The sequence below is a fragment of the Polaromonas sp. P1_F1 genome (genome assembly GCF_056405795.1).
In genome coordinates this window covers 1-57,671 of sequence record NZ_JBFUBJ010000008.1, presented here as the reverse complement: position 1 = coordinate 57,671, position 57,671 = coordinate 1, and the positions used below count along the sequence as shown (strand labels likewise).

General features: G+C 57.5%; 43 protein-coding genes and 2 tRNA genes (1 of these 45 running past the window's edge). 11 read left to right on the top strand and 34 right to left on the bottom strand.

Translation table 11 applies throughout. The annotated features are described in order from the left end of the window. From AC1DZE_RS19215 to AC1DZE_RS19170, 10 genes are all read right to left on the bottom strand, one after another. Positions 1–110 carry the beginning of an FG-GAP-like repeat-containing protein gene (locus tag AC1DZE_RS19215; RefSeq protein WP_477700440.1) on the bottom strand. Its footprint begins 7,882 nt before the window's first position, so the window shows 110 of its 7,992 coding nt (coding positions 1–110); its start codon is at positions 108–110; the stop codon falls past the left edge of the window. A gap of 7 nt (positions 111–117) precedes the next feature. Beyond that, the gene (locus AC1DZE_RS19210; protein ID WP_477700439.1) at positions 118–777 is read right to left on the bottom strand and encodes a hypothetical protein; all 660 of its coding nucleotides are present in this window, start codon (positions 775–777) and stop codon (positions 118–120) included. A 624-nt stretch (positions 778–1,401) separates the two neighbouring features. Next, positions 1,402–2,391: a hypothetical protein gene (locus AC1DZE_RS19205; RefSeq protein WP_477673145.1), complete on the bottom strand. Its 990-nt coding sequence runs from the start codon at positions 2,389–2,391 to the stop codon at positions 1,402–1,404. A 2-nt stretch (positions 2,392–2,393) separates the two neighbouring features. Continuing rightward, entirely contained in the window at positions 2,394–3,536 is a 1,143-nt protein-coding gene (locus tag AC1DZE_RS19200; RefSeq protein ID WP_477700438.1) for an AAA family ATPase, read from the bottom strand. Then, positions 3,533–4,726 carry a GmrSD restriction endonuclease domain-containing protein gene (locus tag AC1DZE_RS19195; RefSeq protein WP_477700437.1) on the bottom strand — a complete coding sequence of 398 codons (1,194 nt, stop codon included), beginning with the start codon at positions 4,724–4,726 and terminating at the stop codon, positions 3,533–3,535. The genes AC1DZE_RS19200 and AC1DZE_RS19195 overlap by 4 nt, the downstream gene beginning before the upstream one ends. Before the next feature lie 197 nt (positions 4,727–4,923). Then, positions 4,924–5,211 carry a hypothetical protein gene (locus AC1DZE_RS19190; RefSeq protein WP_477700436.1) on the bottom strand — a complete coding sequence of 96 codons (288 nt, stop codon included), beginning with the start codon at positions 5,209–5,211 and terminating at the stop codon, positions 4,924–4,926. Positions 5,212–5,437: 226 nt separating this feature from the next. Beyond that, positions 5,438–7,186: a nuclease-related domain-containing DEAD/DEAH box helicase gene (locus tag AC1DZE_RS19185; RefSeq protein WP_477700435.1), complete on the bottom strand. Its 1,749-nt coding sequence runs from the start codon at positions 7,184–7,186 to the stop codon at positions 5,438–5,440. 5 nt (positions 7,187–7,191) lie between these two features. Then, a complete protein-coding gene (gene drmB / locus AC1DZE_RS19180) occupies positions 7,192–9,078 on the bottom strand; it encodes a DrmB family protein (RefSeq protein ID WP_477700434.1) in 1,887 nt (628 codons plus the stop codon). Next, a complete protein-coding gene (locus tag AC1DZE_RS19175; RefSeq protein ID WP_477700433.1) occupies positions 9,062–12,358 on the bottom strand; it encodes a hypothetical protein in 3,297 nt (1,098 codons plus the stop codon). Before AC1DZE_RS19175 ends, drmB begins: the two co-directional genes overlap by 17 nt. Positions 12,359–12,368: 10 nt before the next feature. After that, positions 12,369–14,303, bottom strand: coding sequence for a UvrD-helicase domain-containing protein (locus AC1DZE_RS19170; protein WP_477700432.1), 1,935 nt, complete (start codon positions 14,301–14,303; stop codon positions 12,369–12,371). A 621-nt stretch (positions 14,304–14,924) separates the two neighbouring features. Here AC1DZE_RS19170 and AC1DZE_RS19165 point away from each other — a divergent pair. After that, positions 14,925–16,388 carry a DNA sulfur modification protein DndB gene (locus AC1DZE_RS19165; protein ID WP_477700431.1) on the top strand — a complete coding sequence of 488 codons (1,464 nt, stop codon included), beginning with the start codon at positions 14,925–14,927 and terminating at the stop codon, positions 16,386–16,388. 249 nt (positions 16,389–16,637) lie between these two features. On the opposite strand, the gene AC1DZE_RS19160 is transcribed toward AC1DZE_RS19165, so the two are convergent. From AC1DZE_RS19160 to AC1DZE_RS19140, 5 genes are read right to left on the bottom strand one after another with little or no spacing between them, the layout of a single operon-like run. Beyond that, positions 16,638–17,102: a very short patch repair endonuclease gene (locus AC1DZE_RS19160; protein ID WP_477700430.1), complete on the bottom strand. Its 465-nt coding sequence runs from the start codon at positions 17,100–17,102 to the stop codon at positions 16,638–16,640. Between the two features lie 8 nt (positions 17,103–17,110). After that, a complete protein-coding gene (locus AC1DZE_RS19155) occupies positions 17,111–18,757 on the bottom strand; it encodes a DUF2357 domain-containing protein (protein ID WP_477700429.1) in 1,647 nt (548 codons plus the stop codon). 3 nt (positions 18,758–18,760) lie between these two features. After that, positions 18,761–20,434, bottom strand: a complete 1,674-nt coding sequence (locus AC1DZE_RS19150) for an McrB family protein (protein WP_477700428.1) — start codon at positions 20,432–20,434, stop codon at positions 18,761–18,763. Further along, positions 20,400–21,905 carry a DNA cytosine methyltransferase gene (locus tag AC1DZE_RS19145; protein ID WP_477700427.1) on the bottom strand — a complete coding sequence of 502 codons (1,506 nt, stop codon included), beginning with the start codon at positions 21,903–21,905 and terminating at the stop codon, positions 20,400–20,402. Before AC1DZE_RS19145 ends, AC1DZE_RS19150 begins: the two co-directional genes overlap by 35 nt. Beyond that, a complete protein-coding gene (locus AC1DZE_RS19140; RefSeq protein WP_477673044.1) occupies positions 21,902–22,168 on the bottom strand; it encodes a hypothetical protein in 267 nt (88 codons plus the stop codon). The genes AC1DZE_RS19145 and AC1DZE_RS19140 overlap by 4 nt, the downstream gene beginning before the upstream one ends. An 864-nt stretch (positions 22,169–23,032) precedes the next feature. Here AC1DZE_RS19140 and AC1DZE_RS19135 point away from each other — a divergent pair. The 10 genes from AC1DZE_RS19135 to AC1DZE_RS19090 all read left to right on the top strand — a co-directional run bounded on the left by AC1DZE_RS19135 (position 23,033) and on the right by AC1DZE_RS19090 (position 34,721). Then, positions 23,033–24,598, top strand: a complete 1,566-nt coding sequence (locus AC1DZE_RS19135) for a recombinase family protein (RefSeq protein ID WP_477673047.1) — start codon at positions 23,033–23,035, stop codon at positions 24,596–24,598. After that, positions 24,595–25,497, top strand: coding sequence for a plasmid partitioning protein RepB C-terminal domain-containing protein (locus tag AC1DZE_RS19130; RefSeq protein WP_477673043.1), 903 nt, complete (start codon positions 24,595–24,597; stop codon positions 25,495–25,497). The genes AC1DZE_RS19135 and AC1DZE_RS19130 overlap by 4 nt, the downstream gene beginning before the upstream one ends. A 2-nt stretch (positions 25,498–25,499) precedes the next feature. Then, positions 25,500–26,372, top strand: a complete 873-nt coding sequence (locus AC1DZE_RS19125; RefSeq protein ID WP_477673046.1) for a plasmid partitioning protein RepB C-terminal domain-containing protein — start codon at positions 25,500–25,502, stop codon at positions 26,370–26,372. A gap of 529 nt (positions 26,373–26,901) precedes the next feature. Further along, complete coding sequence (locus AC1DZE_RS19120) at positions 26,902–27,570, top strand: HAD domain-containing protein (protein WP_477700426.1); 669 nt, start codon at positions 26,902–26,904, stop codon at positions 27,568–27,570. Further along, positions 27,567–28,478 carry a metallophosphoesterase family protein gene (locus tag AC1DZE_RS19115; RefSeq protein ID WP_477700425.1) on the top strand — a complete coding sequence of 304 codons (912 nt, stop codon included), beginning with the start codon at positions 27,567–27,569 and terminating at the stop codon, positions 28,476–28,478. Before AC1DZE_RS19120 ends, AC1DZE_RS19115 begins: the two co-directional genes overlap by 4 nt. Before the next feature lie 28 nt (positions 28,479–28,506). Further along, a complete protein-coding gene (locus AC1DZE_RS19110) occupies positions 28,507–28,746 on the top strand; it encodes a BPSL0761 family protein (RefSeq protein WP_477700424.1) in 240 nt (79 codons plus the stop codon). Between the two features lie 273 nt (positions 28,747–29,019). Next, the gene (locus tag AC1DZE_RS19105; protein ID WP_477700423.1) at positions 29,020–29,226 is read left to right on the top strand and encodes a DNA-binding protein; all 207 of its coding nucleotides are present in this window, start codon (positions 29,020–29,022) and stop codon (positions 29,224–29,226) included. A 449-nt stretch (positions 29,227–29,675) separates the two neighbouring features. Beyond that, complete coding sequence (locus AC1DZE_RS19100; protein WP_477700422.1) at positions 29,676–32,309, top strand: hypothetical protein; 2,634 nt, start codon at positions 29,676–29,678, stop codon at positions 32,307–32,309. Further along, positions 32,302–33,420, top strand: a complete 1,119-nt coding sequence (locus tag AC1DZE_RS19095) for an ATP-binding protein (RefSeq protein ID WP_477700421.1) — start codon at positions 32,302–32,304, stop codon at positions 33,418–33,420. Before AC1DZE_RS19100 ends, AC1DZE_RS19095 begins: the two co-directional genes overlap by 8 nt. Positions 33,421–33,989: 569 nt before the next feature. Further along, a complete protein-coding gene (locus AC1DZE_RS19090; RefSeq protein WP_477700420.1) occupies positions 33,990–34,721 on the top strand; it encodes a hypothetical protein in 732 nt (243 codons plus the stop codon). Between the two features lie 264 nt (positions 34,722–34,985). Here the strand turns inward: AC1DZE_RS19090 and AC1DZE_RS19085 are convergent. The 19 genes from AC1DZE_RS19085 to tuf all read right to left on the bottom strand — a co-directional run. Continuing rightward, positions 34,986–35,061 (bottom strand) — tRNA-Phe (locus AC1DZE_RS19085). A 57-nt stretch (positions 35,062–35,118) separates the two neighbouring features. Beyond that, entirely contained in the window at positions 35,119–35,799 is a 681-nt protein-coding gene (locus tag AC1DZE_RS19080; protein ID WP_457282636.1) for a response regulator, read from the bottom strand. Between the two features lie 67 nt (positions 35,800–35,866). Beyond that, complete coding sequence (locus AC1DZE_RS19075) at positions 35,867–38,173, bottom strand: ATP-binding protein (protein WP_477670190.1); 2,307 nt, start codon at positions 38,171–38,173, stop codon at positions 35,867–35,869. Further along, entirely contained in the window at positions 38,170–38,832 is a 663-nt protein-coding gene (locus AC1DZE_RS19070; protein ID WP_477670191.1) for a DUF4390 domain-containing protein, read from the bottom strand. Before AC1DZE_RS19070 ends, AC1DZE_RS19075 begins: the two co-directional genes overlap by 4 nt. Next, positions 38,813–40,150 (bottom strand): 16S rRNA (cytosine(967)-C(5))-methyltransferase RsmB, encoded by a 1,338-nt coding sequence (rsmB, locus tag AC1DZE_RS19065; protein ID WP_477673004.1) that lies wholly within the window; start codon positions 40,148–40,150, stop codon positions 38,813–38,815. The genes AC1DZE_RS19070 and rsmB overlap by 20 nt, the downstream gene beginning before the upstream one ends. 173 nt (positions 40,151–40,323) lie before the next feature. After that, positions 40,324–41,634, bottom strand: a complete 1,311-nt coding sequence (locus tag AC1DZE_RS19060; protein ID WP_477670192.1) for an NAD(P)/FAD-dependent oxidoreductase — start codon at positions 41,632–41,634, stop codon at positions 40,324–40,326. 12 nt (positions 41,635–41,646) lie between these two features. Continuing rightward, on the bottom strand, positions 41,647–41,997 hold the full coding sequence (locus AC1DZE_RS19055) for a c-type cytochrome (protein ID WP_477670193.1): 351 nt from the start codon (positions 41,995–41,997) through the stop codon (positions 41,647–41,649). A 162-nt stretch (positions 41,998–42,159) separates the two neighbouring features. Next, positions 42,160–43,164, bottom strand: coding sequence for a M48 family metalloprotease (locus tag AC1DZE_RS19050; protein ID WP_477670194.1), 1,005 nt, complete (start codon positions 43,162–43,164; stop codon positions 42,160–42,162). Between the two features lie 182 nt (positions 43,165–43,346). Further along, entirely contained in the window at positions 43,347–43,940 is a 594-nt protein-coding gene (locus tag AC1DZE_RS19045; protein WP_477670195.1) for a LemA family protein, read from the bottom strand. Positions 43,941–44,236: 296 nt separating this feature from the next. Beyond that, the gene (gene rpoC, locus AC1DZE_RS19040) at positions 44,237–48,457 is read right to left on the bottom strand and encodes a DNA-directed RNA polymerase subunit beta' (RefSeq protein ID WP_477670196.1); all 4,221 of its coding nucleotides are present in this window, start codon (positions 48,455–48,457) and stop codon (positions 44,237–44,239) included. Positions 48,458–48,484: 27 nt separating this feature from the next. After that, a complete protein-coding gene (gene rpoB / locus AC1DZE_RS19035; protein ID WP_457306669.1) occupies positions 48,485–52,597 on the bottom strand; it encodes a DNA-directed RNA polymerase subunit beta in 4,113 nt (1,370 codons plus the stop codon). A gap of 255 nt (positions 52,598–52,852) precedes the next feature. After that, entirely contained in the window at positions 52,853–53,230 is a 378-nt protein-coding gene (gene rplL / locus AC1DZE_RS19030; RefSeq protein ID WP_431094480.1) for a 50S ribosomal protein L7/L12, read from the bottom strand. Positions 53,231–53,259: 29 nt separating this feature from the next. Then, entirely contained in the window at positions 53,260–53,790 is a 531-nt protein-coding gene (rplJ, locus tag AC1DZE_RS19025; protein ID WP_457282627.1) for a 50S ribosomal protein L10, read from the bottom strand. 262 nt (positions 53,791–54,052) lie between these two features. Then, a complete protein-coding gene (rplA, locus tag AC1DZE_RS19020; RefSeq protein WP_457282626.1) occupies positions 54,053–54,748 on the bottom strand; it encodes a 50S ribosomal protein L1 in 696 nt (231 codons plus the stop codon). Continuing rightward, positions 54,745–55,179 carry a 50S ribosomal protein L11 gene (rplK, locus tag AC1DZE_RS19015; RefSeq protein ID WP_007871338.1) on the bottom strand — a complete coding sequence of 145 codons (435 nt, stop codon included), beginning with the start codon at positions 55,177–55,179 and terminating at the stop codon, positions 54,745–54,747. Before rplK ends, rplA begins: the two co-directional genes overlap by 4 nt. Positions 55,180–55,320: 141 nt before the next feature. Further along, a complete protein-coding gene (gene nusG / locus AC1DZE_RS19010) occupies positions 55,321–55,848 on the bottom strand; it encodes a transcription termination/antitermination protein NusG (protein ID WP_228778638.1) in 528 nt (175 codons plus the stop codon). Positions 55,849–55,916: 68 nt separating this feature from the next. After that, positions 55,917–56,300: a preprotein translocase subunit SecE gene (gene secE / locus AC1DZE_RS19005; protein WP_477670198.1), complete on the bottom strand. Its 384-nt coding sequence runs from the start codon at positions 56,298–56,300 to the stop codon at positions 55,917–55,919. A gap of 132 nt (positions 56,301–56,432) precedes the next feature. Next, positions 56,433–56,508: transfer RNA gene (locus tag AC1DZE_RS19000), tRNA-Trp, on the bottom strand. A gap of 17 nt (positions 56,509–56,525) precedes the next feature. Then, positions 56,526–57,671, bottom strand: a 1,146-nt coding sequence (gene tuf, locus AC1DZE_RS18995; protein ID WP_477670199.1) for an elongation factor Tu, incomplete at its 5' end; no start/stop codon positions are given.

Below are 57,671 nucleotides of genomic sequence, written 5' to 3'. Positions count from 1 at the left end.
CCGTCCGTTGAGCCAACGATAACCCGGTTTGCCGCCAGCACATGTCCCGCTATCGCAAATGTAAGGAGAACCAGTGCCCGGGCCATCGATGCAAATATCGATCGAGTCATGGGTTTCCTAGAAGTTCTTGGTAAAGCTCAGTCCGACGAAAGCCGCCGACTTGCGCTCGGCGGTGTTCGCGTTTTGAACCGACCGGTTAACTGCAAAATGCGCGTCCCAACGGACGTTACTTCCCGCTGCCCCACTAGCCAGCAATTTCAACGAAGCGCCCTCGGAACGTAGAACGGGCGTGCGCACGGCACTGGTACTTGCCCTGAACGCGATGTCCACGGGGCCTACGGTGCCCAGGCGCTGAGTAAGTACGGCGGAGTAACCATGTCGCCCGTTGCGACCTAGCGGTTGTTCGACAAAGACAAGGAGATGTGTGCCGGTGCTGAGATTGTTGGAGACGGACAGCCGGGCCGTGTCGCGCCCCCAGTTAATGCCGTTGCCCAGCCGTGTGTTGACGTAAGAGAGGTGGATGTCGACCAGCGGAAACTTGTGGCTGTACGCAAGCGCGAGTTCATGCCAACCAAAGGTGCCTGACGAAGTCCATGCCGAGGCGCTGAACCCGTAATAAGAAATCCCGGCGAAAGCGTGTGCGGAAGCACTGCGCCCTAGAACGACGTCTCTGTATTCAGAAACACTTGAAATTCCAGCTCCTGCTTCTACGTGCGCGCCGGGTTCGGGAATGTTTAGCTGCGCGATGGCGGCAGAACTCAGACAAGCTGCGCTCAAGCACGCACCTATCCGGGCGCAATGAATGCGCCAAAAGCCCCGTGAGAACATTGCGCCCCCCTTTTTGCTCCTTATACTATTTGTATATAGAGGTGACAATTGGCATTATTTACATAATCCACATCCTGTTCGGGCCATATTTTCTCAAAAATGGCAAGCCTACTTATTTGCGCGCGCTATTGCTCAAGCTCAGAACGCAGGAGCTGATCATTCGGGACGGCGATATCCAGGCGAAGTGACCCACCCTCTAATTAGAGGAGCAATAGAGCGTTTCAACCGTTTTGAGTAAGGCTAAGTGAATTTGGTGCAGCGCGATTGGACCGTAAGAAATGTATAGAGGTGTCCATGCGATCAACTGCAGATGCCCGCGCCACATCATCTAGATAAATCCACGACCACAGAAATTAATACTTCGGGGCTGTCTTTCGGATTTCTAAAGTATTTCCGGAATATTTAGAACAACCGCTCGTTGAGGCGCCCCGATTTCTCTGATTTATCCGCAAGACTTCAAAGCGCACGGACCTGGCTCGCAACACCGCGAAGAAGCACCAGAACGCAACGAACAAATGGTCTTCCGAATAAGAGGCGGCACAGACGATCTTAAGAGGCCGCAGAGAAAGTGGTTCAGGGCAAGGGCAAATGCCTATGAAAGATCGCCACGACTACCTTTTGGTTTGACTGCGGCACCGGTGCATGGATATGAATCCTATCCATGTGCGGCTGCAGCTTGGCGTGCCATTCACAATATATGGTTTTACCCCTGATCACTACTTCACGAGCCTCTCTAGACTCCTTCTTGTCGAAGACGTTTGGTTTCTCCGGTGCCATAACTAGTCCCAAATTGTGGAAGCGCCGCTCGATAATCTGATGGGATGGGGTGGCATTCATGTCGTCCCCTGCTGGCTCGCCTCGGACTAAGGCTGGTGGAGGAAAAGTAAACACCCAGTGTGCGTGGTCATCAAGTGCAGCTAAGTATTTATAGACAGTTCTACGCAGGGCAATATATGAACTAAGGTCGTTCAATCCGCCCCACGCCGTGGTGGGAAAATAAAGATCGGGATAGGCATGAGGTGCCTGACTTTGAAGCACATCCCTACCTCCCCCCAAAATTTCGATTGAGTCACGCCAGAAATTTCGATGCTGAATTTCATCGGTGACCCAGTGGACAGTAGCGCTTCCATGTGCGGTAGTTGTCAGATGCTGGCCACTTCGACGAAGTCCCAAGCATCCTGTCGGACGCCCCGTTCTAACGCAATGGTGCGCCCATGCGACATCTGGATTCGCTGCCGGCATCCCCTCATCTATTTTCACAAGAACGGTCTCGGCGCCATCCGGCTCTTCTGCCTCATCGTAATAAGGAGGATTAGTCAGCCAGGCCGTGAGTTCCTGCCAAATCTCTGGGGTAAGCCTCATCGGTGAGTCAGGCGAACTAAGACTCCAGAGATCTATTGTCTCTAACATAGCTCGCGTTTGAAGCTCTCTTCCTATCCAAACGATTTCTGCTCGTGCGCGAGCCTGAAAGAGTCGATCTAGAAGACTCTCAATTGCCTCGATTACTTCGGCTTCACTCCAACCATCAAAACTCCATTCAGAGCTATCTACGACAAAGGCCACATTCAGCCCCCCTCTGGAGCTATTGAAACTGGTACGGCAACTGCTGGCCGCCGAAGGCGTCCAAGTGTGGAGACATCGATTTGATATTGATCAAAAAAACCGCGCGGCCAGTCGGAGACCGACCCTACCGCGGAAAATTTAAGATGTTGTACAGCAGACGCGTGATCACCGACGGGATCAAAAAAATGAACAAGTGCCTTCTCATGAGACAGATAAGCATATTCAGCGATAGCTCTTCTAACACCATTGAGTACATGATCCGAATGAGTTTCCAAGATGACCTGAACGCCCCGCCCAGCGAGCCATGCCAAAAAAACGCCCATACGCGATTGACCAGCGGGATGTAGGTGAGCTTCCGGATTTTCAACGACGAGGAGACCACCAGGCCGCGCCGTAAGACCTGCAAGAATAATAGGCAGAGCATAAGACACGCCAAACCCCATGTTGGGAGCGCGAACCCATTCCCCTCCAGGGCTACGGAACTGAAGCGCGGTAAAAGCCGAACCTGGATAGAACACCGGATCAATCTCGATCGGGCGAGCGATCTGCCCCAACCAGCGCTCGACTTCATATTTCAAAAAACTGGGTCTGTCCTCATCTTTTTCAGGGTGTATGCGTTGCTTGTCTTCGAGCGGTTTACTTCCCAGTGATCCCAGTATCTGCGCACAAAACTCTCCACGCACACCGACCTCCAAAGATTCGGAGGAGTGCGGGGAATCAGCGAGTACCAACCGGGGGCCGAGTCGCTCGGCACATAGGTATGTAAATGCCCTTGGCTCCTCAACATAGGCTGTAGGCAGCTCGTTGGGGGCATTCTGCACCGACAAATACAGAGCCTCATCAGCAGGCACGCCAAATTTCCATGTGCAGGTGATATTGGAATCAGCGCGCATGCTGATTTCAATGATTTCAGTAGACGTCCAATTGCGAACGCTTGCAGCAGTTCCGAGGTCCACTCCAAACAAATCCTTCAGGCCCACTTCCGTTTTTAGCGGGTATGCCGAGGCTCTTTTGACCAGTAAGAGGGCGTGAATAAATGATGTTTTACCGGATCCGTTCAGACCAGTCAGTATGGTTAGCGGACACACATCAAATTGCTGATGATGGAACCGCTTGAAGCCGTGAATAGTTACTTCCGAGATCACTTAAGTGCCCCAGCCAAAACTGCCCGTGTGCGTTCAATCCTTCCTTGCACGGCTCTGGGGTCACCAGTCCCGACTGTCACCGATCTCACGTATTCGGGGTCCTCAAACGCGGACCAGAACGCCGCGCGAATGGCCTCTGCTTTGGGGAACAACTCTCTAAGCCGGTAGTCCGCAAAAGCGACCGCCTGGCACTCGAAAACAGCCCGACTGATTGGACTGCGCCGCTTTGCCTTTGATGAGAGACGACGAAACGCCTGGTTTTCAAGAATAACGTGCGCGTTGTTCATAGCTTGTTCGAAATCCAGGCGCAAGGTGTGAAGCTCGTCGTCAGTAATTGGCGGGCCTTTTGCCGGTAGGCTATCGAGACGCCTAGTGTAGTCAACCAAGAATGAGTTCAAGCCGTTGTGCTTTCGGTACTCCTCGTCCGTGTAATGTCTAAGTGCGCAGAAGCGCAGTACCAGTTCTCGATTCGCCATCCGAGCGGTATTTCTGACTCGCATGCCGTTCACATCTAGGCCCCAGTAGCTCCACCCGGTAGCCGTATCGAAGACCTGCAACTCTGACAGGTCTTTCAAAAAGAGGCGGGACCTTGACTTACTCATCGCATGTCGGATTTCCTGGGTCGAGAGAGGTTCACCCAGCGTATTTACGCGTCCGAAAATGTCGTACTTCACTTCATCTGGGGTCTGCGGCTCGATAACGTGAACCACAATCTGTGCGGTTTGAACTCGGCGCAAGTCAGCCGGCTCCAGCATGGAAAAAGTGGCGCCGTGAAGGTGTTTTAGGTATTCCAGATCGCCCTTATCAAGAACGTGCCCGTTATCCATGAATAGCGAAACCGTGGATAGTCGCTGGACGCCGTCCACCACTTGGAACCTACCATCATCATCTTGATTGAAATAAAATGCGGGCAAGGGGATGCCAAGCAAGATCGACTCAATGAGTTTCGTGCGCTGGCGTTGTTTCCACACATAGTCGCGCTGGAAGTCGGGGGAAAGATCAATATCACCGACTTGGATCTGCGCCACTGCTTCGCGCAGAGAAAAGTACTTCGTGGTTATCCGAATTTTGCTCGGATCCCAAGGAACAGCCTCAGTGTTCGCTTGGCCGAGATCTTCTTCTTCGATTGCCGTCGACGCCAAAGTTGCGTCAAGTTCAACCTGTTCCGGTAGTGATGACTCATTCTGCATGGGTGTCCCTCAGTGATGCGGCTTTCGTTTGGAGCCCTAAGTATGGCGGTTATTCAGAGTGACATTACAACGCTTGCCAAAAAACTGGAAACCAGTTCGCCCGGATGGATGCTTGATCGGTGTTTGCGCTGCACGCCGCCTTGCCACCGGTCCTGCGTGGGCGTTATCGCCCCAACTCAAGACAAACGGTTTTCAATTTAAGGTTTGTATTTCACTCGTTTGGCATCCAGCGAGTCGGCCCTAATTTTGGCAACCTTGGCAATTTCTTCGCTCTGATCTTTAGCCTTGATGCGTTTTTTGAAATCAAGCTGGCCCACGGCAGCCTTAATGACAGCAATGATCTCTGCGGGCCACTTTTTTTTGTTGGCAACATCAAGCAAGTTCTGCAACTCCTCGAGGTCGGCATTCAATTGGCCAAATTGCTTCACGAACTCCCTCAGATCAGGAGGCCCATCCTTTTCCCATTTCTCGAAAAGCTCTCTCACTTTGTTCTCCCTGTTAACAACTCGCTGAAGTTCTCACCGTTTAACGCTCACGGAACCATATTTTTCTTAGTCCATTCGTACAAAATGCCTTTTTCATATCGCAGCTTTTCAATATTGTTGAATTCCGTCCACATCCGACCCACGTGGCACTACCCTGCTTGGTTTAAAGCAGGGGGGGATTGAGGAGTGATACGCGCACCCACACTTTGGTTCGCTGGAGAAGTCGTCAACCGACATGCTCACTCCCGGAAGCTGCCGCCATTCGTTGCGCAAAAGCGCTGGCCTGCTTGTCATAGGCCGCCTTTTGATCAGATGAAAGGAAGACATGGAGCAACCCTCTGGCGCGAGAAAGACCCGCGTAGTGCAACATGGAGCATTCAGGCTTCCCCATGCCTTCCATGTCGATAGCGAGCACTACCGATCTTTCCAGTCCCTTGAACGAATGCATAGTCGAAAAAAGCATGTCCCCAGCTCCGGCGTCGCCGACATCAACCAGGGGCACATTCGAGAGCGAAGCGATCTCGGCTACCAGGGAATGCGCACGCCGTCTTGTTGACAGGACCGCGATGTCGCCGGGTTTGACTCCCCTCTTCGTCAGCATCGCCACTGCGGACTCGAGTTCGGAAATCATGGCCTTGCGGCTCTTGGCGTAAATATTGTGACATTCTGGTCCGCTCGGCGCACCTTCGATGGCTAAGTCGATTCCCGAAAGAATTGACGCTTGAATCGCTACCTGACGGGTATTGCGACAGTTCTCGAACAAGTCGTCGTATGCCGGTTGGGCTTCGCGCAGACGCTTCTCGACTTGGTCCTGGATTTCGGTGTCATAGATGTTCTGATAGCGGTCGAAGAATATGTGCCAACGACCGCGATTGACACCTGGCGCGCCAAGCATCAGATCGAAGGCATCTATATTGTCCGGAGTAAGAAGGTCCTGCGCCTCGTCGATCACTAGTGCGTCCCAGGGCTTGAGATCGCATTGAATCGCCGCTTCGACAAACGTGCGTGGAAAGACTTCAGCGAAGAGTTCCTCGTCGCTGACCTTGGCGTTCAATCTATCTGCGAGTCCCGCACGATCAATTACCTCCTTGTACAGGGCGTGCACATGGCGAACTTCGATCGCCTTAGCCGCGGGATCTGCGCCGAGCGCCAGTGTCAAGTGCCGGGCGAGAAGTTGATTGAAGCAGAGGTAGAGCACGCGGCATCCCTGAGCCGCAAGCTGCCGGGCCCGGTCAACCGCAATGACGGTCTTGCCGGTGCCCGCTCTTCCGCGGACAATGGTCCGCGGATTTGCGGCCATTCGCCTAGAGGCACGTATCTGATCATTCGTGAGATGAATGATCGTGTTTTCCACGCCGGTGAGATAGCTTCCAAGATTGAAGCAAGACTCCACGTCCGGCCGCAGCAGTCTTCTTGCGAGCTGGACCTCGGCCTTGGTCGGAAGGCGCGGCGCTCGCCCATGCTTTCGGAGATACTCCTCTGTCCAGTGGCGCTGAAGTCGGCCAATGAACTGACGCACGTCGTGGCGGAACTCTCGATGATCCAGCAGAACCTTCTGCTCGATTTCAGCACCCGTGGCCGTGAATGTCTCCGTCGGCATGACGACACCGAATCCGAAGAGAATATCTCTGAAAGCAAGGTCACCTTCGACCAGTTGCTTCTGGATCGCGAACATTGCAGTCTTGGCCTGACTCCACGGGTCTTCACGCTTTGTGTACGAAGGCGAACCCGGATCGCCGAATATCCAGACGCCCTTGTCGCATGAGACCCTTCCGCCCTTAACTTCCAGGGCGAAGATACCGCGCATGGAGATGACCACGATATCTGCTTCGCCCCAGATCTTGGAGGCGTGCCTGTGAAGCCCGAGGGAGTGCAGTACAACGCAGTCCTGCTCGAGGTCGCGTCCGAGCTTTTCATATACCCTGCGTTCACCATACGTGCATTCTTTGGGCTGCTCAGGGATCAGGATCGCCATGCCGGTCAGTCTCCATGCAAATGAAAAAAGCCCTTCCAGCCGGGACCATCCATCTCTTCCGCCGATCCGACGAGCGTCGTCCGGTCAAGTTCCCTGTTGAATTTCTCGCAGGCGGTTTCCGGTACGAGAAGACAGGTGTGGCAGGCAGCACCGCTGATCCTGTCCCCGTGTTGCGCCGAATCCGTTTCAAGACAGACCGGATCGCTGCCGCACCAGTGTGCGGTGCGGACTGCCTGCATCACGATCCTGCTGATGTGCTCCGGTCGTGTCAAACGTACCAGCCCACCTAGACTTCCTTCCGAATCCGGGGAGCCGGTGTATATGAGCACGCCATTCATTGCGGGGCCATTGGCGTCAGCCTCACGGATATAGAGACGTTCGCGCAAAGCTGAGGCGGAATAACCGCAGTCAATGGAGATTGTTCGTATCAGCGCGTGCGCGAACGAGTGCACAAGCAAGAGCCTAGCGGTGATGCGGTAGTCCCGCTCGTAGCCACGCTGTTCGGCCACGCTGTGTGATCGCTGCTCAAGGGTAGCAATCCGCGGTTGCAACCCCGGACTGGCCTCGATCCACCTATCTATGGCGTCTGTGCGGAATCTCAGAAAGACTCCTTCCCCGCGAATCTCGGCCGCGGGCAGCCAGTTGTACTCACGCTTGGACAGAGGGGAAATGTGGCCGTCGCGCACTGCCTCTGCGACGCGCTCGCCGCTCACCGGAAACGGATCGATTCGAGTGAAACCCGCGAGCGCGCGAACCTCTCGCAGACGCGAGACTGCGCCCACCAGGTCGAACCAGCTGGCGAGACCCGGTGGCGGCTTGCTGACTGCGTTGCAGAAGTTCGGGGGAATTCCTCCCACGACAGGATCGTCACGGTCCGCAGACAGGGCTGCATACTCCTCGGCTCTGGCTCCCGCATCTGTGCGACCTTCGGTGACTCCTTCGATCTTCTGCTTTTCTTTGAACGCAGCAAGCAGCGCTTCGACAGGAACCCCGAAGCTGGCCGCCAGCCCATTGAGCACCGGCGTAACGGCCTCCGCCGGCAGCGCTGCAAGAGTCAGCCATTGGCTTTCGATGATCTGGAAGTTCCCTTCCGAGACGGGCGGGATCGAGAGCGCCGACACCACTACTGCGAAGTGCGCATTCGAGGCACCGCGCTGGAGTACGCGTGGAGTCTGATCACAACCCTCTTCCCGATCATGCAACCAAGGCCTGACGCCTCGACATTTCTGGCCACGGAGGATCTCTGGCCCGAAGGCATCTCCCAGGGATGCCGAGGAATTGCAAGTCTTGCAATGCACGTGGAGATCTGCGAGTGCCGCCGACTTCCCGAGAGACGTGAGCTCGAGCAAGGGCCGACCGCACGCCCCACCATCCCGCTTACGGTGAGCCCACCAGACCCACGGGAACTCGTCGATGTGACCGTTCCGACAAGCGAGTACAAAACGCACCGGAGTCGTCGGAACACCCTTGCCATGTGCTTTGCACTCAAGCCGGTTTCCATCGGGGGAAAGCTCGAATGGCTCGCCCTGTGTTCCGATACGGTGACATTGGGGACATTCATGCCACTGAGGAAACCGAATCGCAGGCATCGAACTGCGCGCTTCCACTTGCCCTCCCGCAAGTTCTGCAGCCACAGGTGGCAATCTGAAGTGTTCGACTCCCAGCTGCGCAGCGAGCCTGGCCTCGTGAACGATCAGGGAAGGTGATCGCGTGGCAGCGTCCAGATCATCCAGCCCCATCGGCATGAATGACCCTTTTTCCAGATCAACGATCGCGCCGATTCCATAAGTGGAGATCAGCTGCGATCGGCGAACTTTTCCCAGTGGCTCCACGCCGACGGGCGCGGAAGCACTTGGGGATCGCGCCGAGTACTTCTTACTGTGTGTCGCCATCTGGCACCTCCTTCTTCTTGGAGATCGTTTTCAGAACGAACGCCGAAGAGGGCTCGACCTCCCGCATCGTGTTCGGTGTCGGCCACGATAGCGTTCCCACCCTGCCACCGTCTTCGGCAGAACTCATCAGATGCGGCGCGGTCTTGCCGAAAGGCGCCCTGCGCTCCCAGTATCGGAGACGCATCCCGGTCGTTCTCGCCTCATGACTGCGTCGCGCCCACTCCGAGACGATTGCACGAATGTCTTCTTCGGTTTCCTCACCCTCCGCGTCGCCAACCGCATCGCGCACTCGTTGAGCGATGCTGCCTAGCAGGGCGACGACACCTGGATCATCCGCGTGGAATCGAATCGCGTCATCATCGCCGGACATGCCCGGCACCAAGTGGCGCACCGCAGATATCACTGCAGCGTGGAGTGCCTTGTCGCGCGCGCGCGGAGCCCAGGGAGTCACGCTCGTTGCCTCGACGTTCCGGTACAGCGCATCGTGATATGGCTGGAAGTGCTCGAAATGAGAAACATCTCTCGGTCTCCCAAAGTTGTACAAAGTGAACACCAAGCCCGGGATGCCACGCCCCACCCGACTGCTCGCCTGGATATATTCGGCAGTCGACTTGGGCTGCCCGTTCACCACCATAAGACCCAGCCGCGGAACGTCGACCCCGACGGAGATCATGTTCGACGCCAGTACGTTGTCCGGTGGAGGTGCATATTGGAACGGATCTGCATGGAACTGAGCCAGAGTGGTCGAGACTTGTTGCAGCAACTGCGGGAGTTCTCTGGACGACCGCCTGCTACTGAGCTCCATCGGTGGCTCCCGAAAGTCTCGCCTAGCGACGCTCAAGCGGCCGGCAAGGAAGCGCATTTGTCGTGGCACGTCATCCTGCACCAAGACATCGGCGCCCCCGAGTTCACGCAAGCTGTTGAAATAGCACACACATGTCCAATACGCATCCCGTGTTGCGTCGTCAAGATGCTCACGTTCGGTCAGAGCGGCGATGCTTTGCGAAAGCGCCGCTACGAGAGCCTGCAACGCGAACTTGGGGCTTCGACCGGCAGTCGATATGCCCACATACAGGCGATCCGGCCCAACGGAATCGCGGACAGCAAAGAAGGAGTCGCCTGCATCGAAGCCTGGAGGCGGGAACTGGAGAACGCTCCGGTCAAAGAGTGCTCTTACCTGGCTTGCCGCTCTTCCGATCGTCGCCGTAGATCCGATGATCTTTGGCCGAACCGGCCCCCTCGAACACAACAGGTCGATGGCCGCCTCGTATAACCCTGCCATCGAGCCAAGTGGTCCGGAAATGAGGTGCAATTCATCCTGGATGATCAGTCCGGGCGGCAAGCCACCATCCAGACCGAAAATGGAGCGCAGATCGCCTCGACGAGGGATCTGGGCAAACTTATCCACCGTTCCGATCAGTAGCGATGGGGGGTTGGCGTAGATGACTTCGTCGACAGTCAGCACTGGCAAGGGATGACCACGGGTCGCGCATTCCTTTGCCTCGCAAACAATGTCGATTCGTGCATGGGTGGCATGCGGTCGGTAAGCTGTGGCGGCCAAATCCGATCCGCATACAGGGCAACGCAGAAGCTGGCGCGGTGTGGACCTGGGGTTCTGCCTGGCACGCTCTTCCTCCAACGCCTTGAGCGCGTCCTTCATCGAATTCGGTGTCGCCTCCTTGCCCACATACAACCCGATACTGATTGTCGCAGCACCCAGCCTCGTGTCTTCACGGCGGATTGCATCGCATGCGGAGATCAGGGCGGCCGCGCGTTGAAACTGCTGCACAGTAAGGAGGCGCAGCGTGTACCGCATCAAGACATCTACCCCGCCCTGTTCGCGCCGCTGCGTGTCAGTGAGCCTTCTGAGAAATATCTGATAGGCAGTCAGTGCGAGGTACGCTTCGGTCTTGCCGCCTCCGGTGGGAAACCAGAGTAAATCCATGAACTCTCGATCGTCGAGCTCGGGATCGGTCAACCCCGGAAGTACCAACAGCACATATGCGAGCTGGAAAGGTCGCCAGACCAATGGTGGGACGTTCTTCCCCTTGGCTGGGTAGGTAGCCTGACGATCCATCGCGGAGTTCGCCAGCGTGAACGCCGCCCATGCCTCGTCGTTTCCGCGCAGGAATTTCACGCCATCCTCAATCCGGTCTGCGGTGGACAAACACCGATCAAGATTACTCTGCGCCGCAGCGGCGAGAGGTGGGTGAAAGTTGCCCAGTCGCGGCTCCAACGTCTCCTTGATCCATTGTCGGTAGCAGTCGGCGAATGCCATCAACGAATCGGTTACCGGGCCTCGTCGAGCCTCGTCAGAGAGAAAGCGCGCAGTGAGCGCATCTGGCCATTTCGTCCGGAAATCAACGAGCATCCGATGCCCTGCAGACGTCGTGCCCGGGACTCGCCGAAGTGGCAACCATGCTGTCCGAATTTGCTCGACGCGATCCCCGTTTGATGGCGCCCAATCTGCCGCCACGCCATGCCCGACGGCAAACTCATGCACGTCTCGGTAGAGAAGTGCGTTCGAACGAGCGTCGTCGTCTGCCTCTTGTTCAATGTCAACAGCCGGTCGAGGTCGGATGCCCCCGCGGCCCTCAGTCAAAGCAGTAATCACCAGCTCTGCCTGGAATAGGCATCGCGCATCCCGACCACTCGCGCCGCGTTCGTCGAACTGCTCGTTGATGAGCGTAACGGTGTACATGTCCTGTACGGAACCGACCCGGCACTTCACGTGCAAGGACAATCGTGAATCCTCGACTTCAGTCCCGTCGCTGATACGCTGGAATCTGCTCAACCGCCTGACTCCAGAGGCAGCCGTAGGGGGAAGCTCGATCTTGTAGCCAACCGGAAGGCGCTTCCATTCGCGTCGTGAACTCGAGGTAGATGACTCGCTGGCTGCCCCGGCCTTGTTGGCAGCCGTCTCTCCTTCTTGTCCTGCGCTATCAGACGGACTGACGTCGAGCGGCTCATAGCGAGCAGTATCACCGAGCGTCACAAGGACAGTCGCGCCTTTCTCGACCGCGAACGTGAGGCCAATCGAGCAGGGTCGAATCGCCCGGTAACCAGGCACCGCAGATTCTTCGCCAGCCTCGGCGTCCCCCTGGCCACCAAGCTCTCCATCATCATCGGCCCCATCGACTGGGGCGTCCTGCGGCCAAAGGATGCCAGTGAGATATGTATCTGCCGGTGCCGACTGGAGTACTTCGTCGGCCACAAGTGGGCCAACCAGAAGTGCTCCGGCCAATTGCACCAACGACTGTCTGGTTTCTTCGAGCGTCATTTCATTGTCCCTAGCGCTTCCAGAGCTTGAAGTCTCCCGTACCGAACAAGGTCACTCCGAGCCAGATAAGGCTCGAACGCCAAGGGTCTGGGATAGCACGATGCTCGTCACGAGTTGATGTCAGCGTGACAACCTCCCCAACGCGGAGGTTGTAGATGTTTTTGGGCATCCCGTAACCCCGATTCCACAGCACATTCAGCAGATCCTCCGTCAGCTGCCAAGCGGTCCGGCCCAGCACCAGTCCGTCCAGTTCACCACCCTGCAGTACTAGCTCGTAACGGGCATCCCTGTGCCTTCCTGACTCCGGGACGGCAGTCGCGCGCCGAAGTGCCACCTTATATCCCCGCAATGCAGATGCTTGCCGAAGCAGCGTCTGCTGCACTTCGTGGACTTTCGCCTCACCGCCGAGGATTTCCTCGTCCACAAAGCTCGTCGCATCGATATCGCCCCGCAGCCCGATCTGGAGGTTCAGCATTTTTCCCCAGCCGACCTGTCTGGACCTTCCGTGAAGAAAGGACGTGTCGTTGAGCGCCCTGTAGATGCTCTCCGCAGGCAGGCGCCGGATCTGAAGCCCGGCGCGGGTAATGGCCACGAAGCCAATATTGGCCTCTTCGAGTGGATCGGCCGGCGAATCGTCGTCTTTGCGCGGTCGCGACTCGAGCAACTCGACGTTGTCGAACTCCATGCCCTTGGCTTGATGGATGGTGGTCACCAGCACCTGCGTTGCGGCCTGATTCTCGTCATCCGGAAATGAATCGGGCCATTCGAGGCGCTGACGAACGTCCCCCATATCAATCGAAGCTGCCGTGTCCGACTGTCCCGCTGCGTGCGCAAGTCTTCGCCAAGCCTGCTCAACGCTTGGTATTGCGATCACGGCACGTACGGAAATATCAAGGTTAGCCTCCGCATGTGCATGCAGCATCGGAAACACTGTCCGCGCGATGGTAGGCAACTTATATTGGGAGAGAAGTGCAGCAATCCACGCTGGCGCATGGACACCGTCGCCGGAGAGTTTGAGACGAAAATTCACCGCAGGGAGGCCCTCCGCCTGACCAAGAAGCATTGTGGCGACTCTCATCGCTTCGCCATTTGTCCGCGTCAGGATCGCAACTGAGCCTTGCGGCAGATGCGACATCCACTCGGAATCAATCCGTTCTCCCGTCGGCGATACAGGCAGTCGATCGAGCAAGTCTCGCATGGCTTTCAGTTTTCTTGCCGGATCGAGCAAGTTGCTACGCAAGATTTTTCGCATGCTTCCAGCGAGAGTTGCCAGCTGCTCGGTGGATCTGTAGTTCTTCTCCAGACTGATCTCGATCAGCCCAATACCCATGCGCTTCTTCAGGTCCTCCCAGGGGTCTGTCGGCGGTGCGCCATCCTGGACTCTCTCCGCAAATCGGAATATCGCCTGCGCTGGATCCCCCAGCACCGTGAATCCGATCTTTGTCTTCCCACCACCGTTCAGCCTGCTAAGTAGTTCAGTCACCATTCTGGCGCGCACGCCAGGCAGATCCTGAAATTCGTCAACGATCACATGGCGCACGCTCTCCAGCCGGCTTGCCAGGGCATCATCGGCAGGGTCTGCCAGTCGTTCGGAGACCTCCGCAATAGTTTCGTCATGCGTTCTTCGCAGCAATTCAGCGGGAAGCGAGCCTGACTGCCGAAGCATGCGGAATGCCCAGGAGTCGAATGTCCGGATGGAAAGATGCCTCAGGTCCTCAAGCAATGCCTCGTCTTTCAGATCGAGATTCTTGATTCGCCGCGTCAGAGTCGCCACCGCGCTGCGCGAAAAACTCAAAACCAAGATCTGCGAGGGATGTAAGCCCGAGCGAAGTAGATGCACCAAACGCATCGAGGCGACCTGGGTCTTGCCGGTGCCTGGGCCCGCGACCACGAGAAGCCAATCATCAGGAGACGCCTCTATGACCGAGCGCTGCTGCGCGCTCAAGGCGACAGTGAGAACGGGAACCCTCCCGGGGCCATCAGGCACCCTCGACATCTTTTACTCTGGCCATCGCCGCTCTCATTGCCGACTGCAGAGCGAACGGACTCGGAGGGGACATCCAAGGCTCAGCCCCAAGATCACACACCTACAAAAATCGGTCCCTCTCTTCATCTACGACCTCCAGCGTTTGTAACATTATGCAGCCGTAGTCTGCGGAGGCTCTCCAGGACATGCGGCGTGGGTTCGGTGCTCATGATTTTCTTTCCTGGCCGGCCTCATACCCGCCAGAAGTTCCTTGTTGGACATCTTTTCCGATGGTCTGGAATGTGTCCATCCTCTATTTAGAGGGGGGAATGCGCGCTATCAGATCTGCAGGCGCCGGCTTAAAGCCTACCGTGAGAACCGCGATGGCCTGCCGCACGGTGCAATCGGGAGATTGCGAGGGTTTTCACCCCGTAGGGCCATCCGAAAGGTCGTTTTCGCGTACAAACAACCGGAAAATAGAAATAAAACATCCTGGAATGTGTAATTTGCGATTTTTATTTGACATTAATTTATCCAGGCATGACAATTAATACATCCCTGGAAATAATATATCAACTCCCCAGGAGAAAGAAATAAAAAATGCACCCAGCACAAGACTCACTTCCCACGCCCATTGGCACGCTCGACAGCCTCCTGGAAGAGGGCGACACCTCGGCAAAGCCGCACAAGGTATTCATCGCGCATAACCTGGGTAACCGTGCATTCCTGCTTTCCATCCCCATGCATGATTTCCACTCCATGTCCGCCGTTGCAAACGAGCGCGGAGTTAACGGCGAGCCGGTAGCACAACGGAAGCTGGATGAAGTCCACGCGACGAAACTCGCGCAATTCATCCTTAAGGGGCTGGTCTCTGCCGCTATCGAGCGCCGGATCATCACGAAGAAGCCGGAGTTTTCCGGGCTGAACTCCGTGTTGGACCGCATGGGAGGACAACCATACCTCGCCTTGCAACCTATCGTCGCCAACATCCGCACGAGTGATCCGCGTGGCGCCAACCTGCCCGGCTCGCGGATGGTCACGAAGGATGAAGAAACCGCCTGCTTCAAGGTGATGCTGTCCCAGCGTGACATCCTCTGGGTCGTTGACGGACAACATCGCCGCAAGGCGATGGACCTCGTTTTCGAGTTTTTGCACGGCATCCAGTCGTCGCACCGTTATCCGAAAAAGGGGAGCCTGTTCGCCTCCGACACCCTGGACATCTCGAAGGAAGATCTCACCGTCTGGGCGGAGTGCCTGGAAGTTGCGCGAGGGTTCTGCACTGTCACCGTGGAAGCGCATCTCGGGTTGAACGTTGATCAAGAGCGTCAGCTTTTCCATGACCTGAACAACCTGGGCAAGAAGATCGAGAAGAGCCTCGCACTCCAATTCGATAGCTCCAACCCGGTCAACCGCTTTATTAAGGAAGTTCTGGTCGATGATGTTCTCGGGATGGACCCGATCGAGAAGGACATCGTGAATTGGCAAGACGACACGGGACAACTCACGCTCAAGGACATAGTGGCGATCAACGCACATCTATTCCTGAATAAGACCAATATCAGCGGCGCCACCCCGGCGGACGTTGAGAGTCGCAAGGATGTCGCCACGGCCTTCTGGACGGCTGTGAACGCGATTCCGAACTTCGGCCAGCCCGGAGCGAAGATGAAGACCGTTGCCGCGCAACCTGTCGTCCTCAAGGCGCTCGCAAAACTGACCTTCGACTACGCGTTCAGCAAACGCAAGCCCGTCGATGCTGAAAAACTGCTGGAGCGCCTGCTGAAGGGCATTCCTGCTCTGGACTACTCGCACGAAAATCCCGCGTGGCGGTACTACCAGTTTTCATCTGCCGAGCGGCAGGGGGCTGGGGTGGAGGACTACAAGGACTATTTGCCTTCCGATAACGAAGGCTACAACCGCGACCTGGGCGCATTCGATCCCACAGCTAAGGTGATGCGCTTCGGTGCCAAGCACAATGACATCTATCCGATTATTGGTGACATGTTCCGCAAGGAACTCGGGCTACCTACCCGTCACGAGAAGCAAATCAGCATCGCCGATCTGTAATAGCCTCGATCAAGGCCCCGCTAGTGCGGGGCTTTTTTTCTAGCTTAGTCCGAGGACACCACCGCACCTTGCGCCGGAAGTCGTTGTCGGGCAATTCCTTCATGTAATGGTTGATGACATCGCCGAGAGTGAGCATCGCTGGGCCGATCTCTCTACCTATGTTTTGATATGCCAGAGCGCCCCTGTGCGTCACCGAATTTGATCCACAGGGGATATAAGCGGATCACAAGCAGTATCAATCGTGTTGGCTCAGAGAGCCGACCAGTTCCCCTCGACGATGTGCTGCCGATCATTCGACCAAACGAATTCACTGCATGTGTCGATAACTGATTCGATTGGCCAGCGGGCGGGACCTTTGAGGCTGCACTCCCACACGATCGCAACGCGCCAGCCGAGTTCAAGTAACGCCGTCTGTGCCAATGCATCACGCGTCTGATTAGCTGCAATTTTTGCTGCCCAGAATTCCGTCCGCGTCGCCGGCATCCTAAACATCGGGCAATCGTGCCCATGCCAAAAGCAACCGTGCACCAGAATCACTGCCCGGTATCGCGGAAACACGAGGTCCGGTCGTCCCGGCAAATCCCGCACCTGCAGGCGAAAACGCAGGCCACGCGCGTGCAGTCCACTTCGGACCAGAATTTCAGGTTTTGTATCCCGTCCCCGGATACGGCTCATATTGAGCTGACGCTGCACGGGTGTAAGTACATCGACCATCTGCTCTCCTATGCATCAGCGACGATGGCCTGCAAACAGGTCCTCAGGTCGCCAGTACTCATGCCCGGACGCAGCGTAACAGCGCCGAAGCGGAATTTCTCATGGTATTGCGGATGGAACAGGCGGCCAGGTAATTGGGTGCTGCGGAAGTCGGCACTTAAGATCGGTACGTACGGCGTGAGCAGATATGCGGCAGTGACGAACCTTTCAATCCGCCCGTTTTTGGTTTCCTGGACCAGGGCATCGCGATAAGTGTGAATCGAGCTCAGGGCGTCGTTCAACCCGTCGTTGATCCTGTATTTGGCATCCAGCACGATAACGCGACGGCCAAGTCCGCCGAGGCCTGTGCCCGACAAGACGATGTCAGGCACCATAGTCCGACTGAAACTACCCTCACCGTCAGGCTCATTCCAATACTCACGATACTGCCGCTGAAAGCAAAGTTGATTACCCCCGCCAACAGGCACCGTTACGGCGCTGGCTGCGATAGTCACACTACCGGAGGCGCTGGTGATGAACAGTTTGCTCAGATCAACACCAGCAGGGCCATACTCCTCGACGGCTGCACGCAGCAACCTCAGAAAACACCAGAGTTCATAGAGCTCATAGGTTCTGGCCAGCGGCATCTGCAGAAAGTCACCAAACAACGCGGCAAGTCCAAGATTCATGTCCTGCCATAGCCGATAAAACCGGTGATAGACCGGGTCGCTGCGGAACAGCGACGACATGCGCAGCAGTGCAGGTCCCTCGCTGACTTCGGCCATGAAGCCCGCTCCCGCCGCTTCATTGAGGCGCAGGGCAACGTGTCGCGCGCGAATGGCCCAGCTGCCGGCGGTTGAGACAGCCTCGAGATCGTCAGAGGCGCCAATCCGTGTAAGTATGTCGGCCACACCGGACAACCATGCAGCCCACGATCGCAGGCACGCCTTGATCTGCCGGTGTTCCGGAATATCCACACTATTCCGGCGTTGCCGCAGCGTAATCTGCGCAGGCAGCCGTCCGTGGAGCGCTACTGGCAAGCGCGAAGGCCGAGCGATTTCCGTACGTATTGCTCCAGAGCGGAACGATTTTATGATTTCCGGTCCGGTTGCGCGTTGTGCGCGATGCGACGGAACAGTCACTTCTTCCGCCCGTAGAAAGTGACGGGGCGAACGAGCAATTGCCGCGATCGTTGCTGTAATCTCTTCCGCCCGAGATCTCAGGAATTCAAGGCGGGCCAATGGCGGCGGCTTGTTACCGGGCTGGCGGGCGATCCCTTTGCGGAAGGCACTGAGCGAGAACAGAGCGAAAGTATCTTCCAGGACCTCTCGCACCATCTCATCGAAATCGTTGCGTGTGAGTTTGCGCAAGTCCGGATCGGTTGTGATTTCGAAGCGGCGCATGCCAATGCCGGGGACTCGTAAGACGGCTTCGACAACGCCGGCATGAAACCCGGGGGCCCAGCGCCAGCGCGCCACCCGTGATTGCCGCGATCGCAGCGCCTCGACCGGAACATCGTCAATAAGCAGGTCGGCTGACAGTGCATCTTCGCTATCCCGCAACTCAAACAGGTAGGAGGCGCCTTCCCGAATCGCTCCAGCAGGAACCACCTCCGGCATCGGCCAGACCTGCCATGCTGGTCCGCCGCTTTCGGCCTGGATGAATAGCGCTGTCACGGGTCACCGCATTGCCTGGAACGAGCCGAATTCATCCAGATCATTTAGCAGCTTGCGAACATAGGTCTGCGTCCGCGGCAAGCCAGCATTAGCCTTATCAAGGTTGCTGAGAAGCGGGCGCTGCCTTTCGGCGCCGCGCAGTTTAACCAGGACCTTCTGCACAAGCAGTTGGTCACTCACATCGTCCGCGAAATTTTTGAAATGCTGTGCGTCGAAGGCGTGATAGCGCACGAATTCTTCAATAACGCGGTAGCCAAAACCAAGGCCGTACTGCTGCAGAAGACCATGGGTCTCAGACAGTTTTGGCCCAGCGGCAGCGCACGCAGCTTTGAGGTCCGGGTATCGCGCCTCAAGCGAGGCCAGAAATCCGGGAACATCAACCGTGGACATGTCAATAACGGACGCACGATCGAGTACTTTGTCACTGACAGGATTGGTCGTCTCGTCGACGTTGATTGTTCCAATGATGAACAAATTCGATGGCAGTGGCAGCTCAGCGCGAATGCTGGTGCCTGTTGTTCCTTCCAGAGGCACGCCATTGGAGTGCAACTGCAGTGCGCCTTGCGTCTCGATGCAGGACAGTACATCGGACAGGTAATACTCCACTCTGGCCAAGTTCATCTCATCGAGAATGACAAAAACGGGAGACTCGCGGTGGGCAGTCGCGACTAAGACGGCCTCAAGAAACGTTGGTACGACATACCGGTTCGTCAGCACGTCGTAATAGCCAGTCAAGCCGGTCGGATCGGTCCACTCAGGGCGGACTGGGCATTCGAAAAGCAACGGATCGGGCGAAGTATTCGCCGTCAAACCATGAACAGCCCTTGCATATTTCAAGGCGAGCTGCGTTTTGCCGGTCCCTGACAGGCCCGAGAGGATGACAAAATGCTTGTGCTCGAGGAAATTCAGTGCAGCATGGAACCGCCGCACCTCCCCGTTGGGATAGTGGCCGCCGAGGGCTTTGACGGCTGCCTCGATGTCCTCGATCGGGATAGTCGAAGGCATACGCCGCATGGCGGGACCGAGCGTGGCCGTATCCGACCAGACCGGTAACTCATGAATCTTTTCGCGCCCAACGAGGCTGCCAACCCATCCGATGAATTCCCGAGCCAGCAGGCTTCGGCGTGCTGAGGCCGTAGGTGGATAGAGTGCAACCACAATCTGATCCGGTTCAGTCGATGGACCAAATGGTGTCAGATCAAAAGCAAGGCTGTTCCAGAACTTCGCGTTACGCAACCAGAGACGCCCATCACGTGCAAGATAGATCGGAACAAGGTTGTTGCGCGCGCTGTACTTAATCGTCGCGCCGGGCTCTTCTGCTTGTTCTTCTTCGGTTGCCTCTGCGAAGAAGCCTGCGTCTTCGCCGCCGCTCTTTGCCGCGGCCCCGATTCTTTTCATCTCGGAAAGCCGGGTCAGGAAGTTCGCCCTGTCTTTGCGAACCAACACGGAAAAATAAACCTCGTCCTCGGGAGGGAACCGCATAACGCAAGCGAAGATAAAGGCTTCAGCGTCTTCTTTTACGTTGTCCAGATTGACGACGCCAAGCTGAATCCCGCCTTCGACTATTTTTGCGCTATTCGAAACGCCGAACAGCTCACGTGGGCGAACCGCCCTTGATGTTCCGAAGTGCTGCTGCGCCGCGTCAAGAAATTGCCGCTGCCGCTCTACGAGGTTCATACGTCTCCCGCCTTTCTTTTTCTGATTGCTTCAGCACTTGCAGCATGTGCGTGGCAACGGCCTTGGCCAGCAGAGGAGGCACCGCATTGCCGATTTGCTTGAACGCGGGATTCATGGTGCCACTAAACTTGAAGCCGTCCGGGAACGACTGTAGCCTGGCGGCCTCACGAACAGAAATAGTCCGGGCTTGTTTGCTGTCGTAATGAATATGGCTGTAGCCGTCTTTACCAAGATGCGCCATCAGGGTGCGAGCTGGCTGATCTCTCCACATTTTCCGCCATTTGTTGGGAAATTTGCTGGCATCGTAAGGCGGAACGATCGATGCCCAAAGGGCTTTATATTTCACCGACCCCTCTGCGATCTTCGTGCCTTTGGCGCGCTCAACTGCCAGCCGTTCCTCAAACATTGTGACAGCATGAGCATAAGCCTGCGGATATTGATCCCCCGGATTAAGCCGGGCAAACAGTTCATAGTCTCGTGGGAGATAGCGAATCACGTGGTCCTTAAGGCCATCCTTTGGCGCCTCGAGATTGGGCCAATTTCGCATAAGGCTTGCGTAGGCAGAAGGCTTCTTGCGGCCGTAGCTGACAGGCTTGTCAAAACGACGGGCACCACGGGAGATGGCGCCTGCGGCCAGCAATTCCCGCGCGTTGATTGCGGGGAGATCGCCCAGCGCGTCTTCCGCTGTAACTGCCGGTGGCAGTTCACGGCTGGCGACAGGAGGCTCGATATACGAGTGGGCCTCGTTTAAAAGGCTGCGAAGTGTCTTGAGTGCCACCGAGCGTGAGCCTTCATAGCCAGGAGGGAGTACAAGCCAGTTTGTCGGCTTTGGGAAAGAAACTTTATCTGCCAGTTCGCGCCGGTAGGCGATCAGGAACATCCGTTCCCGCATCTGCGGTACCCCGTAGAAGGCCGCGTTCAACAACGTGTAACCGCATACATAGCCCTTGGCTTCAAGGATTTCGCAGGTTTCTTCGGCAATATTCTGACCCCCATGATTGAGGATATCGGGCACATTTTCCATGAGCACTGCCAGCGGCTCAAACGCGTCAACGTACTCAAGATATTTTTTATAGAGCTGGGCCCTGGGGTCGTGAATAAAGGCTTCGGGATGCTCGTCAATCTCCCTTAGCTTGGACCGGCCAACCCGTGCAAACGCCTGACACGGCGGCCCACCCACCACCACATCAAAAGCATCCTTCACCTTGCCCAGGTCTAGTTTCTGGCACAGATCAGCAGGGCTCGTCTTGGTGATATCAATCGGTTCGCTGTGTGCGGCCGCACCACCATGGAAATTCAGACCATGCGACCGCGCAGCCTCGGGATCAAACTCGACCGCGCCTCGCACCTCGAAACCTGCGGCTTCGAATCCGACTGAAATGCCCCCACAACCAGAGAAGAGGTCGAGAACACGGGGTTTTCCTGCTGCCTGTAATCGGGCGAGCTTGCGAAAGATGGCGTCTTTACTCATTGCGAATTAGATCCTTGTCGTGACGGCAGCCGCAAAGGCAGCTCCAGCTGGCCCTGGTTTTCGTCGAGAAAGCGTTGAACAGCCATTCGGATCACCCACGCAGAGGACACATGATTTGCGTCGGCCAGTGCCAGGACCTGCAGATGCGCGTCTTCTGGCAACATCACAGAGGTTCTGACTGTCTTGCGGTCAAGGGCGACAAGTGGGCTACGAGCCATGAGATGCCTGTCCGGGTGGGTGGTGGTGCTATTTTGCACCACCATGCATACTCATGCACCACAAAATTTAAGGCCCCGGGCATGCATATGCACGTTCACGACCTTCATTATACTGTATATAAATACAGTTATCGAGGTTCCCCATGAACCGCTGCAGATATGCGTGCTCCTAAGCACCCTAGGCCCGAATGTTTGCGAGTCTGAAATTGAGGCTTGCTCCTAGAATCTCATCGACCTTTGCACCAGTAGCGAAAAGTAGTTTCTTACTCGGGGAAGCACATGGAAAACAGATGGTGTACCGCTTGCGGACAAGTCTTCAGCCCAAGTCCTAAGGTCCCTCGACAAAGTTACTGCCCCGATCCTGACTGTCAACGTGAGAGGCGGCGCCTTTGGCAGCAGGCAAGAAGGCGGAGCGACCCGGACTACCTCGACAACCAAATAAAGGCTCAAAAGGCCTGGGGTAGAAGGCACCCAGACTATTGGCGTGCCTATCGAGCCGAGCACCCCGACTACGCGGAGCGCAATCGACAGCTTCAAGTTGAACGCAACGAGAAGAAGCCGTCTCCCGCGTCCCCTGCTATTGCAAAGATGGACGAGTTCCTCGGCTGTATTTCTCTCCCAACAGGGATATATCGCCTGGCACCCATCGGCGAAACCAATATTGCAAAGATGAACGTCTGGACCGTGCAGATCACTGTGCTATCAGTCGCAAACGAATAGATGCACTGCATTGCAAAGAGAGGACTTGATAGCCATTAAGGTGCAAAACTGTTAATTTTCTCGAAAGCACCTTGAGGCCCGACCCTCGCCTCAGCAGACATGATGAATGCAGAATGCTGCGCGTTGGGTGCGGTAGTCGGGATATCGCAATGGCACGAGGCGTCGAACAGTTTTCGCTGGGATGGCAACATGTACCAAGATCACTACAGCCTGGATCGGGAAAGCGATGCCGGCCAATTGCGCGCGGCAGAGTATGTACGGATGTCCACAGAGCACCAGCAGTACTCAACACAGAATCAGATCGGCAAAATCCGAGAATATGCCTCCCAGCGAGGCTTGGCCATCGTCAAGACCTATGCGGACGAAGGTAAAAGCGGCCTCAAGATCGATGGGCGGCGGGCGCTTCAGCAGTTGATTCAGGACGTCGAGACGGGGACTGCTGAATTCAAGGTCATTTTGGTTTACGACGTCAGCCGGTGGGGTCGATTCCAAGACGCCGACGAAAGCGCCTACTACGAATATATTTGCCGGCGCGCCGGCATCCAGGTGGCCTACTGTGCCGAGCAGTTTGAAAACGACGGCTCGCCCGTTTCTACGATAGTCAAGGGCGTGAAGCGTGCCATGGCCGGAGAATACAGCCGGGAACTTTCGGCCAAGGTGTTTGCTGGGCAATGCCGACTGATAGAACTTGGATTTCGCCAAGGGGGCCCGGCAGGATATGGCTTAAGGCGGGTGCTGGTCGACCAAGCCGGCTCCATCAAGGGCGAACTGGCACGCAGTGAGCACAAGAGCCTCCAAACAGATCGTGTGATCTTGATGCCCGGTCCGCAGGAGGAAATTCGCACCGTCAACCAAATTTATCAATGGTTCATCGACGGTGGTTTGATCGAATCCGAGATTGCTGACCGGCTCAATATGCAGGCGATCCGGACAGAGCTGGGGCGGGAATGGACTCGCGCCACAGTGCGTCAGGTTCTGACCAACGAAAAATATATCGGCAGCAACGTCTACAACCGAATCTCCTACAAGCTGAAGAAGCTGCGGGTAGTCAATACCCCTGAAATGTGGATACGCAAGGAGAATGCATTCGAACCCATCGTGGCTCGTGATCTCTTCTACACCGCTCAAGGCATTATCCGGGCCCGATCACGTCGTTACAGTGACGAGGAACTGATAGACAGGCTCCGCGGCCTGTACCAGCACCGTGGGTTTCTGTCTGGCATTGTGATCGACGAGTCCGAGGGGATGCCTTCATCGGCAGTGTATGCACACCGTTTCGGTAGCCTCATCCGTGCGTATCAGATGGTGGGCTTCGCTCCGGGCCGGGACTACCGCTACCTTGAGATCAACCGGTTCTTGCGGCAGTTGCACCCCAAAATCGTTGCCCAAACAGAAGCCAGGGTCGCAGTTCTGGGTGGCCGCATTGTGCGCGACCCCGCGACCGACCTGCTGCAAGTGAATCAAGAGTTCAGCCTTTCTTTGGTTCTTGCCCGCTGCCACAGCCAGGCAAGCGGCCGCAACCTCTGGAAGGTGCGCTTTGATACAAGCCTACTGCCGGATATTACGGTGGCCATCCGGCTTGCGCCAGGCAATGAGGTGCCGCTGGACTATTACCTCTTGCCGAGGCTGGATTTTTTGCAGCCACGTATCAACCTCGCGGATCAGAACGCAGTCGAACTGGAAAGCTACCGCTTCAATACGCTTGATTATCTTTACGGGATGGCCGCCCAGTTGAGGCTACGGAGGGCTGCATGAATGCCACCGCCAAACTGAATGACATACGGATGATTCCCATCGACCGCATAGAGGTCCTCAATCCGCGAGACCGAAATCAGGATGTCTTTGATGACATCGTCGGAAATATCAAGGCGATTGGCTTGAAAAAGCCCGTCACGGTAACACCGAGACCCAGCGCCGATGGCGCTGAACGCTACTTGTTGGTCTGCGGAGAGGGGCGACTTAAAGCTTTTCAAGTTCTTGGCGAAACCCGCATACCTGCACTGGTGGTTTCCGCAAACGACGAAGACGCGTTCATCATGAGTCTTGCGGAGAATATTGCCCGGCGCCGGTATCGCTCCCTGGAATTACTCGCAGGGATATCCGAGTTGCGTACCAAAGGCTACACCGCCAAAGTCATCGCGGAGAAGACTGGCCTGACGTTTCAATATATTCAGGCTATCTTGATGCTGTTCGAAAATGGAGAAGAGCGCCTGTTAGTGGCAGTCGAACGGGGCAGTATTCCTCTAAATGCGGCCCTGGCCATTGTTGGCGCGGGTGACGACGACAAGGCGGTACAAGCAGCGCTACAAGAAGCCTACGAAACGGGCAGCTTACGTGGAAAACCGCTGCTGGATGCGCGACGCCTGATTGAACGGCGGAAGCTACTGGGGCGTTCAATGGCTCGGTCGTCACCTCGCAAACACGCAGATGTGACCACTTCCAGTTTGGTGCGGACGTATCAGAAGGAAGTCCAGCGACAGAAGATAATGATCAAGAAGGCATCGTTTTCGCAGCAAAGCCTGCTGTTTGTCGCGAGTGCACTTCGAAAGCTGCTCCAGGATGAGAATTTCCTCAACCTGCTCCGCGCAGAAGGGCTTGACTCCATGCCCCAGTATCTTTCCGAGCGCGTTGCCGCGACGGGGGGTGTGACGTGAGCGTGGCCCTAGGGTTTTTGCCAAAACCGCTTTTGGTACCAGTGGACAATATTCTGCCGTCACGAAAGATCGTGCTGAACCTCGCCACCTCTCCCAAGTTCAAGCAAATAGTTGCGTCAATCCGAGAAATCGACCTTATCGAGCCTCTTGCTGTGGGAGCCGTGGATCGAAGGTCTGGACAGCATCTGCTTCTGGACGGGCATCTTCGCCTTGCGGCGCTGCGGGAACTGGGATACACAGAGGCACCGTGCCTAGTTGCCACGGATGATGAAGCGTATACCTATAACAATCGAATCAATCGGCTATCGACCATCCAGGAACACTTGATGATCAAACGGGCCGTTGATCGTGGCGTTTCTCCGGAGCGCTTGGCCAACACCCTATGCGTTGATTCAACTCATATCATCAAGAAAATGGGCCTACTCAATGGGATCTGTGCCGAAGCGACTGAGTTGCTGAAGGATCGTCATTTTTCGGTGGAAATTTCACAAATCGTCCGCAAGATGAAATCAACCCGCCAGATTGAATGCATAGAGTTGATGGTTGCCGCCAACAATCTGACTGTGGCTTATGCGCGCGCGCTGTTGGTAGCAACCCCCCCAGACATGCTGATCGACAAAAAATCACCGAAGAAACCTGCAGGTATTAGCCAGGAGCAGATGGCTCGTATGCAAAGAGAGATGTCCAATCTGCAGGGTCAGTACAAGCTGGTGGAGCAGAGTTATGGAGAAGACGTCTTGAATCTGGTGCTGGCGAAAGGGTATGTCACTAAATTGCTTGGCAATAAGCGTGTGGTGAAATATTTGGAACAACACCAGCAGGACATCATGGAGCAATTTGTCAGTCTTTCAGAGACTACGTCTCTGGAGCTCTAGTCTGCGTAACTACTAGGGCCCAGATTTCACAACGAAGATATTGCGCAAATTAATAGAGCGCGCATCGCGAATTCAGTCCGCGTTTCACTGGTATTTCGGGGCCGCTGATCGGTGTATGCGGCACGCGACAGATTCGCAGTAAAACCGGTAATAAGCAATATCGGCAAATACAAATTGACGACCTGGCTTCAGATTTCACTTGCAGCACGCGCAGGTTCCCGGTAACTTGTGATGGACGTCTGAAAGGATCTTCATCATGCAAGCCCACCGATTCGATATGCCCTGTCTTTCTCATCCCTCGCGCTCACGCCCCTCGCCCGCAGTGCTCAATGCCGTGCGCCCGGGCGCTGTGTGGATGAATATCAAACACACCACCATACGAATTTGACCCCCGTCATGTCCACCCGCTTCCATCTTTTCTCTCACGAATTCCGTCCAGGAGTTCGGGCATCCCTCTTCAGTCGCCGCTGACTTCCCGCGGCGACGCCGCCCGGGCTCCTGACATGTTCCATGTCTTCAGGAGCCCGCCATGTCAGACCACCCGCAGGACGCCCCGCCGCCACCCGGATTTGTCCACCACCCGCTTTCGCGCCCCCGCAACGACAGCGCCCCTTCCCACTGCACACTCCTGCTGCCCGCGCACGTCAAGACCGCCGTCGACGAGGCGCGTGCACTGGAGTATCAACATCAGGTCCCCATGATCCTGTTTCTGGACATCGACGGTGTGCTGCATCCCGAACCCGCACTGTCCCGCCATGCCTTCTGCCGCCTGCCGCTGGTTGAAGAGATTCTGATGGACTTCCCGCAGGTTCAGATCGTGATCTCATCGACCTGGCGCCTGGACTGGCAGGAGGAGAGTGCGCAGATCGCGGGGATGAAAGAGCACTTCTCGTTGGCGCTGAGGGACCGTGTGGTGGGCGTCACGCCGGATCATCGGCAGACCCCTGCCAGTCAAGCGCCCGAGGGTCTTGCCGGATACCTGCGAGAGTGGGAATGTCTGGATTGGCTCAGGACACACCGCCCACCGGCCACGCCCTACGTGATGCTGGATGACCGGGCCGGGCTGTTCCGCTCGAACAACCCGCACCTGATGATCGTGGATTGCGACGATGGCTTTATGCCGGATAACGAGACGGAGTTCAGGGCCCATCTGGCCAGGATGGTGGCACAGGCCAATACGGTTTCGGGAGAACCATGATGAAGTTGCATATCCTGTCTGACCTGCACAACGAGTTCGTGCCGCATCAGGCGCACCCGGAGGCGGCAGCTGCGGCGGATGTGATCGTGCTGGCCGGCGATATCGACCAGGGCACCCGGGGCCTGACATGGGCACGGGAGGCATTTCCAAACCACGAGATCGTCTACGTGGCCGGCAATCACGAGTTCTACCATCACCACTGGAACCAACTGCTGGATGACTTGCGCCACAAGGCCCACACGCTCGGCATCCATTTCCTGGAGAGCCAGGCGGTGACGATCAACGGGATCCGCTTCCTGGGGGCCTCGCTGTGGACCGACTTCGACTACTTCGGGCGCAACAAGCGGCAGGCCTGTATGCTCGAGGCCGAAGAAAAGCTCAATGACTTCAGGCTCATCAAGGCGCAGACGATCCAGCCGGAACGGGTCTCTGCAATCCTCGGGACAGCCGACGGTAAAAAGGGCGCCGTGCGCTGGAGCCGAAAACTGACGGCCGTTCACACGCTGGCGCGTCATCAGGCGAGCATGGCCTGGTTGCAAGCCGAGTTGCCAAAGGGTGATCCAGATCGGACAGTGGTGATCACGCATCACTTCCCGCATCGAAACAGTTGCGCGCCACAGTGGTCGAACGCGCCACTCACAGCGATCTTTGGGTCGAACCTTCCGAACGAGGTGCTTCTGGGGGCCAGACTCTGGATTCACGGACATACCCATGACAGCTGCAACTATCGGATCGGAGACTCGAAGCGCGCTGTTCGGGTGATCTGCAATCCGCGCGGCTACCCGGTAGGTTGGCTCAAAGACGAGTTCGAGAACATGTTGTTTAACCCATCGCTGGTGATCGACCTCGACGATCCAGGGGATGGGCCAGATCCACGGAGCTTTCCACTGCCCGAGTGCAGATCATGAAGATGAAACAACACGGAGGGATCGCGGCATGACCACACCAGACGAAAGAACACGGGCGCTGCGCTGGGCCGGCGAATTCCTGTTTGAGCTTCAGGGAAGTAGTGCTGCGGCAGCATTACCAGACCATATGAAACGGCAAATTCCAGTGATTCTGCGCCACTACCCGAGAGCATTCGAGATTGCCAGTGAGGCAAAACTGCAGAGTCATCAAGATTTCCCCTGGCTTGGCCCGGAGGAGGCGAAAGATGAAACTGCACGTCCTATCTGATCTGCACTGGAGCTCTCGGCTTCTACCCTGACGCGGCCGCCGTGCGCCAGGCGGACGTGATCATTCTTGCCGGCGATATTGACAAGGGGAGCAAGGGCATTGCCTGAGCCAGAAGCGCTTGCCCCAACAAGCCTGTCGTCTAGTGGCGGGTACCCGTGCCAGGGAGACGAAATACAAAGCGCATTTCAATTCAGTTCGCGCAATAGGTATTCCGCAAATTTCCTTTTAAATCAATGACTTGCGAGAAATCAAGTCAATGAATACACTCCGGAAATGTCTGCACCTTCATCACCAAGAAACCTCGAACGTATCCCTGCGGAGATCAAGCGGGAAGTGTTCCTGGTCAATGGGATTTCGATGAAGAGTTGGGCCGAAGCGCGCGGCTTCAACCCTACATTGGTCTACCAAATCTTGACCGGCCGACGCAAATGCTTGCGAGGCCAAAGCCACAACATCGCTCGGGAGCTGGGCATGAAATAGAACGAAACCAACAGGATGTGTGCGACGCCGACTACGCAAGTAGACGGCACCTCTGCGTATGGCTTCGGCCATAGGACAAAGGGATGCGGACTTGCCGGTCCGCCCCTTGAATCCAACATTGACCAAATAGTTGCTCTAGAAAATCAACTCTAGCTGATCATTTCAGGTCGGTCAATCTCCCGTTTGTCAAACTTTGTCAGACCAAGCGCAAGGCGCTTGGCAGGGAAAGGCTTTGCTCATGAAACGCGACCAGTTACCGCGCCATGACCCAGCGTCCCGCGCGTCAGAGGTACGCGCGTTGGAAGGATACTTACCTTGGGACTTGTGCACCCGCCACCATACTAAATCGCCTCAAACAGGCAAGATGACCTTTGCCAAACCGGTGTGTTTGATTCGCGAAGGTTATGGCGTGGATCATCTGCACTGGCACCAATCGACGCGGGTCTGCCATGCTGGATGATCTAGCTCTGCAGCGCTATTTTGCCGCCATGAATCTTTCACCAGTAGCGTGCGAGATCATCCTCCAAGTGCGGAGCAGCGACCCGCTTAGAAACGTAAGCAATAGAGGCGGCAATATGGCCGGCACTCATGCCGACTCCAAGATGCTACAAACCATTCAATGGGAATCATGGTCTGGCGAGCGAGCATTGGCGGTACTCTGGGAGTTTGATCCCGATGTTTTCGAATTCTGGGATCAATCATACCGACTCAAAATTGCTTATGCGCTCGCGTCTGGGCGGAGGACCGGCCTTCGGACGATAGTGGATTACCTGCTTCTAGGGAAACATTTCTGCGGATTCGTTGACTTCAAGACTTCCGAAGAATTGCGGAAACTAACATTCGAGCAACCAACACGCTTTGTACAGATCGGCGACTGGAAGTGGGATCAACCACCGGCGCGTGAGGCATGTCGAAGCTTGGGTCTTGACTACCAGCTTCTCTCGGATTGTGACATTCCGCATGTGCTGGTAAGGAACCTTGAATTTCTTCGGCCACGAATGCTGCGCCAATTAAGCGCCCCGGCAGTATCAATCGATGATCTAAAGCGAACGCTTATAGAAAAAAAAAGGATCCTCCTTTCAGAAGCCATAGATATTCTCGGCGATCCCGATCGAGTCTACTGGGGGCATTTTTCATGTCATTGGTTTCTTGATCTCATTACCGAGCCTCTTGCGCATCCGGACTCTACTTATGTTTATGTCGACAAGCTTTCAAAAGAAACCTTCGGCGCTGTCCGACGCTGCAGCCAACCATTGCTGTCACCGTCACTTGATGCGGATTCGATCCCGGACCATGCTTTTTTGCGCTGGGACGACAGCCTTTTCCAGCTGCTAAATCGTAGCAAGACCAATGTCTATCTAAAAACAGGAACTAGTCCGCTGATCACCATTTCCAAATCCGACTTCGAGGGATTGCTTTCTACTCATGCAATTACGGCGAACGTTCCGGCACCTCTGCTGACACAAGCGGGCTTGGACATCCTCAAGTTGTCGACACCGGATGCCCAAACGGAGGCGCTGCGTAAGCTGGGAATTCTAGAGCGTCATTGGAAGGGAGAGGATGTCATTGGAAATGTTGTCGCAAGGCGAACGCTATACGACTGGGTCGCAAAATTTCGCGCGGCAGAGCAGAAGTATGGAAATGGATTTCTCGGTCTTATCGATCGGGACGATCTGAAGGGAAATTCGACCTCACGCACCAGTGAGGAAGAGCAGGCTCTTGTTCAGAAGGCATTCGAATGGCTGATGGTCGACCTGGCACGTCCGCCTGCCGCCGGCTACGCGATCTACGTCGCGTCCTGCAGCGATGCCGCAATCATTCCGCGGTCAGAGAATTCCTTCATGAAGCTGTGGGGCAAGAACGATAAGTATCAAGAAGTCTTGACGCGCGAAGGAAAGCGGGCTGCCTACCCACATAAGGCACCTCGCCATAGCAATCCAGCATCGACGCTCCAAGGGCCGCCCGAAGGTGATAGTCCGTTCAACCTGGTACACGTTGACCATACCCAGGTAGATTTTTTCTCTCGGCGGGAAAACTCCGCTGTACTACTGGGAAAACCCTGGCTGAGCCTCGCCATTGATGCATTCACCCGACTAGTGCTGGGTTGGTGGTTGTCCATGTTGGCTCCCAGCACAGCTGCCGTTTTAATGGTACTGCGAGACATGGTAAGACGTCATGGCAAGCTTCCTCTTTACACGATTACCGATAGCGGTAAAGATTTCTCCAGCACGCGAGTCAAACAGTTTCTGGCCAGTCGCAGATGTGGCCATGGCTACCGACCGGCCGGTGATCCGCGCTTCGGCAATCCGGTCGAGCGCTTGAATCTCGACATTTCAATGCATTTCTCGCAGGTCGTGTATGGCAGCAACAAAGCATTCAAGACGCCTCGGATGAGTTCAGCAACGCACGACCCCAGAAATCTTGCCTATCTGACGATGAACTCGAGTGCGCCCAAGCTTGAGGAGCTTCTATTCGATTTGTACCCTGGGCGGCCACACTCCGGGCTGGGAGAATCTCCAGACAGCAAGCGACGGTCAGCCGCCATTATGCAGGGTACGTCATGGGGAGTGCCAGTCAATTTTGATGACCTTCTTGTGTTTCAAACACTTGCAACGCCGCATAAGCACGGTGGTTTAGTACGGCAGCGCGACGGAATCCGCCTTAATGGTCACAACTACTTCTCGCCAATGCTCGTCGGTGACGGAAACGGGAGGACCATGAGAGATTTACCACTTTACGACCCTGAAGACCCCACCTATATCCAGGCCCGTGTGGGTTCGCAATGGACACGATGCGATTTGCTTGACTCACAGAGAAAACGCCTGCCCTCATCCGACCTCAAATACTATCTGTCGGAAAGAATCTTTCTCAATCGAGACAGCACGAATAAGGACGACATCAGGGCGTACCAAGCACGTCTGGGAAGCTTTTACAAACGCCTCGACGAAGATCGCGTTGGAAATGCGGCTGAGGGTCCCGACATCAAGCATCCAGAAGATCATCCTCTACAACCCAGCACTCCAGCGCTCCCTCCTTCGCCCATTCAAGCGGCTCCCATCTCCAAAAGGCCACGCCATGGCTGACTCCGCTGTCGCGCGGCTGGTCAAGCATGGGAAGCATTCTGACCCACGAGTCAATGAATTTCGTGAGGACACCGTATTGCATGAGCGCTTCCAAAACAGTATGGACGAGGTCGCCGAGCGCGTGCAGTTTGGAGGCAGGCAAGCGATGACTGTCGTGATTGGTCCAACTGGCAGTGGAAAGACCGCTTTGGTGCGTGAGTTTGAGTATCAGTTCGAATCCCACGCGTTAGAAATCCCTGAAGACCTACGTCCAACGTTAGTTTCTATGGAGTTGTCCGCTCCCGAAGTAGGAACCTTCAACTGGAAAGAAGATTTCTATAAGCCTGGACTGGAGAAGCTTCAGGAGCCGTGCGCGAGAAATAAAATAAACATTGAAGATATCCGCGCGCAAATCCTTTCGGGTAACAGCCGGCCTGTCTTCTCCAGAAATCCTGCGACGACTGGCGACTATCGAAGGCTCTTGTATAGCGCCTTAGAGCGAGCGCGCACGATGGCGCTTTTAATAGACGAGGCTGATCACTTTCGCAGACCTATGTCCAAAGATGGAGTATTTCGTCAATACAACAGCATCAAGAGCCGTAGCAACTCATGCAACACCCATTTCGTGCTGCTGGGCACAACCGACCTGCGCGACATCTTCAGGCAAAGCGGCCAAATTAGTCGCCGAGTCTATCCAGTGTGGCTATCGCCATATAGCCGTTCGGAATCTCGTGCATTCACCGCGGCCGCAGTTGCACTTGTTGAGAAATGTCCCATTCCCATCGATTTTGATGTGAGATCCAAAATTGATTATTTTTTTGAACGTACCTTCGGTATCTTCGGAATTCTTTATGAGTGGTTCGAGCGCGCTCTTATCAAGTGCCTCGCCCAGAATAGATCAAAGTTGACATGGGCGATCATGTCTGAAGTACAGCTCCACGAGATGCAACTCGATGGAATTTTGACTGAGCTTGTAAATTTTCAGACTTTTGAACGGGAGATCAACGCTTACATTCAGGAAAAAAAGACTTTTCTCTTCCCAGTTCCCTCATCAGATGCAATGCCAGTTCCCACCCCCAAAAAGCGCAAGCCGGGCGAACGTTGGCCGACACGCGACCCGGTGCCGCTGTGACACAAGTCAGTATCATTCCGGCTTCATCTGGCATTCCGGTCCTTAGCTCACTCAAGCCACGTCGGCGTGGGCCTGGATCGATTGAAGCGCTTTCCAGCCACCTGATCGCACTTTCACAACATCACAGTTGCTCACCTTACACACTCCTCCATAAGGTGCTGATCCCGCCATCACAGCGGTTAAGCCTCCGCTGGAGGAGAGTACGATTTAACGAATCGCAGCTTATAAATGGCTACCTTGATGTAGCCCAATTTTTATCTGAAACAGTAGAGAGTTGCAGCCACGGGAAAGATATCAAGAACATGACTCTTATCGGTATGCAATCATTTTGCGATCCGGTTGGAAAGCATGTTTTGCGACGCGTGAGGCCTTGGTGCCCCGAGTGCTACCGCGAAGCCAGGGCCCGCGATATACCAGCTTGGGACCCCCTATACACCTACGTCAACACAACGACTGTTTGTGTTTGGCATCAGGCGGTACTTCGCGTTGAATGTGAAAAGTGTGGTGCTTCTCAGCGATTCGTTCCCAGACTTCCTTTCCTTGATCTATGCGAGAGATGCGGAGCCGATATGGCTATGCAGGGCAGTTCTCCATTGAAGACCGGTCGAACGCTCAACGACGAACTGTGGTTTGCAAGGGCCGCAATGCACCTCATAGAAACTCTTGAGAGCGGTGCGCCACTGTCGGCAGACAACTTCGCCAAGAATATTCAATTGCTTATAAACCAGCATTTCGATGGCAATCGCCAGCAGTTTGCGAAGAAGCTTGGAGTCGCAGGTTCCGGTCCGAAGAATTGGATCGATCGGGGCTCCCATCCCAGCTGGGCATCGATTGCTGACCTGGGATTTCGCATGGAAATTCCCCCAACTCAACTCGCGACGTCCGATCTGCCGATGACAGACCCGATCTATTGGCGCTATGTTGATCGATTGGTCCTAGACGCACCTCACATTCGCCCTGCCATTGAAACGCTTGATGCAGCGCGTGAGGCATTGAACTATGCAATCAAATTGGCTAAGGCCGACCCGACCTCACTGCCCGATAGTATCGAAGTGATCACCCAGAAGGTCGGCGTACGTCGGAGCCTTCTCAAACGCCATTTTCCAGAGGAATGCATGGCGTTGGTGAAATTGAGATCCAGCGCGGTACAACACCTCGCGTTAAAAACGGCTGCCGAGCGCAGCAGAAGGCTGGCATCTGCGATTCAGGACATAGCGGCTAGCGGTAAATTACCTACCTCACGACGCATAAAGCTGCAGAAAGGCATAAAGATATCCGATGTAATTTCAAGGCGAAATTAAACAGCAATGCTGCATATGCGTTGAGAGCCTTTGTACGGACATACTGGGGCAGTGGCCTTGCGATCCCCCTAAAAAGTGCCTCTAGCGGACTTTGGCGACCTTAGCGGGGACTTTTTGCCGCCTGGTTGGTGCATTTTCTCTGCAAGCCTCAACATTGTCATCGGCCAAGCATAAGTTCGCACAATCGCGCCACAAAGCATAAAGCCGCACTAGTGGCGGCTTTATGGGTTCCTTGACACGTTAGGAATCAAGGGCTTGCGCATCTGGTGGCCTGGGGCGGAATCGAACCACCGACACAAGGATTTTCAATCCTCTGCTCTACCGACTGAGCTACCGGGCCTGAGCCTCAGATTATATATCACCCGAAAGGGGTGTCCGGCCCCCTGGGTCTTCAAGGTCAGACGCCGCGTTTGCCGCGGGTCAGATCCACGCCGAGTTGCTTGAGCTTTCGGTAGAGGTGGGTACGCTCAAGACCGGTTTTCTCCGCCACACGGGTCATGGAGCCGCCTTCCTTGGCTAAATGAAATTCGAAATAGGCTTTTTCAAATTCGTCACGCGCGTCGCGCAATGGTTTTTCCAGCAGAAAACTCTGCGTGGCCTGCGGTCCCAGGTCAACAGGTGTCGGCAAGGTCCCGCCGGTCATCACGGCTTCTACCGTGAGGTCGGCTGCGTGTGCCGCGGGGCTGCTGTTCATTACGGCGGGTTTGCGGGGAGCTGCCTTGGTGAGGCCCTGCTCCACCGCCTTCAGGAGTTTTTGCAGCGTGATGGGTTTCTCAAGAAACGCCATGGCGCCGATCTTGGTAGCCTCGACTGCCGTATCGATCGTGGCGTGGCCGCTCATCATGATGACGGGCATGGTCAGCAAGCCACTGGAAGACCACTCCTTGAGCAGCGTCACGCCGTCAGTGTCGGGCATCCAGATGTCCAGCAGCACCAGGTCGGGCCTGGAACGTCCGCGGGCGGCACGGGCCTGAGCGGCGTTCTCGGCGAGCTCGACCTGATGCCCTTCGTCATTAAGAATTTCTGAGAGAAGGTCGCGTATGCCCAGCTCGTCGTCGACCACCAGAATATTTGCCATGATTGAATTGCTGCCTGCCTGTTATTGCGAATGCCGTGCGGATATCGAAGTGTTACTGAATGTGTTGTTAAGCCACAACTGCAAATGATAACGACACTTGTGCCCCTTGCACCAAACCGTCTGCCACGCGGTTTGAAATATCGATGCGGGCTCCGTGTTCATCTGCAATTTTTTTGACGACCGCGAGCCCCAGACCCGTGCCCTTTACCTTGGTCGTGACGTAGGGCTCGAACGCGCGTTTGAGGATATGTTCGGGGAAGCCCGTTCCGTTGTCGCGCACCGTCAGACGCACACGCCTGGACGTTTCAGAGTATTCGGTCTTGAGCGTAACCCGTCCGTCCTCCTTGCCTTCCTGCGCATCCTGGGCATTCTGCAACAGGTTGTGGATGACCTGGCGCAGCTGCTGGTCGTCGCCCTGGATTTTCGGGGCCTTGGGGTCCAGCTCTGTGACGACCGGAACCGCGGCACTGCCGCTGCGCAGCTCACTGTGACCGTCGCTGAGGTAGAGCTGCATCACGTCGTTGATCAATGCATTGAGGTCAACAGGCTTGAGCTCGGCCGCCGGCAGGCGGGCGTAGTCGCGGAACTCATTCACCAGCCGCTTCATTGCGTCGACCTGGTCAACGATGGTCTTGACGGATTTGGTGAGCAGCAGTTGCTCAGGTTCGCCGACCTTGCCGGTGAGCTTCATTTCGAGGCGCTCAGCCGACAGCTGGATGGGCGTGAGCGGGTTCTTGATCTCGTGGGCCAGGCGGCGCGCCACCTCGCCCCACGCCTGCGCGCGTTGGGCCGACACCATTTCGGAAACATCGTCAAACACCAGCAAAAACTCTTCGGTGCCCGGCATCTTGGCGCCACGGGCGATCAGCGTGATGGCGTTGTCGGGCGCACCGGGCACGGCCGCGTTGAGCTCAAAAGACTGCTGCCAATGCTCAAGCCCGTGCGGCGCACCATCGCTGAGGTAATCGGTGAACTGGGCCAGCACATCTTTGGCAAACAGGCCCAAGCCTGGCACTTCGCCCAGCGATTTTCCGTGGTACGCCGCCAGCGGCGCACGCAGGATGCGGGTAGCCCCAGGGTTGCTGGACTGGATGCGGCCATGCACATCCAGCACGATCACGCCGGCGGTGAGGTTGTCCAGAATGGTCTGCAGGTTGGCGCGCGCGGCATCAACCTGGCTCATGCTTTGCTGCACTGCCGAGCGGGCATCGGCCAGCTGCTGTGTCATGTCGGCAAAAGAACGCGTGAGCCCGCCCAGCTCGTCCTTGCCCTGCAGGGCGGCCTTGGGTGTCAAGTCGCCCTGGGCCACCTGGCGCACGCCCTCCGCCAGCACCAGCAGCGGCTTGGCCAGCTGGTTGCCCAGCACCACGGCCAGCAGTACCGCACCGAATACGGCCAGGAACAAGCTGAGCGTGAGTGTGCCTATATACATCTTGCGCAGGCCGCCGCGTGCCAGCGCGCGCTCCTGGTATTCGCGGTTAGCTTCCTGGACGGCGACAGCATTGGCCACCAGGCCCTCAGGCAGCAGCTGGGTCACCTGCAAAAACCGCGCGTCGCCCAGCACGTTCACATTGGGGTTGTTCACCACGGCAATCGCCTTGACCCGCGCAACGGCCCCCGGCGCGGTACCGGCAGCCCCACCTGCGGCCAGCTCGCCGTTGCCGGCAGACACCACCTCATCGAGGCCTTCAATCTGCGTGACGACGCGCTGCGTGCGTGCCGTGCGCAGTTGCTGTACTGAGGGGCGTTCGGGTTTCAGCAGAAATCTCGACTCACCTGCGCTGGCTATCACCTGGCCCGAGGGGCTCCAGAGCACCACATCGCTGGCCTGGAGCTGGTCGCGCAGGCGTTCAAGTGCGAGGCCAGCCATGGCGTCCGGCGTCTCGGCAATCTGGGTGGCGGCCTGCCGTGTCTTGTTGCCAAGGTCGGCGGCCAGGGTGTCCAGCGTGGCCCGGCCCAGGTTCAACCCGGCCGCCAGCGCCCCCTCCACTTCCACATCAAACCAGCTTTCAATGGACCGCGACACAAACTGGTAGGACACCACATAAATCATCAGCCCCGGCATGAGGCCGACCAGCGCAAAGATGGCGGCCAGCTTGACCAGCAGCCGGCTGCCGAAGCGGCCGCGGTACAGCCGCAGGGCAAGGCGCGCCACGATCCATCCGATGACCAGCAGCAGCAAGCCGGCAACGGCCACGTTGAGCACGAAGAGCAGTGCGTAATTGCGCTCGTACAGCTCGCGATTGCCGGTGGCCTGCGTCAGCAGGAACATCAGCACCAGGCCGAGCGCCGCGATGGCCCCCACGCCGACACCGACCGTCCAGCGAAAAGCCTTGCTGCTCTTGAGGGAGCCGCCACTGACCTGCAGGTTCACTTGACGCCCTCGGCGCTGGAGACCACAGGCGTGGCGGGCTCCAGTTTCAGCCGCTCCCTGACCTGCGCGGAGATATTCCAGTCTTTTTGCCCGGCTACCCCGATCTGGAAGGGGCGCGGCAGCTGCGTCAGGTCGAGCCTGAAACTGAAATCAAGCTTGTGGGCGGCGTCGGGGTCAACCTCGGCCGCATCGGCGATTTTCCAGCGCGCCACGCGCTGGATGGCAGACAGGGCCTCGGGAAGGGTCTCGTAATTCTGGTTCAGTGTGGCGCGCAGGCCCGCCGAACTGGTGATGAGGCCCGAAGCAATGTTGACGCGCCAGCGGCGGGTCAATGGCTGGTAAGCCAGGCGAACGGTGCGGGCCGCACTGGCCACGCGCGGGTCCGTCCAGTACCAGCGGTCGCGGTAAATGTCGGCTTCGACCACAAAAAACATCGGGATCCCCTTGAGCAGGGCGTCTTCCACGACCGCCGGAAGCTCAAACCGGACCTGCGCAGACAGGTGAACACCATCGTCACCGCGCTCCACGCGCAGCTGCGTGATCTCGGTGGCCGACGCCGATCCCGGTGCGGCCATCGCGATGCAAAGGCACAGTCCCGGCAGAAAACGCCCCACGATGCCCACCGCACGCCGCCAGCTGTCAGCGGCTGCGCTTTTCAAGGAGGGCGTAATAGAAACCGTCGTGTTCACGCATCAAATTGTCCGGGAAGACCGTCGCTCCGACGCCACTTTGGGGGAGCAAATGCCCCGGCGAAGGCTTTAATAAGGCGTCGGTGTGGTGCGTAAGAAACGTTTGTATCTGGTTGTCGCCTTCCGCGCGAAAAACTGAACAGGTGCAATACAGCAGGCGCCCGCCGGGCTTGAGCAAAAGCCAGAGCGTTTTCAGCAGATGCGCCTGGATGCCGGCCAATTGGGCGATGTCCGTGGGCCGGCGCAGCCAGCGTACATCCGGGTGGCGCCGCACGATGCCCGAAGCGGTACAGGGCGCGTCCAGCAGGATCGCGTCGAATGCCTGCCCATCCCACCAGGAATCAGGCTGGCCGGCATCGCCGACACGTATGTCAGCCTGCAGACCCAGGCGGTGCAGATTCTGCTTCACGCGCTCGCAGCGGCGCGCATCAATGTCCAGCGCTGTCACGTCGCAATCGGCCAGTTCAAGCAGGTGAGCGGTTTTGCCGCCCGGTGCAGCACAGGCATCCAGCACTTTCAACCTCCCGGCTTCACCGCCCTCGGCTTTCAAATCATCCAGAAGCAAAGGCGCAGCCAGCTGCGCCGCGGCGTCCTGAACCGAAAAATGCCCTTCCGCAAAGCCCGGCAACGAGCTAACGGCCTGCGCACGGGCGAGGATGACACCATGCCTGCCGACCGGTGTTGCTTCAATATTGATAGCTGCCAGCGCATGCTGGTATTGGGCTTGAGTCGTTTTTCGCTCATTAATGCGCAAGATCAGCGGTGCCTGGGTATTGTTGGCCTGCAGTATGGCCTGCCAGTCCCCGGGGTGATCCTTGCGCACCCGGTCTATCCACCACTGGGGATGGTTCCACACGGCCTGCGGGCTTTTCTCGGTGCGTGCCACCAGCTCCTCGCGTTCGCGCAAGAACCGGCGCAGGCAGCCGTTGATGAAACTGGCCTGGTGCTGCGTGGCATCCCCATGCTTGGCGGCTTCCACAGCCTGGTCAACGAGCGTGTGCGCGGTGTAGGGGGCGCCATGTTCCGTCCAGATCAATGCCAGCGCCACGCATAGCAAGGCGTCGGCCTCAGGCGGCGGCGGGCGGCGCGCCAGTTGCTGGCGCAAGGCCTCGGCGCGGCCCAGCCAGCGCAGGGTGTGAAAACCCAGCGCCTGAACGCCGGGCCGCAACGCGGCGTCCACATCTTCCAGCGCGGCGGTCATGGACTGGCCGTCACGAACAGCCATTAGCAGGGAGGCAGCCCCTTGCAGCTGGCGCCACAGGGGGACTTGGGTCGGGTTGTCTTGCATTTGTCTCACGGATACCGCCCGAAGGGGACGGCAACCTGTATTAGACCAGTAGCAAGTCCCCGCTGTGCCACTCCGAATTGCAAGCTGGGGCCGCGGGACCGGCTTTGCCGGACCGCAGGCGCAGCGGCCCCCTCGGGGGGCAGGGAGTTACGCGAAGCGAACGACCGTGGGGGCTAACTGAGACTATCTGCCCAGATATTGCTGGCCCAGTTCAGCGCGTAGACGCCCTCAAGTTCGGTAGGCCCGGCGCTGACGCCGCCGGAGCCGGCTACCGCCTTGAAAGTTTTCTCTGCCACCACATACTCATGCACGCTGGCCACATGGATCACATTCTTGTTGTCGACAAAGCTGTAGCAGGTATTGGTGAGCATGGGCGCGGGGTTGACGTCCCAGCCCGAGAGCTGGGCCACGATCGCGGCGGCCGCCACCTTGCCGTGGTTGTTGGCCATGTGGCCGCTCTTGGGCATGGCGGGCGCGACCTGAATGGAGTCGCCGAGCACATGCACATCCTTTGCGGCAGTGGATTCAAACGTCAGGTAATTCACGCCGCACCAGCGGTTGTTGGCCTGGTTGTTGAGGCTCGCCTGCACGGCAATCGTGCCGGCACGCATGGAAGGCAGCACATTCAGCACGTTGGCCTTGACATCGTCCTGCACATCGAACTTGATGATCCCGGCTTTGGCGTCAACCGCGGTGGCCTTGTGCTGGCCGCGGTATTCGATGATGCCTTTGTACTGCTCGGCCCATACTTTCTTGAAGAGCGGCCCTTTGGATGTGACGTCCGGATTGGCATCAAGGATGAGCACCTTGCTGCGCGGTTTGGCGGCCTTGAAATAGCCAGCAATGACGCTGGCGCGTTCGTACGGGCCGGGTGGGCAGCGGTAAGGTGCTTCGGGAATGGTGATGGCATATACACCACCGTTAGGCATGGCCTCCAGCTGCCGGCGCAGCGCGAGGGTTTCCGCACCGGCCTTCCAGGCCTGCAGGATCCGGCCCGAGTCGTTGGCGGCCTTCAGGCCCTCTATGCTGCCGAATATCAGCTCCACACCGGGCGAGACCACCAGCTTGTCATACGCGATGGTGGCGCCGCGAGCCAGCGTGACGGTTTTCTTCACGGTGTCGATGGCGCTGGCGTAGTCTTTCACCACGGTGATGCCGTGGTTGCGCGACAGGCCTGCATAAGACGTCGTAATGTCGCCGATCTGCTTGCCGCCGCTGAGCACGAGGTTGGAGATGGGGCAGGAGATAAAGGCGTCCTGCGGCTCGATCAGCACCACGTCGATTTTGTTGTCCGACAGCAGGCGCACATATTTGGCAGCCGTGGCGCCGCCGTAGCCGCCGCCAATCACCACAACCCTGGCCTTGGACGGTTCAGCGGTGCTGGCGCCGCCGGCCAGCCCTAGCAAACCCAGGGCTGCCGTTGACTGCAGGAAAGAGCGGCGCCTGAAGCCTGCTAACGAAGGGGAGTGAAGAGGCGTATTCATGGTGTCTTTTCCTTACTTCTTCTGTGCAGCAAAGTAGGTGGCCAGCGACTCGATCTGCGCATCATTGAAACCCTTGCTGATCTGGTGCATCACCGTGGCGGGCCGCGTGCCGGCCTTGAAGGCATTCATCTGCGCAACGATGTAACCCTTGTCGAGGCCTGCAAGTGAGGTGACCGCGGAACCCTGAACCACTTTGCCATTGGTACCGTGACAGTTTGCACAGGTTGCCGCCAGACCCCTGGCGTAAAGCGTTTCTTTGGTGCCGGCGTCTTGCGCATGCGCCATGGGGGCGAGCGCAAGGCAGAGCAAAGGCAGCGCAAGGCGCTTGAGCCTCCTGGATATTGGAAGACGTAACGTTCTCATAGGTTCTCCTATCGTTTTGGGCAGCCGCCTTTTCAACTGACAATTTAACGTGGCGCCCTCTGCACCCTATAGGGAGTATCCAGTACTCGGCAGCAGCTGGGGCCCTGCCGTTCAACCTAATGGCGATGTGCTTATTGGAAAGTTATTGCTGCCATGGCGAATCTAGAAAATGGCGTCCGGTCGCGTTGGCATTTCATCATCACGCTGCGTGGGAAGCGCCTCCATTGACCGGCCATAGATGCGGCGGATGCGCTCAGCCAACGGCGGATGGCTGGCAAACCAATGGGTATCTGCACGGAGGCCCACCAGCAGCATGTGCTGCACGGCCGGGTGCACGCTGCGCGGCATCAGCCCCTGCGCCTGCTGGCCTGCCACCTTGCGCAGCACGCCACCCAGGCCATCCTTGCTGCGCGTGAACTGCACGGCTCGCGCATCTGCCAGGAACTCGCGCTGGCGCGACACCGCCGCCTTCAGTGCACGCCCCGCAAGCCATCCGAGCGAGCCTGTGGTCATGATGGCAAAGCCGGGCAAGGCAAGGAAAGAACGCCCGCCGCTGTCGTTCTGCGCGCACATGCTGCGTCCGAGGTTGAAGACCATCTCAAGCCCGAACACCATACCGGCCAGCCGCATGTTCAGACGCGTATCGCCTTCGCGTATATGGCTGAATTCATGCGCCACCAAGCCCTGCAGCTCGTCGCGTGTCAGGTACTCCAGTGCACCGCGCGTTACCGCCACCACCGAGTCGTCCTCATCCCAGCCGGTGGCAAACGCATTGATGCCCTCTTCCCGGTCGAGCACCATGGCCTGGGGCGGCCGCATGCTGGCGGCAATAGCCAGCTCACTCACGATGTTGCACAGCTTTTGTTCGGCCTCCCGGCTGGCTGGCCAGGCTTCCCGGGCACCCGCACGGCGCGCCAGCTTCTCACCGCCGCCCTTCAGCGCAGAGGTTTCCAGCCACCAGCCGCCAAACACGAACAGCAGGGTCATGCCCGTGTTGACCGCAAAGAAGTAGCCGGGGTAGCCACTGAAGCCGGAGGCCACGAGACGCCAGGTGAGCGCCAGCGCGGCATTGACGGCCACAACCAGCGCAAGCACCGTCAAGCCGAACAGCACTAGCAGCCGCGTGGTCTGCCCGCGCGCTGTCTCCTGGCGCTCAAAAAAGCGCATTCACAGCCCCTCGGGTCATCTCACCCTTCAATACCCGAGGAGCACGCAGGCAGCTTACAGAGGATCCAAACCAGCCAGGACCGCGGAACCGGCTTTGCCGGGCCGCAGGCGAAGCGTCTCGCGAGCCGCGACCTGCAAGGCCTCGCGTGGTACACGAAGTGACAAGCGTGGGGGCCACGTTTTCAGAACTGGACACGCACAGCCTGGCGCTCGGCCGGTGTTTCGGTTGCGCGCAGCATGGCTGAAGGCGCGAACCCAAACGTGCGGGCAATCAGCAGCGCGGGAAACTGCCCCTGCGCATTGTTGTAGTCCAGCACGGCATCGTTATAAGCCTGCCTGGCAAAACCAACCTTGTTTTCGGTGCTGGTGAGCTCTTCGCTGAGTTCACGAATGGTCTGGTCGGCCTTGAGTTCGGGGTAGGCCTCGGCTACGGCAAAAAGCCGCCCCAGGCTGCCGTCCAGCGACTGTTCGGCAGCGGCCAGCGCCACAACGGCGCCGGCATTGGCAGGGCGGCTGCGCACCGCATCGCTGGCCGCGCGTGCCTGGTTGCGCGCAAGCATCACCGCCTCAAGCGTGCTTTGCTCATGCTGCAGGTATTTTTTGGCGGCTTCGACCAGATTGGGAATCAGGTCGTAGCGGCGCTTGAGCTGCACATCGATCTGGGCGAAAGCGTTGGCAATGATGTTTTTCAGCCGAACCAGCCGGTTGTAGGCGCCTACGGCCCAGAAAACCAGCAAGGCAAACACAATGACGAAAACAAGCGTGCTAAGAGGCATGGATATTCCTTGGTGCGACATGAGCTGACACTCACCCGACAGCTCGGCGGGCGACTGCCGCGAGGTTAACTGTTTTTGGGCTCAAACGGCAAGTTGGCAGGCTGCTTTTGAATACCATGAAAACGCTATGATTTTGATAGCTGGTTACGCACACCCGATATGCGCAAAACCCAAATTTCGCTTAAATTCCCGTCTGCATTATTGCCACGTGGCGGCCGTCCTGCCCATAAAAAAAGCCCCACACCCTTGCGGGATGTGGGGCCTTGCGCCTTTTGCGGCGCGGGAGTCAGTCTGGCTTACTCGGTAGCCGCACTGTCGCCACCCGCTTCGGCTGCGGCGGGCATGGCTTCGAGCTCGGCCGCTTCGGCTTCAGCAATGGCACGGCGCTCTGCATCGTCCATCTGGTCCTTGGCTTTGCGTGCCTCGTGGTAGGCCATGCCGGTACCGGCAGGAATCAGGCGGCCGACGATCACGTTTTCTTTCAGGCCACGCAACTCGTCGCGCTTGCCCATGATGGCAGCCTCGGTGAGCACGCGGGTGGTTTCCTGGAAGGAAGCCGCGGAAATGAACGAATCGGTCGACAGCGAAGCCTTGGTGATACCGAGCAGCAAGTTGCTGAACGTTGCCGGAATCTTGCCGTCAGCGCGCAAGGCGTCGTTGGCATCCAGCATGGCAGAACGCTCGACCTGTTCACCAGCGATGTAGCTGGAATCACCCACGTTTTCAACGACCACGCGGCGCAGCATCTGGCGAACAATCACTTCAATGTGCTTGTCGTTGATCTTCACGCCCTGCAGACGGTAAACATCCTGCACTTCGTCGACGATGTAGCGGGCCAGCTCTTCCATACCCAGCAGGCGCAAGATGTCTTGCGGGTCGGCCGGGCCGTCCACAATCGACTCGCCCTTGTTGACCACCTGGCCTTCGTGCACCAGGATGTTCTTCTCCTTGGGCACGAGATCTTCCCAGACCTTGCCTTCAGGGTCGGTGATCTGCAGGCGAACCTTGCCTTTGGTTTCTTTACCGAAGGACACAGTACCGGTCATTTCAGCCAGCGTACCCTTGTCTTTCGGCGTACGGGCTTCGAAGAGCTCAGCAACACGCGGCAGACCGCCGGTAATGTCGCGGGTCTTCTGGCCTTCGATCGGGATACGGGCCAGCACTTCGCCGGGGCCCACGTCCTGGCCGTCGCGCACCTGGACCAGCGCGCCCACCTGGAAGCCAATCGTCACCGAGTGATCGGTGCCGGGGATCTTGACTTCGTGGCCGGAGGCGTCAATCAGCTTGACCTGCGGGCGGATCACCTTCGTGGCGCCGCGGCGTTTCGGATCGATCACCACCAGGGTGGACAGACCCGTCACATCGTCGACCTGCTTGGCAACCGTCACGCCTTCTTCCACATTCTCGAAGGCCACCTTGCCGGCGAACTCGGTAATGATGGGGCGCGTCAGCGGATCCCAGTTGGCCAGAATGGCGCCGGCCTTGATGGTCTGGTCGGCCTTGACGGTCAACGTGGCGCCATAAGGCACCTTGTGGCGCTCACGCTCGCGGCCGTGCTCATCATGGATGATGATCTCGCCGGAACGGGCGATCACGACCAGCTCGCCCTTGCTGTTGGTCACATAGCGCATCGGCGCATTGAAGCCGATCACGCCGTTGGACTTGGCTTCGACGCTGGAGGCAATCGCTGCGCGCGATGCGGCGCCGCCGATGTGGAAGGTACGCATCGTCAGCTGCGTGCCGGGCTCACCGATCGACTGCGCGGCGATGATACCGACCGCTTCACCGATGTTGATGAGGCCGCCGCGGCCCAGATCCCGGCCATAGCACTTGGCGCACAGGCCGAAACGGGTTTCGCAGGTCAGCGCAGTACGCACTTTCACTTCGTCCACGCCGGCTGCTTCGAGCTCTTCGATCAGGTCTTCGTCCAGCATGATCCCGGCCTTGGCCAGCACCGAGCGGTTTTCCGGGTGCAGGATGTCTTCGACCGCCGTGCGGCCGAGGATACGGTCGCGCAGCGATTCAATGACTTCACCGCCCTCGACGATGGCGCGCATGAGTGAACCCTCTTGCGTGCCGCAGTCTTCTTCGGTGACCACCAGATCCTGAACCACGTCGCAAAGGCGGCGGGTCAGGTAGCCGGAGTTGGCCGTTTTCAGCGCCGTATCGGCCAGACCCTTACGGGCGCCGTGGGTGGAGATAAAGTACTCCAGCACGTTCAGGCCTTCACGGAAGTTGGCGGTAATCGGCGTTTCGATGATGGAGCCGTCAGGCTTGGCCATCAAACCGCGCATACCGGCGACCTGGCGAATCTGCGCAGCAGAGCCGCGGGCGCCGGAGTCGGCCATCATGTAGATGGAGTTGAAGGACTCCTGCTCGACTTCCTTGCCATTGCGGTCCAGCACTTTTTCTTTCGAAAGCTGGGCCATCATGACCTTGGACACTTCGTCGCCGGACTTGCCCCAGATATCGACCACCTTGTTGTAGCGCTCGCCGGACGTCACGAGACCCGAGACATACTGCTGCTCGATTTCTTTGACTTCCTTTTGTGCGCGCGCAATGATGGCGGGCTTTTCCTTGGGGATCAGCATGTCGTCGATGCAGATCGAGATGCCGGCTTTTGTCGCCAGGCGGAAGCCCGACTGCAGCAGCTTGTCGGCAAACACCACGGTCTCTTTCAATCCGCACTTGCGGAAAGACACGTTGATCAGCTTGGAGATTTCCTTTTTCTTCAACGCCTTGTTGATGTTGGAGAAAGGCAAACCTTTGGGCAGGATCTCGGACAGCAGTGCACGGCCGCCCGTGGTTTCCCACAGCTTGGTCGACGGCACAAATTCGCCTGTGGCCTTGTCTTTGGTGTACTCGGTCAGGCGCACGCTGATGCGGGCGTTCAGGTCAAGCTCACCTGCGTCAAATGCGCGGCGCACTTCGCCAGTGTCGGAGAACACCAGGCCTTCGCCCTTGCCGTTGGTACGGTCGCGGGTCGTGTAGTACAGGCCCAGCACCACGTCTTGCGACGGGACGATGGAGGGCTCACCGTTGGCAGGGAACAGGATGTTGTTCGAAGCCAGCATCAGGGTGCGGGCTTCCATCTGTGCTTCTACCGACAGCGGTACGTGGACAGCCATTTGGTCACCGTCGAAGTCGGCATTGAAGGCCGAACAGACGAGCGGGTGCAGCTGGATGGCTTTGCCCTCGATCAGGATGGGTTCAAAGGCCTGAATGCCCAAACGGTGCAGCGTAGGCGCACGGTTCAGCATCACAGGGTGCTCTTTGATCACCTCTTCCAGGATATCCCACACCACTGGCGTGCCGGATTCGACTTCCTTCTTGGCTGCCTTGATCGTCGTGGCGATGCCGCGCGACTCAAGCTGCGCAAAGATGAAGGGCTTGAACAGTTCCAGCGCCATGAGCTTGGGCAAGCCGCACTGGTGCAGCTTGAGTGTTGGGCCCACGGTGATCACGGAACGGCCGGAGTAGTCGACGCGTTTGCCCAGCAAATTCTGGCGGAAACGGCCTGACTTGCCCTTGATCATGTCGGCCAGCGACTTCAGTGCGCGCTTGTTGGCGCCCGTCATGGCCTTGCCACGGCGGCCGTTGTCGAGCAGCGAGTCGACGGCTTCCTGCAGCATGCGCTTTTCATTGCGGGCAATGATTTCAGGCGCTTTCAGCTCCAGCAAACGGCGCAGACGGCTGTTGCGGTTGATCACGCGGCGATACAGGTCGTTCAGGTCGGAGGTCGCAAAACGGCCGCCGTCCAGCGGCACCAGCGGACGCAGGTCCGGCGGCAGTACAGGCAGCACGTCCAGCACCATCCAGCCCGGCTTGATGCCGGACTTCTTGAACGCTTCCATCAATTTCAAGCGCTTGGCGTTTTTCTTGATCTTGATTTCGGAGCCGGTCAGGTCATTGCGCAGCTTCTCGATTTCAACGTCGAGATCCAGCCCTTCGAGCAGGTCCTTGATGCCTTCGGCACCCATCTTGGCGGTGTATTCATCACCGTATTCCTTGCGCTTGGCGTCATAGTCGTCTTCCGACATGATGCTGAATTTCTTCAGCGGGGTCATGCCGGGATCGGTAACGACATATGCTTCGAAGTACAGCACGCGTTCGATGTCGCGCAGCGTCATGTCGAGCACCAGGCCCAGGCGCGACGGCAACGACTTCAGGAACCAGATGTGCGCACACGGTGCGGCCAGGTCGATGTGACCCATGCGCTCGCGGCGAACCTTGGTCTGCGTGACTTCAACGCCGCACTTTTCGCAGATGACACCGCGATGCTTCAGGCGCTTGTACTTGCCGCACAGGCATTCGTAGTCCTTGATGGGGCCAAAGATCTTGGCGCAAAAAAGACCGTCGCGCTCCGGCTTGAAGGTACGGTAGTTGATGGTTTCAGGCTTCTTCACTTCGCCGAAAGACCACGAGCGGATCTTTTCGGGCGAAGCCATGCCGATCTTGATGGCATCGAAATGCTCATCCGGCGTGAATTGCTTGAACAGGTCGAGTAATGATTTCATGAGTTAAATCCTTTTCTTTCCTGTTGATTAGCTGCGTTCGAGTTCGATGTCGATACCGAGCGAGCGGATTTCCTTGACCAGCACGTTGAACGACTCGGGCATGCCGGCCGTGATCGCGTGCTCGCCCTTGACGATGCTTTCGTAGACCTTGGTGCGGCCCTGTACGTCGTCGGACTTGACGGTGAGCATTTCCTGCAGCGTGTAGGCGGCGCCGTACGCTTCCAGCGCCCAGACCTCCATCTCGCCGAAACGCTGTCCACCGAACTGCGCCTTGCCGCCCAGCGGCTGCTGGGTAACGAGCGAGTAAGGACCGGTCGAGCGCGCGTGCATCTTGTCGTCCACCAGATGGTGAAGTTTCAGGAAGTGCATGTAGCCCACCGTGGTCGTGCGCTCGAACGCATCGCCCGTGCGGCCGTCATACAACTGAGCCTGGGTACGTGTCGCCGTCAGGCCCTTGGCCTTGGCAATGTCGTCCGGATAAGCCAGCTGGAGCATGCCCATGATCTCGGCCTCGGAAGCACCGTCAAACACGGGAGTGGCAAAAGGCACGCCGGTGGTCAGGTTGCCGGCCATCTCGATGATGTCGGTATCCGACAACTTCGCCAGGTCCTCTGCGCGGCCTGACTTGTTGTAGATCGTTTCCATGAACTTGCGGATTTCCTGCACCTTGGCTTCGGCTTGCAGCATGTCCCCAATGCGATGGCCCAGGCCCTTGGCGGCCCAGCCCAGATGCACCTCAAGCACCTGGCCCACGTTCATCCGCGAAGGCACGCCCAGCGGGTTCAGCACGATGTCGCACGGTGTGCCATCGGCCATGTGCGGCATATCTTCGACCGGAACGATCTTGGACACGACACCCTTGTTGCCGTGACGGCCAGCCATCTTGTCGCCAGGCTGCAGGCGGCGCTTGACGGCAAGGTAAACCTTGACCATCTTGAGCACGCCCGCTGGCAATTCGTCGCCCTGCGTGAGTTTCTTGCGCTTTTCTTCGAAAGACAGGTCAAAGCTGTGGCGCGTCTGCTCCATCGAGTTCTTGACGCTTTCGAGCTGCGCAGCCACTTCGTCATCGGCAGGACGAATGTCAAACCAGTGGTACTTCTCGACATCGGCCAAATAGGCCTTGTCGATCTTGGTGCCCTTGGCCAGCTTCTTCGGACCGCCATTGGCAACCTTGCCGATCAACAGCTTTTCGATGCGGTCGAAGGCGTCGGCTTCCACAATGCGCAGCTGGTCGTTCAGGTCCAGGCGGAAACGCTTGAGTTCGTCGTCGATGATCTGCTGGGCACGCTTGTCGCGCACAATGCCTTCACGGGTGAAGACCTGCACGTCGATCACGGTGCCTTGCGAGCCCTGGCTCACGCGCAGCGAGGTGTCTTTCACATCGCTGGCCTTTTCGCCGAAGATGGCGCGTAGCAGCTTTTCTTCCGGTGTCAGCGTGGTCTCGCCCTTGGGCGTGACCTTGCCGACCAGCGTGTCGCCCGGCTGGACTTCAGCGCCGACATAAATGATGCCGGATTCGTCGAGGCGGTTCAGCTGTTGCTCGGACAGGTTGGGAATGTCGCGCGTGATTTCTTCGGCACCCAGCTTGGTGTCACGGGCCATCACGACGAGTTCTTCGATGTGAATCGAGGTGTAGCGGTCTTCAGCCACCACGCGCTCGGAAATCAGGATCGAATCCTCGAAGTTGTAGCCGTTCCACGGCATGAACGCGATCAGCATGTTCTGGCCAATGGCGATTTCGCCCAGGTCAGTCGATGCACCGTCGGCAATCACATCACCCTTGGCCAGCTTGTCGCCGATCTTGACGATAGGACGCTGGTGGATGTTGGTGTTCTGGTTGGAACGCTGGTACTTGATCAGATTGTAGATGTCCACACCGACTTCGCCGGCGAGGGCTTCTGCATCATTCACGCGCACCACGATGCGGGTGGCATCAACGTAGTCCACCACACCGCCACGGTTGGCAGTCACCACGGTGCCGGAGTCAACCGCAGCAACCCGCTCAATGCCCGTGCCGACCAGCGGCTTTTCGGGACGAAGTACAGGCACGGCCTGACGGGACATGTTGGCGCCCATCAAAGCGCGGTTGGCGTCATCGTGCTCCAGGAACGGAACCAGGGAAGCCGCCACCGAGACGATCTGTGCAGGAGACACGTCCATGTACTGGACGCGTTCTGCGCCCACCAGGACGGACTCACCGTTTTCCCGGGCAGACACGAGGTCACCGGTCAGCTTGCCTGCATCATCCAGAGCCGCGTTGGCCTGGGCGATGACGTATTTGCCTTCTTCGATGGCCGACAGGTAGTCGATCTGGTCGGTGATCTTGGCGTCCACCACACGGCGATACGGCGTTTCAATGAAACCGTATTCGTTGAGGCGGGCATACAGGGCCAGCGAGTTGATCAGGCCGATGTTCGGACCTTCAGGCGTTTCAATCGGGCAGACGCGTCCGTAATGGGTGACGTGCACGTCACGCACTTCAAAGCCGGCGCGTTCGCGGGTCAAACCGCCCGGGCCAAGGGCCGAAACACGGCGCTTGTGGGTGATTTCGGCCAGCGGGTTGGTCTGGTCCATGAACTGCGAGAGTTGCGATGCACCGAAGAACTCTTTCAGCGCAGCCGAAATCGGCTTGCTGTTGATGAGGTCGTGCGGCATCAGCGGCTCTTGCTCGGCCTGGCCGAGGCGCTCTTTCACGGCCTTTTCGATACGTGCCAGACCAGTACGGTACTGGTTTTCAGCGAGTTCGCCGACACAACGCACGCGGCGGTTGCCGAGGTGGTCAATGTCATCGACTTCGCCGTTGCCGTTGCGCAGATCCACCAGGATTTTGACGACAGCAAGGATGTCCTCGTTGGTCATGACCATGGGGCCGGTGGAAGAATCGCGGCCGACGCGGGCGTTGAACTTCATGCGGCCGACCTTGGACAGATCGTAGGTATCCGGGTTGTAGAACAAGCGCTGGAACAGGGCCTGCACGGCATCTTCGGTGGGCGGCTCGCCGGGACGCATCATGCGGTAGATGGCGACGCGCGCAGCAAATTCGTCCGCGGTTTCGTCGGAGCGCAGGGTCTGGGAAATGTACGAACCCTGGTCGAGTTCATTGGTATACAAAACCTGCAGATCCTGCACACCGGCAACGCGCAGCTTTTTCAGCAGCACTTCGCTCAGTTCATCATTGGCCTTGGCGATGATCTCACCGGTCTCAGCATCAACGATGTTCTTGGCGACCACACGGCCGATCAGGAAATCTTCGGGAACGCTGATCGTCGTGGTGCCACTTTGCTCCAGCTCGCGGGTATGGCGAACGGTGATGCGCTTGTCTTTCGCGACCACGACCTTGCCGTTTTTGTCGGTAATGTCGAAACGGGCCACTTCACCGCGCATGCGCTCGGCCACGAATTCCATCTGTGCACCGCTGTCCATCAGGCGGAAATTGTCGAACACAAAGAAATTGGCCAGGATGGATTCCGGGTTCAGGCCAATGGCCTTGAGCAGAATCGTGACGGGCATCTTGCGACGACGGTCAACCCGGAAGTACAGGATGTCTTTGGGGTCGAACTCGAAGTCGAGCCACGAACCGCGGTAGGGAATGATGCGGGCCGAAAACAGGAGTTTGCCCGAGCTGTGGGTCTTGCCCTTGTCGTGTTCAAAAAACACGCCAGGTGAACGGTGCAACTGGGACACGATCACGCGCTCGGTCCCGTTGATCACAAAAGAGCCCTTGTCGGTCATGAGCGGCACTTCGCCCATATAAACCTCTTGCTCTTTGACTTCCTTGACCACCTTGGACTGCGATGTGGAGGATTCGCGGTCATAAATGATCAGCTGCACCTTGGCGCGCACGGCCGAGGCGAAAGTGAGTCCACGGGTCTGGCATTCACGCACGTCAAACGCCGGCTTGGCCAGGTTGTACTCGATGAATTTCATCTCGACAAAACCATTGTGCGAGACGATGGGGAAAGCGTTTTCAAACGCTGCCTGCAGGCCTTCAACGGTGCGCTTTTGAGGTGCACGGTCGGCTTGCAGGAACGCTGTGTACGCGTCTTTCTGCATTTGCAGCAAATAGGGAACAGTCAACACGCTTTCGCGGTTGCCGAAGCTTTTGCGGATGCGTTTACGTTCGGTGTAGGAATAGGCCATGAGTTCTCCGCGTTGATGGGCTCTGGCGACTCTCGTGCCCGAATACACCACGTATTCAGGCAGCTTGGTGGTTGGCCACTACCAACCATGGCGGACGGTGACGCATTGCACGTCACCCGAACCAAGGCGTTTTCTGCAGTCGGGGTCAGAAAACACTGGAAAGCAGACGGTTAAGTCTGCTTTTCGGTGTGTTCCTTGAAACACGAAAGGCTGGAAGCCCGACTACGGTCTTCCAGCCTTCTCAAACACCAAGAATTACTTGAGTTCGACTTTCGCGCCGGCTTCTTCGAGCTTCTTCTTCGCAGCTTCTGCGTCAGCCTTTGGAGCGCCTTCCTTGACGTTCTTCGGAGCACCGTCAACCAGGTCCTTGGCTTCTTTCAGGCCCAGACCGGTGATTTCGCGAACGGCCTTGATGACCGACACCTTGTTGGCGCCAGCTTCGAGCAGCACGACATTGAAGTCGGTCTTCTCTTCAGCAGCTGCAGCAGCACCGCCGCCACCGCCAGCAGCGGGAGCAGCCATCGCAGCTGCGCTCACGCCAAATTTCTCTTCGATGGATTTCACCAATTCGTTGAGTTCGAGGACCGTCATGCTATCCAGCGCGGTCAAAAATGCGTCTTTATCGAATGCCATTTTGAATTTCCTAAAAAGTTGGGTACAAATTACGCTGCTACAGCTTCAGCTGCTGCGGGGGCATCGGCTGCGCCGCCGCCCTTTTTGGCCGCCAGGGCGCCCAGCACAACGGCCGTACGCGACATAGGCGACATCAGCAAGCCACACAACTGGGCGAGCAACACTTCCTTGGAGGGAATGTTGGCCAGTTGCTTCACGCCGTTCACGTCCAGGGATTTACCGCCAAATGCACCACCGCGAATCACCAATTTGTCATTGGTTTTTGCGAAGTCAGCGACTACTTTTGCAGCAGCCACGGCATCCGTGGAAAAGCCATAGATCAGCGGACCGGTCATCTGGTCGGACACGACTTCGAATGCACTGCCTGCCACGGCACGGCGAGCCAGGGTGTTCTTCAGAACACTCAGGTTCACGCCTTTGTCGCGGGCTTGGCTGCGCAGACGGGTCATGTCAGCGACCGTGATACCACGGTATTCCGCCATCACGAGCGTTTGAGCTTTAGCGGCGAGGCCAGTCACTTCATCAATGACGGCTTGTTTCTCACTGCGGTTGAGACTCAAGGTCTACTCCTTAAAAATGTGTGGTCAGGTTCGGGTGACTTGCATCCCCCTCGCCCTTCAACACGCTCATGTTCAGCGACCAACTGTTTCAGATTCTTTGCAAAACCATCTGCAGCGGGACCGCCATCTGCGTTGGCTGTCTTTCGATTAAGCGGCAAGCCCAAAAAGCCTGCCACGCCAACGGTCTTGGATGACCTGCCGGAGCGAACCCCGGCAGCCCACCACATTGAACAACCCCTGCGGGTTGCCCAAATTTCTGCGATTACGCTGCGATGGTTTGCGTGTCGACGCGAACGCCCACACCCATCGTTGACGAAACCGCAACTTTCTTCAAATACACGCCCTTGCTCGAAGCCGGTTTGGCTTTTTGCAACGCGTCGATCAGTGCAGCCAGATTGCCTTGCAACTTGGCGGTGTCGAACGAGCGGCGGCCAATCGTGCCATGAACAATACCGGCCTTGTCGACACGGAACTGAACCTGGCCGGCTTTGGCGTTCTTGACGGCTTGCGCCACGTCAGGCGTCACGGTGCCAACCTTGGGGTTAGGCATCAGGCCGCGGGGACCGAGCACCTGGCCCAGCGTACCCACGATGCGCATCGCATCGGGGGAAGCAATCACCACGTCGAAATCCATCTTGCCGGCCTTGATTTCAGCAGCAAGATCATCCATGCCGACGATGTCTGCGCCGGCGGCTTTGGCTTCTTCAGCCTTGGCACCCTGGGCGAACACGGCCACGCGCTTGGTCTTGCCGGTGCCGTTTGGCAGCACGACAGCGCCGCGAACGACCTGGTCGGATTTCTTGGCATCGATGCCGAGCTGGACAGCCACGTCGATGGATTCATCGAACTTGGCGACAGCGAATTCCTTCACGAGGCCGAGGGCATCGGAAATCGCGTACAGCTTGTTGCTGTCGATTTTGTCGCCAATAGTCTTCTGGCGTTTGGTCAGCTTGCTCATACAACACCCTCCACCGACACACCCATGGAGCGGGCCGTACCGGCAATCGTGCGAACTGCAGCGTCAAGGTCAGCAGCCGTCATGTCTTTCATTTTGGTCTTGGCGATTTCTTCAAGCTGCGCGCGGGAAATCTTGCCAACCTTCACCGTGTGCGGCGTGGACGAACCCTTGTCGAGCTTGATAGCTTTTTTGATCAGGACGCCTGCCGGAGGCGTCTTGATGACGAAGGTAAAACTCTTGTCAGCAAATGCTGTGATCACCACAGGCAGTGGCAAGCCTGGCTCAACACCCTGGGTCTGCGCATTGAATGCCTTGCAGAATTCCATGATGTTCAGGCCACGCTGACCGAGCGCAGGGCCGATCGGGGGGGACGGGTTAGCCTTACCAGCTGGCACTTGCAGCTTGATAAAGCCGACGATTTTTTTCGCCATACTTTTCTCCTTGCGGGTCATAACGCCTGAACGCTGCCAAAGGCAGGTCCGGGCTCCCCGGGGGTTACACAACTCAAAAACAGTCCGCAAGGACCGTTTCGCGCCGAGTTGCAAGGCGCGAAATTATCTACCGAATCGAAATTACGTTTTTTCGATCTGGCTGAATTCCAGCTCTACCGGTGTGGCACGCCCGAAGATCGTGACCGACACACGCACCTTGTTTTTGTCGTAGTTAACCTCTTCCACCGTACCGTTGAAGTCGGTGAAAGGACCATCCTTGACGCGGACGTATTCGCCAGTTTCAAACTCGACCTTGTGGCGCGGCTTCTCGGTACCGACCTGCATCTGGCTGACGATCTTTTGAACGTCTTCCTCGGAGATCGGGGCCGGGCGATTCTTGGCGCCACCGACAAAACCCGTCACCTTGTTGGTGTGCTTCACCAGATGCCAGGTCTCATCATCCATGACCATTTCAACCAGCACATAGCCCGGAAAAAACCGGCGCTCGGTCGTCTTCTTCTGACCGTTCTTGATCTCAACCACCTCTTCAGTGGGCACCAGGAAACGACCAAACTTGGACTGCATGCCCGCGCGGTTGATGCGCTCAACGATGTTGCGCTCGACCGCTTTTTCCATGCCGGAATAGGCATGGACGACATACCACTGCATGCCTGGGGTCGGCGTGAGAGACGTTCCCGCCGCCACTTCGCTGACTACCGTGCCGTTCAGATCGCTCATTATTTTTTCCATCCCAGGATCAGGTCGTAAAACACCCATTCGAGCGTTTTGTCCGTAAGCCACAAGAACAAGGCCATGATCACCACAAAACCGAATACATAGGCCGTCATCTGGATGGCTTCTTTACGAGCCGGCCAGACAACTTTCCGGACCTCGCGCCATGAGTCACGCCCAAAAGCCACAAATTGCCTGCCCGACTCCGAGGTCATGAACACAGCAATCGCCGCCACCAAACCAGCAATCAAGGCACCCCACTGGGCTAATTGACCCTGCTTGGCAAAGAAATAGAAGCCCACCAGCGAGGCCAGCACCAGCGCGACAGCCACAGCCAACTTGGCCTTGTCGGCGTTGGTACTGACGGTTTCAACTTGAGAAGAGGCCATGGTCGCCGATTTCCTGTTCAATCTTCATGCGTCTCTGCAGACGCTTAAGCCCACCTGGAGTTTTTGACTCCTGGCGGGCTTGCTTTTTATCTTTTCAAACCACCCTCAGCATCGACACTCATCAAAGCCGGGTGGCAGGGGCAGTAGGAATCGAACCTACAACCTTCGGTTTTGGAGACCGACGCTCTGCCAATTGAGCTATACCCCTCCATCAAACCTTACAAATTACGCAATGATTTTGGCAACGACGCCGGCGCCGACGGTCTTGCCGCCTTCGCGGATGGCAAAGCGCAGGCCTTCTTCCATGGCGATCGGGTTGATCAGCTTGACGGTGATCGACACGTTATCGCCTGGCATGACCATTTCCTTGCCTTCTGGCAACTCGATCGCACCGGTCACGTCCGTCGTGCGGAAGTAGAACTGGGGGCGGTAGTTGTTGAAGAATGGCGTGTGGCGGCCGCCTTCGTCCTTGGAGAGAACGTAGATCTCGCCGGTGAAGTGCGTGTGCGGCTTGATGGAGCCGGGCTTGCACAGCACCTGGCCGCGCTGCACGTCTTCGCGCTTGGTGCCGCGCAAGAGGATACCGACGTTGTCGCCGGCCTGTCCTTGATCCAGCAGCTTGCGGAACATTTCAACGCCGGTGCAGGTGGTCTTTTGCGTGTCGGCAATACCGACGATTTCGATTTCTTCGCCGACCTTGATCACACCGCGCTCGACACGGCCGGTCACGACGGTGCCGCGGCCGGAGATGGAGAACACGTCTTCCACGGGCATCAGGAAGGCGCCGTCAACAGCGCGCTCTGGCAGGGGAATGTAGGTGTCCAGCGCTTCGGCCAGCTTCATGATGGCTTCTTCGCCCAGGGGACCCTTGTCGCCTTCCATGGCGAGCTTGGCGCTGCCGTGGATGATGGGGGTCTTGTCGCCGGGGAAGTCGTACTTGTCCAGCAACTCGCGCACTTCCATTTCGACGAGCTCGAGCAGCTCGGCGTCGTCAACCATGTCGCACTTGTTCAGGAACACGATGATGTAAGGCACGCCCACCTGGCGGGCCAGCAGGATGTGCTCGCGGGTCTGGGGCATGGGGCCGTCAGCGGCGGAGCACACCAAAATGGCGCCGTCCATCTGGGCAGCGCCGGTGATCATGTTCTTCACATAGTCGGCGTGGCCGGGGCAGTCGACGTGGGCGTAGTGGCGGTTGGCCGTTTCGTACTCGACGTGGGCGGTGTTGATGGTGATGCCGCGTGCCTTTTCTTCGGGTGCCGCGTCAATTTGGTCGTAGCCCTTGGCTTCGCCGCCGAACTTGGATGCCAGAACGGTCGTGATCGCCGCCGTCAGCGTCGTCTTGCCATGGTCCACGTGGCCAATCGTGCC

Bases quoted from the DNA above. Each gene is read 5' to 3' on its own strand.
- AC1DZE_RS19055 (WP_477670193.1), bottom strand. From the start codon at position 41,997: ATGAGAACGTTACGTCTTCCAATATCCAGGAGGCTCAAGCGCCTTGCG.
- AC1DZE_RS19115 (WP_477700425.1), top strand. From the start codon at position 27,567: ATGATGAAGTTGCATATCCTGTCTGACCTGCACAACGAGTTCGTGCCG.
- secE (WP_477670198.1), bottom strand. From the start codon at position 56,300: ATGGCCTCTTCTCAAGTTGAAACCGTCAGTACCAACGCCGACAAGGCC.
- rpoC (WP_477670196.1), bottom strand. From the start codon at position 48,457: ATGAAATCATTACTCGACCTGTTCAAGCAATTCACGCCGGATGAGCAT.
- rsmB (WP_477673004.1), bottom strand. From the start codon at position 40,150: ATGCAAGACAACCCGACCCAAGTCCCCCTGTGGCGCCAGCTGCAAGGG.
- AC1DZE_RS19175 (WP_477700433.1), bottom strand. From the start codon at position 12,358: ATGACGCTCGAAGAAACCAGACAGTCGTTGGTGCAATTGGCCGGAGCA.
- AC1DZE_RS19195 (WP_477700437.1), bottom strand. From the start codon at position 4,726: ATGCAGAATGAGTCATCACTACCGGAACAGGTTGAACTTGACGCAACT.
- drmB (WP_477700434.1), bottom strand. From the start codon at position 9,078: ATGGCGACACACAGTAAGAAGTACTCGGCGCGATCCCCAAGTGCTTCC.
- AC1DZE_RS19110 (WP_477700424.1), top strand. From the start codon at position 28,507: ATGACCACACCAGACGAAAGAACACGGGCGCTGCGCTGGGCCGGCGAA.
- AC1DZE_RS19090 (WP_477700420.1), top strand. From the start codon at position 33,990: ATGGCTATGCAGGGCAGTTCTCCATTGAAGACCGGTCGAACGCTCAAC.
- AC1DZE_RS19185 (WP_477700435.1), bottom strand. From the start codon at position 7,186: ATGGCGATCCTGATCCCTGAGCAGCCCAAAGAATGCACGTATGGTGAA.
- AC1DZE_RS19165 (WP_477700431.1), top strand. From the start codon at position 14,925: ATGCACCCAGCACAAGACTCACTTCCCACGCCCATTGGCACGCTCGAC.
- AC1DZE_RS19120 (WP_477700426.1), top strand. From the start codon at position 26,902: ATGTCAGACCACCCGCAGGACGCCCCGCCGCCACCCGGATTTGTCCAC.
- AC1DZE_RS19050 (WP_477670194.1), bottom strand. From the start codon at position 43,164: ATGCGCTTTTTTGAGCGCCAGGAGACAGCGCGCGGGCAGACCACGCGG.
- AC1DZE_RS19095 (WP_477700421.1), top strand. From the start codon at position 32,302: ATGGCTGACTCCGCTGTCGCGCGGCTGGTCAAGCATGGGAAGCATTCT.
- AC1DZE_RS19150 (WP_477700428.1), bottom strand. From the start codon at position 20,434: ATGAACCTCGTAGAGCGGCAGCGGCAATTTCTTGACGCGGCGCAGCAG.
- AC1DZE_RS19105 (WP_477700423.1), top strand. From the start codon at position 29,020: ATGTCTGCACCTTCATCACCAAGAAACCTCGAACGTATCCCTGCGGAG.
- rplK (WP_007871338.1), bottom strand. From the start codon at position 55,179: ATGGCGAAAAAAATCGTCGGCTTTATCAAGCTGCAAGTGCCAGCTGGT.
- nusG (WP_228778638.1), bottom strand. From the start codon at position 55,848: ATGCAGTGGTATGTCGTCCATGCCTATTCCGGCATGGAAAAAGCGGTC.
- AC1DZE_RS19145 (WP_477700427.1), bottom strand. From the start codon at position 21,905: ATGAGTAAAGACGCCATCTTTCGCAAGCTCGCCCGATTACAGGCAGCA.
- rplA (WP_457282626.1), bottom strand. From the start codon at position 54,748: ATGAGCAAGCTGACCAAACGCCAGAAGACTATTGGCGACAAAATCGAC.
- AC1DZE_RS19130 (WP_477673043.1), top strand. From the start codon at position 24,595: ATGAATGCCACCGCCAAACTGAATGACATACGGATGATTCCCATCGAC.
- AC1DZE_RS19100 (WP_477700422.1), top strand. From the start codon at position 29,676: ATGCTGGATGATCTAGCTCTGCAGCGCTATTTTGCCGCCATGAATCTT.
- AC1DZE_RS19080 (WP_457282636.1), bottom strand. From the start codon at position 35,799: ATGGCAAATATTCTGGTGGTCGACGACGAGCTGGGCATACGCGACCTT.
- rpoB (WP_457306669.1), bottom strand. From the start codon at position 52,597: ATGGCCTATTCCTACACCGAACGTAAACGCATCCGCAAAAGCTTCGGC.
- AC1DZE_RS19135 (WP_477673047.1), top strand. From the start codon at position 23,033: ATGTACCAAGATCACTACAGCCTGGATCGGGAAAGCGATGCCGGCCAA.
- AC1DZE_RS19140 (WP_477673044.1), bottom strand. From the start codon at position 22,168: ATGGTGGTGCAAAATAGCACCACCACCCACCCGGACAGGCATCTCATG.
- AC1DZE_RS19060 (WP_477670192.1), bottom strand. From the start codon at position 41,634: ATGAATACGCCTCTTCACTCCCCTTCGTTAGCAGGCTTCAGGCGCCGC.
- AC1DZE_RS19160 (WP_477700430.1), bottom strand. From the start codon at position 17,102: ATGGTCGATGTACTTACACCCGTGCAGCGTCAGCTCAATATGAGCCGT.
- AC1DZE_RS19045 (WP_477670195.1), bottom strand. From the start codon at position 43,940: ATGCCTCTTAGCACGCTTGTTTTCGTCATTGTGTTTGCCTTGCTGGTT.
- rplL (WP_431094480.1), bottom strand. From the start codon at position 53,230: ATGGCATTCGATAAAGACGCATTTTTGACCGCGCTGGATAGCATGACG.